At 58.2% G+C, this 55,886-nt stretch carries 53 protein-coding genes and 1 tRNA gene (1 of these 54 only partly in view); 34 read left to right on the forward strand and 20 right to left on the reverse strand.

Going from position 1 to position 55,886, the window contains the following annotated elements; translation table 11 throughout:
- The 3 genes in view from KQ296_RS11870 to KQ296_RS11880 are tightly spaced (at most 21 nt apart) and all read right to left on the reverse strand, a layout consistent with a single transcriptional unit that may run on beyond the window.
- Positions 1-523 carry the 5' end (the start) of an ATP phosphoribosyltransferase regulatory subunit gene (locus KQ296_RS11870; RefSeq protein WP_011933146.1) on the reverse strand. The gene continues 656 nt to the left of window position 1, outside the view, so the window shows 523 of its 1,179 coding nt (coding positions 1-523); its start codon is at positions 521-523; its stop codon lies off the left edge, out of view.
- 21 nt (positions 524-544) lie between these two features.
- A complete protein-coding gene (locus KQ296_RS11875) occupies positions 545-1,429 on the reverse strand; it encodes an inositol monophosphatase family protein (protein WP_011933147.1) in 885 nt (294 codons plus the stop codon).
- Positions 1,429-1,797: a 2Fe-2S iron-sulfur cluster-binding protein gene (locus KQ296_RS11880; protein WP_041428490.1), complete on the reverse strand. Its 369-nt coding sequence runs from the start codon at positions 1,795-1,797 to the stop codon at positions 1,429-1,431. Before KQ296_RS11880 ends, KQ296_RS11875 begins: the two co-directional genes overlap by 1 nt.
- A 53-nt stretch (positions 1,798-1,850) precedes the next feature.
- On the opposite strand from KQ296_RS11880, the gene KQ296_RS11885 reads away from it, so the two are divergent.
- Positions 1,851-1,937 (forward strand) — tRNA-Ser (locus KQ296_RS11885).
- Between the two features lie 87 nt (positions 1,938-2,024).
- Here KQ296_RS11885 and pstB read toward each other — a convergent pair.
- From pstB to pstC, 3 genes are read right to left on the reverse strand one after another with little or no spacing between them, the layout of a single operon-like run.
- The gene (gene pstB, locus KQ296_RS11890; protein ID WP_011933149.1) at positions 2,025-2,840 is read right to left on the reverse strand and encodes a phosphate ABC transporter ATP-binding protein PstB; all 816 of its coding nucleotides are present in this window, start codon (positions 2,838-2,840) and stop codon (positions 2,025-2,027) included.
- 38 nt (positions 2,841-2,878) lie between these two features.
- Entirely contained in the window at positions 2,879-3,790 is a 912-nt protein-coding gene (pstA, locus tag KQ296_RS11895; RefSeq protein ID WP_011933150.1) for a phosphate ABC transporter permease PstA, read from the reverse strand.
- Between the two features lie 2 nt (positions 3,791-3,792).
- Positions 3,793-4,740: a phosphate ABC transporter permease subunit PstC gene (gene pstC, locus KQ296_RS11900; RefSeq protein WP_011933151.1), complete on the reverse strand. Its 948-nt coding sequence runs from the start codon at positions 4,738-4,740 to the stop codon at positions 3,793-3,795.
- Between the two features lie 145 nt (positions 4,741-4,885).
- Here pstC and dnaK point away from each other — a divergent pair, with 145 nt between their 5' ends.
- From dnaK to murQ, 4 genes are read left to right on the forward strand one after another with little or no spacing between them, the layout of a single operon-like run.
- Positions 4,886-6,886 carry a molecular chaperone DnaK gene (gene dnaK / locus KQ296_RS11905; protein WP_011933152.1) on the forward strand — a complete coding sequence of 667 codons (2,001 nt, stop codon included), beginning with the start codon at positions 4,886-4,888 and terminating at the stop codon, positions 6,884-6,886.
- Entirely contained in the window at positions 6,870-7,790 is a 921-nt protein-coding gene (locus KQ296_RS11910; RefSeq protein ID WP_011933153.1) for a DnaJ C-terminal domain-containing protein, read from the forward strand. Before dnaK ends, KQ296_RS11910 begins: the two co-directional genes overlap by 17 nt.
- A 40-nt stretch (positions 7,791-7,830) precedes the next feature.
- Positions 7,831-8,232 (forward strand): DUF3110 domain-containing protein, encoded by a 402-nt coding sequence (locus KQ296_RS11915; RefSeq protein ID WP_011933154.1) that lies wholly within the window; start codon positions 7,831-7,833, stop codon positions 8,230-8,232.
- Complete coding sequence (murQ, locus tag KQ296_RS11920; protein ID WP_011933155.1) at positions 8,229-9,179, forward strand: N-acetylmuramic acid 6-phosphate etherase; 951 nt, start codon at positions 8,229-8,231, stop codon at positions 9,177-9,179. The genes KQ296_RS11915 and murQ overlap by 4 nt, the downstream gene beginning before the upstream one ends.
- On the opposite strand, the gene mtnP is transcribed toward murQ, so the two are convergent.
- Positions 9,152-10,069: an S-methyl-5'-thioadenosine phosphorylase gene (gene mtnP / locus KQ296_RS11925; protein ID WP_011933156.1), complete on the reverse strand. Its 918-nt coding sequence runs from the start codon at positions 10,067-10,069 to the stop codon at positions 9,152-9,154. The genes murQ and mtnP overlap by 28 nt on opposite strands.
- A 75-nt stretch (positions 10,070-10,144) precedes the next feature.
- On the opposite strand from mtnP, the gene KQ296_RS11930 reads away from it, so the two are divergent.
- On the forward strand, positions 10,145-10,573 hold the full coding sequence (locus KQ296_RS11930; protein WP_011933157.1) for a peptidylprolyl isomerase: 429 nt from the start codon (positions 10,145-10,147) through the stop codon (positions 10,571-10,573).
- On the opposite strand, the gene ribBA is transcribed toward KQ296_RS11930, so the two are convergent.
- A complete protein-coding gene (gene ribBA, locus KQ296_RS11935) occupies positions 10,561-12,243 on the reverse strand; it encodes a bifunctional 3,4-dihydroxy-2-butanone-4-phosphate synthase/GTP cyclohydrolase II (protein WP_011933158.1) in 1,683 nt (560 codons plus the stop codon). The genes KQ296_RS11930 and ribBA overlap by 13 nt on opposite strands.
- Positions 12,244-12,283: 40 nt before the next feature.
- Here ribBA and argC point away from each other — a divergent pair, with 40 nt between their 5' ends.
- Positions 12,284-13,348, forward strand: a complete 1,065-nt coding sequence (gene argC / locus KQ296_RS11940; RefSeq protein ID WP_011933159.1) for an N-acetyl-gamma-glutamyl-phosphate reductase — start codon at positions 12,284-12,286, stop codon at positions 13,346-13,348.
- On the opposite strand, the gene purN is transcribed toward argC, so the two are convergent.
- Positions 13,339-14,031 (reverse strand): phosphoribosylglycinamide formyltransferase, encoded by a 693-nt coding sequence (purN, locus tag KQ296_RS11945; protein WP_011933160.1) that lies wholly within the window; start codon positions 14,029-14,031, stop codon positions 13,339-13,341. The two genes, argC and purN, sit on opposite strands and share 10 nt — an antisense overlap.
- 9 nt (positions 14,032-14,040) lie before the next feature.
- On the opposite strand from purN, the gene KQ296_RS11950 reads away from it, so the two are divergent.
- From KQ296_RS11950 to KQ296_RS11960, 3 genes are read left to right on the forward strand one after another with little or no spacing between them, the layout of a single operon-like run.
- Positions 14,041-14,415, forward strand: a complete 375-nt coding sequence (locus KQ296_RS11950; protein ID WP_011933161.1) for a DUF1257 domain-containing protein — start codon at positions 14,041-14,043, stop codon at positions 14,413-14,415.
- The gene (locus KQ296_RS11955) at positions 14,415-16,121 is read left to right on the forward strand and encodes a M61 family metallopeptidase (protein ID WP_011933162.1); all 1,707 of its coding nucleotides are present in this window, start codon (positions 14,415-14,417) and stop codon (positions 16,119-16,121) included. Before KQ296_RS11950 ends, KQ296_RS11955 begins: the two co-directional genes overlap by 1 nt.
- Positions 16,103-17,011, forward strand: coding sequence for an N-acetylmuramoyl-L-alanine amidase (locus KQ296_RS11960; RefSeq protein ID WP_011933163.1), 909 nt, complete (start codon positions 16,103-16,105; stop codon positions 17,009-17,011). The genes KQ296_RS11955 and KQ296_RS11960 overlap by 19 nt, the downstream gene beginning before the upstream one ends.
- 24 nt (positions 17,012-17,035) lie before the next feature.
- Here KQ296_RS11960 and KQ296_RS11965 read toward each other — a convergent pair whose 3' ends face one another.
- Positions 17,036-17,824, reverse strand: coding sequence for a hypothetical protein (locus KQ296_RS11965; protein ID WP_011933164.1), 789 nt, complete (start codon positions 17,822-17,824; stop codon positions 17,036-17,038).
- Positions 17,825-17,942: 118 nt separating this feature from the next.
- Between KQ296_RS11965 and KQ296_RS11970 the strand changes: the two genes are divergently transcribed.
- A complete protein-coding gene (locus KQ296_RS11970) occupies positions 17,943-19,541 on the forward strand; it encodes a glucose-6-phosphate isomerase (protein ID WP_041428833.1) in 1,599 nt (532 codons plus the stop codon).
- A 6-nt stretch (positions 19,542-19,547) separates the two neighbouring features.
- On the opposite strand, the gene leuS is transcribed toward KQ296_RS11970, so the two are convergent.
- On the reverse strand, positions 19,548-22,184 hold the full coding sequence (gene leuS, locus KQ296_RS11975; RefSeq protein WP_011933166.1) for a leucine--tRNA ligase: 2,637 nt from the start codon (positions 22,182-22,184) through the stop codon (positions 19,548-19,550).
- Positions 22,185-22,238: 54 nt separating this feature from the next.
- A complete protein-coding gene (locus tag KQ296_RS11980; protein WP_011933167.1) occupies positions 22,239-22,460 on the reverse strand; it encodes an Hfq-related RNA-binding protein in 222 nt (73 codons plus the stop codon).
- 27 nt (positions 22,461-22,487) lie between these two features.
- On the opposite strand from KQ296_RS11980, the gene dapF reads away from it, so the two are divergent.
- Genes dapF through KQ296_RS12005 form a run of 5 tightly spaced genes read left to right on the forward strand, consistent with a single transcriptional unit; the run spans position 22,488 to position 27,370 of the window.
- Entirely contained in the window at positions 22,488-23,594 is a 1,107-nt protein-coding gene (gene dapF, locus KQ296_RS11985; RefSeq protein WP_011933168.1) for a diaminopimelate epimerase, read from the forward strand.
- On the forward strand, positions 23,581-24,762 hold the full coding sequence (locus KQ296_RS11990; protein ID WP_011933169.1) for a cysteine desulfurase family protein: 1,182 nt from the start codon (positions 23,581-23,583) through the stop codon (positions 24,760-24,762). The genes dapF and KQ296_RS11990 overlap by 14 nt, the downstream gene beginning before the upstream one ends.
- 44 nt (positions 24,763-24,806) lie before the next feature.
- Complete coding sequence (locus tag KQ296_RS11995) at positions 24,807-25,502, forward strand: DUF1995 family protein (protein WP_011933170.1); 696 nt, start codon at positions 24,807-24,809, stop codon at positions 25,500-25,502.
- Between the two features lie 45 nt (positions 25,503-25,547).
- Positions 25,548-26,063, forward strand: a complete 516-nt coding sequence (locus tag KQ296_RS12000) for a DUF4330 domain-containing protein (protein ID WP_011933171.1) — start codon at positions 25,548-25,550, stop codon at positions 26,061-26,063.
- Positions 26,060-27,370 (forward strand): D-alanyl-D-alanine carboxypeptidase/D-alanyl-D-alanine-endopeptidase, encoded by a 1,311-nt coding sequence (locus KQ296_RS12005; RefSeq protein ID WP_011933172.1) that lies wholly within the window; start codon positions 26,060-26,062, stop codon positions 27,368-27,370. Before KQ296_RS12000 ends, KQ296_RS12005 begins: the two co-directional genes overlap by 4 nt.
- On the opposite strand, the gene KQ296_RS12010 is transcribed toward KQ296_RS12005, so the two are convergent.
- Both KQ296_RS12010 and coaD read right to left on the reverse strand, forming a co-directional pair.
- Entirely contained in the window at positions 27,315-28,244 is a 930-nt protein-coding gene (locus KQ296_RS12010) for a hypothetical protein (protein WP_011933173.1), read from the reverse strand. The two genes, KQ296_RS12005 and KQ296_RS12010, sit on opposite strands and share 56 nt — an antisense overlap.
- Positions 28,241-28,738 (reverse strand): pantetheine-phosphate adenylyltransferase, encoded by a 498-nt coding sequence (gene coaD / locus KQ296_RS12015; protein WP_011933174.1) that lies wholly within the window; start codon positions 28,736-28,738, stop codon positions 28,241-28,243. The genes KQ296_RS12010 and coaD overlap by 4 nt, the downstream gene beginning before the upstream one ends.
- A gap of 58 nt (positions 28,739-28,796) precedes the next feature.
- Between coaD and uvrC the strand changes: the two genes are divergently transcribed.
- Genes uvrC through KQ296_RS12045 form a run of 6 tightly spaced genes read left to right on the forward strand, consistent with a single transcriptional unit; the run spans position 28,797 to position 34,414 of the window.
- Entirely contained in the window at positions 28,797-30,755 is a 1,959-nt protein-coding gene (gene uvrC, locus KQ296_RS12020; RefSeq protein WP_011933175.1) for an excinuclease ABC subunit UvrC, read from the forward strand.
- Positions 30,756-30,790: 35 nt separating this feature from the next.
- Positions 30,791-31,054, forward strand: coding sequence for a hypothetical protein (locus KQ296_RS12025; RefSeq protein WP_370593952.1), 264 nt, complete (start codon positions 30,791-30,793; stop codon positions 31,052-31,054).
- A 2-nt stretch (positions 31,055-31,056) separates the two neighbouring features.
- Positions 31,057-32,544 carry a cryptochrome/photolyase family protein gene (locus KQ296_RS12030; RefSeq protein WP_011933177.1) on the forward strand — a complete coding sequence of 496 codons (1,488 nt, stop codon included), beginning with the start codon at positions 31,057-31,059 and terminating at the stop codon, positions 32,542-32,544.
- 36 nt (positions 32,545-32,580) lie between these two features.
- The gene (gene hemJ, locus KQ296_RS12035) at positions 32,581-33,168 is read left to right on the forward strand and encodes a protoporphyrinogen oxidase HemJ (RefSeq protein ID WP_259726506.1); all 588 of its coding nucleotides are present in this window, start codon (positions 32,581-32,583) and stop codon (positions 33,166-33,168) included.
- Positions 33,158-33,814: a PHP domain-containing protein gene (locus tag KQ296_RS12040; RefSeq protein ID WP_011933179.1), complete on the forward strand. Its 657-nt coding sequence runs from the start codon at positions 33,158-33,160 to the stop codon at positions 33,812-33,814. The genes hemJ and KQ296_RS12040 overlap by 11 nt, the downstream gene beginning before the upstream one ends.
- Positions 33,815-33,841: 27 nt before the next feature.
- Positions 33,842-34,414 carry a hypothetical protein gene (locus KQ296_RS12045; protein WP_011933180.1) on the forward strand — a complete coding sequence of 191 codons (573 nt, stop codon included), beginning with the start codon at positions 33,842-33,844 and terminating at the stop codon, positions 34,412-34,414.
- Between the two features lie 8 nt (positions 34,415-34,422).
- Here the strand turns inward: KQ296_RS12045 and cobN are convergent, their stop codons facing one another.
- Entirely contained in the window at positions 34,423-38,199 is a 3,777-nt protein-coding gene (cobN, locus tag KQ296_RS12050; protein ID WP_011933181.1) for a cobaltochelatase subunit CobN, read from the reverse strand.
- A 72-nt stretch (positions 38,200-38,271) separates the two neighbouring features.
- On the opposite strand from cobN, the gene KQ296_RS12055 reads away from it, so the two are divergent.
- The 3 genes from KQ296_RS12055 (at position 38,272) to KQ296_RS12065 (ending at position 43,207) form a co-directional block, all read left to right on the forward strand.
- On the forward strand, positions 38,272-39,189 hold the full coding sequence (locus KQ296_RS12055) for a branched-chain amino acid transaminase (RefSeq protein WP_011933182.1): 918 nt from the start codon (positions 38,272-38,274) through the stop codon (positions 39,187-39,189).
- Positions 39,190-39,271: 82 nt separating this feature from the next.
- Complete coding sequence (gene metH, locus KQ296_RS12060) at positions 39,272-42,889, forward strand: methionine synthase (RefSeq protein ID WP_011933183.1); 3,618 nt, start codon at positions 39,272-39,274, stop codon at positions 42,887-42,889.
- A gap of 45 nt (positions 42,890-42,934) precedes the next feature.
- Complete coding sequence (locus KQ296_RS12065; RefSeq protein ID WP_011933184.1) at positions 42,935-43,207, forward strand: DUF4090 family protein; 273 nt, start codon at positions 42,935-42,937, stop codon at positions 43,205-43,207.
- A gap of 27 nt (positions 43,208-43,234) precedes the next feature.
- Here KQ296_RS12065 and KQ296_RS12070 read toward each other — a convergent pair whose 3' ends face one another.
- Entirely contained in the window at positions 43,235-43,465 is a 231-nt protein-coding gene (locus KQ296_RS12070) for a hypothetical protein (RefSeq protein WP_011933185.1), read from the reverse strand.
- Positions 43,466-43,576: 111 nt separating this feature from the next.
- On the opposite strand from KQ296_RS12070, the gene KQ296_RS12075 reads away from it, so the two are divergent.
- Positions 43,577-43,984: a DUF2237 family protein gene (locus KQ296_RS12075; protein ID WP_011933186.1), complete on the forward strand. Its 408-nt coding sequence runs from the start codon at positions 43,577-43,579 to the stop codon at positions 43,982-43,984.
- Here KQ296_RS12075 and KQ296_RS12080 read toward each other — a convergent pair.
- Positions 43,966-44,694, reverse strand: a complete 729-nt coding sequence (locus KQ296_RS12080; protein ID WP_011933187.1) for an SDR family NAD(P)-dependent oxidoreductase — start codon at positions 44,692-44,694, stop codon at positions 43,966-43,968. The two genes, KQ296_RS12075 and KQ296_RS12080, sit on opposite strands and share 19 nt — an antisense overlap.
- A gap of 24 nt (positions 44,695-44,718) precedes the next feature.
- Here KQ296_RS12080 and KQ296_RS12085 point away from each other — a divergent pair, with 24 nt between their 5' ends.
- From KQ296_RS12085 to KQ296_RS12095, 3 genes are read left to right on the forward strand one after another with little or no spacing between them, the layout of a single operon-like run.
- On the forward strand, positions 44,719-45,660 hold the full coding sequence (locus tag KQ296_RS12085; protein ID WP_011933188.1) for a SpoIID/LytB domain-containing protein: 942 nt from the start codon (positions 44,719-44,721) through the stop codon (positions 45,658-45,660).
- Positions 45,650-46,561: a DUF4922 domain-containing protein gene (locus KQ296_RS12090; protein ID WP_011933189.1), complete on the forward strand. Its 912-nt coding sequence runs from the start codon at positions 45,650-45,652 to the stop codon at positions 46,559-46,561. The genes KQ296_RS12085 and KQ296_RS12090 overlap by 11 nt, the downstream gene beginning before the upstream one ends.
- 40 nt (positions 46,562-46,601) lie before the next feature.
- Entirely contained in the window at positions 46,602-47,195 is a 594-nt protein-coding gene (locus KQ296_RS12095; RefSeq protein WP_041428497.1) for a sigma-70 family RNA polymerase sigma factor, read from the forward strand.
- Here the strand turns inward: KQ296_RS12095 and KQ296_RS12100 are convergent.
- Positions 47,177-47,359 carry a hypothetical protein gene (locus KQ296_RS12100; RefSeq protein ID WP_011933191.1) on the reverse strand — a complete coding sequence of 61 codons (183 nt, stop codon included), beginning with the start codon at positions 47,357-47,359 and terminating at the stop codon, positions 47,177-47,179. The two genes, KQ296_RS12095 and KQ296_RS12100, sit on opposite strands and share 19 nt — an antisense overlap.
- A 106-nt stretch (positions 47,360-47,465) precedes the next feature.
- Here KQ296_RS12100 and KQ296_RS12105 point away from each other — a divergent pair, with 106 nt between their 5' ends.
- Together KQ296_RS12105 and KQ296_RS12110 are read left to right on the forward strand one after the other, a co-directional pair.
- A complete protein-coding gene (locus KQ296_RS12105) occupies positions 47,466-49,121 on the forward strand; it encodes a DUF3370 domain-containing protein (protein ID WP_011933192.1) in 1,656 nt (551 codons plus the stop codon).
- A gap of 35 nt (positions 49,122-49,156) precedes the next feature.
- Complete coding sequence (locus KQ296_RS12110; RefSeq protein WP_011933193.1) at positions 49,157-50,182, forward strand: ribbon-helix-helix protein, CopG family; 1,026 nt, start codon at positions 49,157-49,159, stop codon at positions 50,180-50,182.
- Between the two features lie 499 nt (positions 50,183-50,681).
- Here the strand turns inward: KQ296_RS12110 and KQ296_RS12115 are convergent, their stop codons facing one another.
- Entirely contained in the window at positions 50,682-51,176 is a 495-nt protein-coding gene (locus KQ296_RS12115) for an allophycocyanin subunit alpha-B (RefSeq protein ID WP_011933194.1), read from the reverse strand.
- Between the two features lie 80 nt (positions 51,177-51,256).
- Here KQ296_RS12115 and rlmD point away from each other — a divergent pair, with 80 nt between their 5' ends.
- On the forward strand, positions 51,257-52,657 hold the full coding sequence (gene rlmD, locus KQ296_RS12120; protein ID WP_011933195.1) for a 23S rRNA (uracil(1939)-C(5))-methyltransferase RlmD: 1,401 nt from the start codon (positions 51,257-51,259) through the stop codon (positions 52,655-52,657).
- Here the strand turns inward: rlmD and pheT are convergent.
- The gene (gene pheT, locus KQ296_RS12125; protein WP_011933196.1) at positions 52,626-55,082 is read right to left on the reverse strand and encodes a phenylalanine--tRNA ligase subunit beta; all 2,457 of its coding nucleotides are present in this window, start codon (positions 55,080-55,082) and stop codon (positions 52,626-52,628) included. The two genes, rlmD and pheT, sit on opposite strands and share 32 nt — an antisense overlap.
- Before the next feature lie 127 nt (positions 55,083-55,209).
- Between pheT and rpmG the strand changes: the two genes are divergently transcribed.
- Both rpmG and rpsR read left to right on the forward strand, forming a co-directional pair.
- The gene (rpmG, locus tag KQ296_RS12130; RefSeq protein ID WP_011933197.1) at positions 55,210-55,404 is read left to right on the forward strand and encodes a 50S ribosomal protein L33; all 195 of its coding nucleotides are present in this window, start codon (positions 55,210-55,212) and stop codon (positions 55,402-55,404) included.
- 50 nt (positions 55,405-55,454) lie between these two features.
- The gene (gene rpsR, locus KQ296_RS12135) at positions 55,455-55,676 is read left to right on the forward strand and encodes a 30S ribosomal protein S18 (RefSeq protein ID WP_006041316.1); all 222 of its coding nucleotides are present in this window, start codon (positions 55,455-55,457) and stop codon (positions 55,674-55,676) included.
- Positions 55,677-55,886: the final 210 nt, after the last annotated feature.

The raw sequence follows: 55,886 nt of genomic DNA on the forward strand, positions 1-55,886 counted from the left end.
CAACGTTTTTCAGAAGCAATTGCATCAAGCCTGTGTGGCCGATCAGCAGTTGCGGCGGCTCGCTCAGCGGGAGTGCCAGGGCTTTGAACGATGCCATCAACAGTGACAGCAGTTCCAGCTCTGCTTCCACCCCACGGGCTCCGAACAGCTCCACCCCGCAATGCAGTTTTTCCTCAATGCAGAGTCCGCCCTCGTCAGCCTGACGCCCCTCAAATACGGTGCCATGGCTCCAGAGTCTCAAGGGCCGTCGACGATTCTGGAATCGCGTGCAGGCCGCCCGAGCAATGGATGCTGTCATCTCAGGGCGCAAGCCCAAGGGTTCGTCCGCAACGAGTCGAACAATGTCGCGACTGTCGATGGCCCCCCCTGCTTTGAGCGTGTCCATGCGCTCAATCCTTGGTGGTGCGACTTCTTCATAGCCCCAGAGCCTGTAGACCGCTGCCAGTGCTTCCCTTAATTCATGGTTGCGTTGAACCTGCTGAGGGTTCAGATCCCTCACACCGGAGGCAGGCTGAAGGGCCATCACGATGAATCGTCGATCAGATCAGGATCCCACGTCTTGGTGCACTCCATAGCCCTCACCTGGCATGGGTGACACCTTGGCGAGCTCCTGTTTCAGCGGATGGTGGAGCGCCGTGCCTGTGGCCAAGATTCGTCCGGAATGGAGCTGGAAGCTTTCTCCGCGGTAATCGTTCACCACGCCGCCAGCCAGTTGCACCAGTGCCGCACCAGCGGCCAAGTCCCAGGGCGCCAAACCCCTCTCCCAGTAGCCATCCAGGCGACCCGCGGCCACAAAGGCCAGGTCGACGGCAGCGGCACCACCGCGGCGCACTCCCCTTGTGCGGTGCGTCATCCATGCAAATTCGGCATAGTTGTTGTCCAGCACTTCACGGCGGTCATAGGCAAACCCCGTCACCAGAAGACTCTCTTCAAGGCTTGAGCAGTCGGAGACGCTGATTTTCTGGTCGTTCAGAAACGATCCCTCTCCGGGGCAACACCAGTACATCTCATTGAGAAACGGGACGGAGATGGCTCCCAGTACTGGCTGATCACGCCAGACCAGGCCGATTGACGTGGCAAAGAGTGGGTAGCTGTGGGCAAAGTTGGTGGTTCCATCGAGTGGGTCGACGCACCAGCAGAGATCCGCCACATGGTCGCTGGCGCCAGACTCCTCCGCGAGAACAGCAATCTCAGGGGTTAAACGGGACAGTAGTCCCAGCACTTCAGCCTCAGCTGCGTGATCCGCTGCTGTAACCAGGTCACCTGACCTGCCTTTTTCTTGAATTGAGTTCAGCTTGCCGAAGTGCCTCATCAACGTGTCGCCGCCTCGCTTGGCTGCCTGGAGCGCAACGGCAGACAGTGATTTGAGCCGTTCTGCAGACAATCCAGCTTCTGCGGCCACGGCGTAGCAATCAAGACCTCTTGGCATTACTCCTCATCCAATGGCAGACCACGGGTCACAACCCCCTTGCCGAAGTGTCGGCCGAACTGAAGCTCGTAGACCTCATCCTCATCCTGGGTTTCCGCCTCCAATGGACCGATGGCGCGTGCCACACAGAGAAGGCCATACCCTTTGGCCCGCAGCTCCCGGGACAAGCCCATCGCTTCACGTTGGTCGAGCTCGCCGTCTAACACCCTGACCGCACAGGACGTACAGCACCCATTTCGACAGGAAAACGGCAGGGGATCTCCCTGGCGTTCAAAGCTCTGCAGGATGTACTCGCCTTCCTGCACGTCATGACTGATCACCCGTCCCTCTTGACGCCAGTGGATGGTGATGCGGTGACTCGGCATCAATGCGACTCCTCAGGGACTGCCCTGCTACATTCTCACTTGCCCCATCAGCCGCTGGAGAGGTGGCCGAGTGGTCGAAGGCGCAGCACTGGAAATGCTGTATAGGGGCAACTCTATCGAGGGTTCGAATCCCTCCCTCTCCGCTTCCACACCGGCCCTAAGGCCGGTTTTTTTTTGCCAATGGTGGGAACTGCGGCAGTCCCCACGGGTTCATGCCGCAAGACGACGGCTCAACCGAAGCGGCCGGACACGTAGTCCTGAGTGGCCTGTTGGGTGGGTGCGTTGAAGATTTTTTCAGTCTCGTTGAATTCAACGAGATAACCGACCTTGCCGGAGCCTCCCTCGACCGCTTCAGCGTTGTAGAAGGCGGTCATGTCACTCACCCGCACAGCCTGTTGCATGTTGTGGGTGACGATCACGATGGTGAAGCTCTTCTTGAGCTCATGCATGGTTTCTTCGATCTTCAGTGTTGAGATCGGGTCCAGAGCTGAACAGGGCTCATCCATCAGGATGACTTCGGGCTGGATGGCAATGGTTCGTGCGATGCAGAGCCGCTGCTGCTGGCCTCCAGAGAGGGAATATCCACTCTCATTGAGCTTGTCCTTGCATTCGTCCCAAACGGCCGCCTGTCGCAAGGAGCGTTCAACCAGCTCATCCATATCCCCTGTAAAGCCATTGATACGGGCGCCGAAGGCGATGTTTTCGTAGATCGACTTCGGGAATGGGTTGGGTTGCTGGAACACCATGCCAATTCGTCGCCTGACCTCAACAGGATCGACTGATGGGTCGTAGAGATCGGCACCATCAAAGAGGACGCGTCCCCGCAATGAGCAACCTTCGATGAGGTCGTTCATGCGGTTGAGAGCTCGCAAAACTGTTGACTTACCACAACCTGATGGTCCGATGAAGGCTGTGACTTTTCCGCGAGGGATGTCGCAGTAAACGTTTTTGACGGCCTCATAGCTGCCGTAGCTGATGGTGGCGTTTTGGATCGAGATGCAGGTGTTTTCGGAAACAGGCTGAGGAGTCAATGTGGAATCAGGCATGGTTAGGGAGAAAAGACAGGTCGGCGGACTTGAGTGAATTATTTAGACGCGAACTGGCCCAGCCAGCGCGCGAAAAGGTTCAAGCCAAGGATGAACAGAACCAGTACAAAGGAGGCAGCCCATGCCAGCTCGTTCTGCGCCTCGTAAGGCATGATTGCGAAGTTGTAAATCAGAACAGACAAGGTCGCGATGGGATTGAAGACTCCATCGATCCCTTCCGACCAAAAGGGTGAAAAGAGTGCTGTAAAAATCAGTGGAGCGGTTTCACCAGCCGCTCTTGCAATCGACAACACCACGCCGGTGGCGATTGGAGTAAACGCTGTAGGGAGCGTGATCCTTACGACCGTGACGAATTTGGAGGCGCCAACGCCGAGAGCGCCGCGACGAAGATCGTCTGAAACAAGCTTTAGGCCTTCATCTGTGGTTTTAATCACAGTGGGAAGCATGAGGATTGACAATGCCATGCCTCCAGCAGCTGCGCTGTAGGCATTGCCAAACAAAATCCTGCTGGTGACGATCGTTCCATAGATGAACACACCGGCAATGATTGAAGGAACGCCAGACAAAACATTGGTTCCAAATCGGATAAATTGCGCGAATTTTCCACCTCGTGAGTATTCGGCAAGGAAAATTCCGCCGCCAACACCCACAGGAATGGCGATGACAGCTGCAATCAAGGTGACAACGATGCTGCCGATAATGGCATTGGCAATGCCACCGCCTTCCAAGCCTGGTGGTGGCGGCAATTCAGTTAACAACGTGAGGCTGATTTTTTGCCCGCCTTTGATCAGGACATAAACCAACACTGCAATCAAAGGAAGCACAGCAATGGCGGCAAATAAGCCGGCAATCACCGTGAGCAGTCGCGCAATCAGGTTCCGTCGTAATCCCTGCTTGTAGGCAAGGTCGGGAACGCCATTGGCGAGGCGATGGGAAGAGGAGAAGGTCATGATCAGTACTTAAGGCTCAAGCGCTTAACCAGCCATTGTGCGAAAACATTCACCGCAAGGCTAAGGATCATCAAGATGAATGCTGCATACATCAGTGATGAAACCTGGCTTCCATCGGCTTCCCCAAACTGATTGGCGAGCATGGCAGCAATCGTGTTTCCAGGGGCCAGAAGCGAGGGACTAAAATTATTTGAGTTTCCGATGATCATCGTGACCGCCATCGTTTCCCCCATGGCTCTTCCAAGGGCAAGCATCACACCACCAACAATTCCAGAAATAGCTGCTGGAAGTAACACATTAAGAACTGCTCCCCAACGGGTGGTGCCAACGCCATAAGCGGCTTGGCGAAGTTTGTCGGGAACCTGATTCAATGAGTCTCTAGAAATCGATGTGATGATGGGCAGGATCATCACCACGAGAATCAAAATTGCTGGCGCTGTGCCTGGACCAATGGGCGGTGATGAGAAAATTGGTAACCACTCAAACGTTGCATAGAGAAATTCGAGAAAGGGTCTGATGAAGGGCTCCATCACAAAAATGGCCCAAAGCCCAAGCACCACCGATGGAATCGCGGCTAACAGCTCAACCATCACGCCGATCACGTTGCGTATCCGCAAAGGAATGATGTTTTCGGTGATGAACACTGCGGTTCCCACGCCGAGAGGCACGGCGATCAACAACGACAGCATCGAGGTGACGATCGTTCCGTAAATGGCTGTGAAAGCGCCGTACTCGTCATCGACCGGATTCCAGTTGGACGTGACCAAAAATTTCAAGCCGTAACGGCCCATCGATTCCAGTGACCCCCAGAAGACGACGATGAGGATGGCGAACAACACCACGGCCACCATCGAGGCGAGGGTGACGGCTAGGTATTTGAAGCTCACATCCACCACCTTTTCCGATGGTGGACGGCGCCTCAGGAGATACAGCTCCTTGGACTCGGACATCCCGCTTTGGCAAAGACGACTGAAACGTAACGGTCGAACCCCATGGAATTCACTAAGGACGCTTTAACGCAAGCTGCTTCAGACCTTGTCACGGACTGGGAGGCAGCGGTTTGGACCGTTAGCTTGGAAGCCCCCACAGGCGTCTATGGGACGGATCGTCGGAATCGACCTGGGTACGACCAACTCCGTTGTTGCTGTTCTCGAGGCAGGTCGCCCTGTGGTGATAGCGAACGCCGAGGGGACCAGAACCACCCCCTCTGTTGTTGGCTACACCAAAGACAACGAGCTGCTGGTGGGTCAGCCTGCCCGCAGGCAGCTGGTGCTGAACCCACGCAACACCTTCTCGAACCTCAAACGTTTCGTTGGTCGGAGCTGGGATGAACTCGATGACAGCTCCCTCACCGTGCCTTACACCGTGAGGGCCAATCCTCAGGGCAATGTGCGCGTCGCTTGCCCGCAAACCGAACGGGAATATGCCGCTGAGGAGCTGGTTGCCAGCATCCTGCGCAAGCTTGTGGACGATGCTTCGACTTACCTCGGTGAAGAGGTGGAAGCCGCTGTGATTACGGTTCCCGCTTACTTCAACGATGCCCAACGCCAAGCCACACGGGATGCGGGTCGACTAGCCGGACTGACGGTTGAACGCATCCTGAACGAGCCGACCGCAGCCGCTCTGGCCTATGGATTTGACCGTAGTGCCGTGCGCCGTGCCCTGGTTTTCGACCTAGGCGGAGGCACCTTCGACGTGTCCTTGCTGAGGATCGCCAATGGTGTGTTTGATGTGAAAGCCACCAATGGCGATACCCAGCTGGGCGGGAACGATTTTGATCAACGCATTGTTGACTGGCTCGCCGAAGCGTTTCTCAAAGAGCACAACCTTGATCTCCGCCGTGACCGCCAAGCCCTGCAACGCCTGACCGAAGCTGCCGAAAAGGCCAAACAAGAGCTCTCAGGTGTGAGCACAACACCGGTGTCGCTCCCCTTCATTGCCACTGGGCCTGATGGGCCCTTGCATATCGAAACCACACTGGATCGTGAAACATTTGAGGGGTTGTGCCCCGATCTGCTCGATCGCCTGATGTTGCCTGTGCAGTCGGCTCTGAGGGATTCGGGCTGGAGTGCTGAGGACATTGACGATGTGGTGCTGGTTGGTGGAAGCACGCGGATGCCGATGGTGCAGCAACTGGTGAGAACGCTTGTTCCCAACGACCCTTGCCAATCCGTGAACCCCGATGAGGTGGTGGCCATCGGTGCCGCGGTTCAGGCCGGAATCATCACCGGGGATCTGAGAGATCTTCTTCTCAACGACGTCACGCCCCTGTCCCTCGGTCTGGAAACCATTGGCGGCTTGATGAAGGTTCTGATTCCAAGGAATACGGCGATTCCCGTGCGTCAGTCCGATGTGTTCAGCACCTCGGAACCCAACCAGTCTTCCGTCGAGATTCACGTTTGGCAGGGGGAGCGTCAGATGGCCACTGACAACAAATCCCTGGGGCGTTTCCGTCTCTCCGGTATCCCTCCAGCCCCGAGGGGTGTACCTCAAATTCAGGTTGCTTTCGATATTGATGCCAACGGCATTCTTCAGGTGAATGCCACCGATCGAACCACTGGCCGCAAACAGTCGGTGACGATCCAGGGTGGATCCACTCTCAGCGAAGACGAGATTCAGACCCTTCTCGCCGAAGCCGAGGCCAAGGCCGATGAAGACCGCCGCCGTCGCGCCACCATTGAGCGGCGCAATTCGGCCCTGACCCTTGTGGCGCAGGCGGAACGACGTTTGAGAGATGCGGCACTGGAGTTCGGACCGTATGGAGCAGAGCGCCAGCAACGTGCCGTTGAAATGGCCATGCGCGATGTGCAGGACCTACTCGAGCAAGAGGATCTCCAGGAACTGGAGCTGGCCGTAAGCGGACTGCAGGAAGCCCTGTTTGGACTGAATCGCCGCCTCACGGCCGAGCGCCGCACGGAATCGGGTCCACTCCAGGGCTTGAAAAGCACGCTCGGAACCTTGAAAGATGAGCTGTTTGCAGAGGATGACTGGGATGATGACCCCTGGTCATCTCCTCAGGACCGCTACGGCTACGACACCCGTCCGCGCAATGGACGCCGAGGTCTAGACCCCTGGGACGATGACAACTTCCGCTGAAACCGACTACTGGTCTCTCCTCGGTCTGACTCCTGATGCGGATCAGGAGACTCTGAAGCGCGCGTTTCGACGGGAAGCCCGCCGTTGGCATCCCGACCTCAATGGCAATGACCTGCAGGCAGAGGAGCGTTTCAAGCTCGTCAACGAGGCCTATGCCGTCCTCAGTAACCCCGATCGCAAAACGGAATGGATCCGTTCGCGGCAGGGACAGGCGGAAGGAAGCGATCCTTTCAGCACTGGTTTTCCCGATTTCGAGGATTACCTGGATGTGGTGTTTGGCTCTGGGCGGCGGCGGCGATCAGTCCCTGACATTGACACTCCCGAGGAGCCAGCGCGTGGCGCCGAACAGGACCCACCTCACTGGCCCGAACCGGCTCCCCAACCATCGCCACCGATTCGATCACAGGATGATCTGGAAACGGTGGTTGAGCTCTCACCAGACCAGGCACTGCTTGGCACGTTGGTGGAACTCGAACTGGGGGACGGAACGGTCGTGGAGGTGAGCACGCCCCCCCAGGCTGGTGACGGATGGCGCTTGCGGCTGGAAGGGGTGGCGCCGGGCGGAAAGGATCACTTCCTGCACTTGCGCGTGGTCACCGAGGAGGGATTGCGGATCGATGGACTCCGGGTGCACTACCGACTGGAACTGCTTCCCCCAGATGCCGCCTTGGGATGTGCCGTCGACGTCCCCACCCTGACGGGCACCGTGACGCTTCAGGTCCCTCCTGCATCGTCCAGTGGACGGTTGTTGAGATTGCGAGGGAGAGGTCTTGAGCTCGGAACCCAGAGGGGAGATCAACTCGTTGAGATCGTGATCGTGATCCCCTCGTCGTTAGAGGACGATGAGCGTGCGCTTTACCAGCGATTGCAGGAGATCAGTCTCGAACGGTCTGGCCTGGCCTGAGCGGGAAACGATGAGAGACTCGCATGGGCGATTCATTGGCATGTTGGTTCACGTTCTGCTGTTCGACGCAGGTCAGGACAGCGAAGGCATTCACTCCCTTGAGCTTTCAGGTCACACCGTGGTGCTCATGTTCGAAGACAGCGACGACGCTGAGCGTTACGCCGGACTTCTTGAAGCGCAGGATTTCCCCACACCCACTGTTGAAGCACTGGAGCTCGAGGAGGTTGAGCTGTTCTGCCGTGAGGCTGGCTACGAGGCGCGTCTGGTTGCAGCAGGGTTCGTACCCCAAACAGAAGAAGATCGTCTGATGCTTGCGCCCCCTGCCGCGAATCGGGATGTGAGCAACTGGCAGGAGAGCGAGCTGGAGAGCAGCCCGGATTCAGCGAATGGTGACAGCGCTGATCTCGATGCAGTGCGTCGACGTCTCGAGGGATTGTTGTGATCGAACCGTCCGCCGATCGAGGCCATCTGCTGACCGAGCAGACCAATCCATCCAGTGAAAACCTGGATCAGCTCTCCACCGATGCACTCATCAGCCTCTTCGTGGAAGAGGACCGACGCCCCCAGATGGCTGTGCAAGGTGCCATCAGCGCTCTGTCTGAAGCAGTGGACGCCATCGCGAAACGCCTGAAAGCTGGCGGGCGCTTGTTTTATCTGGGTGCTGGGACATCTGGACGACTCGGTGTTCTGGATGCGGCCGAATGTCCGCCGACGTTCTGCAGCCCGCCGGAGCTGGTTCAAGGTGTGCTGGCTGGGGGGCCTGCAGCCCTTCTGCGCAGCTCCGAAGGACTGGAAGATCTTGAATCGGCAGGAGCGTCCGATCTCAAGGATCGGGACTTCTCGGGAAACGACTGCCTCGTGGGCATCGCTGCAGGGGGGACGACGCCCTACGTGAAAGGTGGATTGCGTTACGCCCGTGAGCTCGGTGCACTCGCGATTGCCATGGCCTGTGTTCCCTCCGATCAGGCTCCCTTGCCGTGCGATATCGATATCCGGCTCTTAACAGGTCCTGAACTGCTAACCGGTTCCACCCGACTCAAGGCGGGCACAGCCACCAAGATGGCCCTGAACATCCTGTCCACCGGGGTCATGGTCAGGTTGGGAAAGGTGTACGGCAATCGGATGGTGGACGTTGCTGCGAGCAACAGCAAGCTCGTAGACCGATCCATGCGGATTCTGCGTGACCTCCTGGGGCTGGATCGTGCCGCCTCCCAGGCCCTTCTCGGTTTGGCGGGAGGTTCCGTGAAGCGCGCCCTTGTGATGGGCAGCTGCCAACTGGATGCTGCAGAAGCCGATGCCCTGCTGAAGGCCCATGGTTCGGACCTTCGTCAGGCACTGCTCAGCCGCGGGGTGAGTCTTCCTCAGGAGGCTGTCACGCTTCCCCAGTAGGGAGAGGTGAAGAGATCAAGGCGTTGGCGTGTGGCTTCAGGCACAACCTCTGCAGGCGTCATCAAGGCATCGGCCAGGGCGCGATGGGCCTTGGACGCCGGAGGCTCTTGGCGCATGCTCTCCATCAGACGGCTGAGGATGGGGCCGGTGGCCAGGGCGTTGGCTTTCAGGTTGCCAACCACCATTTCCACCGTGACCGCATCGTGATCGTTGTGCCAGCAATCGAAGTCGGTCACCATGCTCAGGGAGGCGTAGGCGATTTCGGCTTCCCTCGCCAAACGAGCTTCCGTGTGATTGGTCATGCCAATCACGTCGCAACCCCAACGGCGATACAGCTCACTTTCCGCGCGGGTGGAAAACGCCGGTCCTTCCATGCAGAGGTAGGTTCCGCCCCGGTGCAGATGGTGTCCGGTGGGCATCTCCATGGATGCCGCGGTCGCCAGGAGGTCACTGAGTCGTGAACAGAAGGGATCGGCAAGGCTGACGTGAGCCACGCAGCCATCGCCAAAAAACGATTGCGGGCGCTGCATCGTGCGATCGATGAATTGATCAGGAACCACCATGTCGCGGGGGCGGAGATGCTCTCGTAATGACCCGACGGCTGAAACCGAGACCAGCCAGCGCACGCCAAGGCTTCGCAAAGCCCAGACGTTGGCCCGGTAGGGAACTTCACTGGGAAGCAGATGGTGATGCCGTCCGTGGCGCGCCAGAAAGACGATGTCCACACCATTGAGTCGCCCAACCCTGAAGGCGTCGGATGGTGGGCCGAACGGGGTCTCCAGCTCAACCTCACGGACATCCTCGAGGGCATCGATGGCATAAAGGCCGCTTCCACCGATCACGCCCACCTTGGCCGAGTCGAGCGAGGGCGAGGCGGAAATGTTGCTCATGGCTTGCGTGAGTCACTCGATTTATCCACTTGCCTAGCATGGTGTTTTGGTGTTGAAGCTTTGACCACGGTTCTCATGACCACGGACGCCGGCCAGATCAAGCTGGAGATGTTCGACAACGATGCCCCGAACACCGTGGCCAACTTCGTCAAGCTGGCAAAAGATGGGTTTTATGACGGACTCGCTTTCCATCGCGTGATCGACGGTTTCATGGCCCAGGGTGGTTGCCCCAACAGCCGCGAAGGATCCCGAGGCATGCCTGGAACGGGTGGCCCCGGCTACACGATCGACTGCGAAATCAACAGCAAAAAGCACGTCCCGGGTGCGTTATCGATGGCGCATGCCGGCAAGAACACCGGTGGAAGCCAATTCTTCATCGTGCATGAAGCCCAACCCCATCTCGATGGTGTGCACACCGTTTTCGGTCAGACCGGTGACATGGATGTGGTGCTGGCCCTCAAAAACGGCTCCAAGATTCAATCGGTCACGGTTCAGGACCAGTGAATCAAGGCGGGCTGGTCTCCAGCGGGGAACCAGCCCCAGCCCTGTTGGGAGCTGCCCAGCGATGCAAGGCTGAGCTCTTTGCGTTCCAGGGTTTGCGGTGGATGGGAGATCTGTTCTGGATTGACCGCATGGAGCAGACCCATCCGAGACGTTGCCGCCCAGCTGGCCATCGTCGTCAGCAGGGTTTTGAGTGTGGCAGCCTCTGGTTCCGTCCCCTGCAGTGACCAGACAAATCTGGGCCGCTCCCACAGCGCCAGCAGACGCGGCGCCTGTTCTGCCTGCAGTTGAAGGCCGTGCTCCTGGCTCAGTGTTTCGACACGGTGCAAGAGCTCCGATAACTCCCCCTCATCGGTGGAAGAACTGTCGAGACAGATCACCCAATGAGACCGTTGCTGGTGATCATCCATTAAATGCCCCAGCTTCTCCCTTTTGGTGGCGAGGTACTCAGCATTGAAGTCGCCGAGGGCTGGTTTCATCGGCACCCGCTTCACCACCTCAAGGCCATAGCCGCCTAAACCGGCAATTTTTCTTGGATTATTGGTCAACAGATTCAAGCGATGAATGCCGAGATCGCTGAGAATCTGCGCTCCAACGCCATAGTTGCGCAAATCCGGCGCGAATCCGAGCTTTTCATTGGCCTCGACGGTGTCAAGACCTCCCTCCTGCAGGCTGTAGGCCTTGAACTTGTTGATGAGGCCGATTCCACGGCCTTCCTGGCGCAGGTACACGACCACACCTTCCCCCTCGGCTTCGATGCGCTTTAGGGCGCTGTGCAACTGGTCACGGCAGTCACAACGCAGCGAGCCAAACGCATCTCCGGTGAGGCATTCGGAGTGCATCCGCACTAAAACCGGTTCTTGCAGATGGCTCGGGTCCCCTTTGACCAGAGCCACGTGCTCACTGCCATCGAGCTCGTTGCGGTAGCCGATCGCCAGAAATGAACCGAATTCAGTGGGAAGCGAGCATTGGGCAGAACGCACAACAAAGCGTTCGTTCTCCAGCCGGTAGCGGATCAGATCTTCAATGCTGATCAGTTTCAGCCCTTTCTCTCTGGCGTAAACCTGAAGTTCCGGAAGCCGGGCCATGGAGCCGTCTGGATTCTGGATTTCGCAAATCACACCCGAGGGGTACAGACCCGACATTTGGGCAAGATCAACAGCGGCTTCGGTATGTCCGGCGCGTTTGAGGACGCCCCCGGGACGAGCACGCAGCGGAAAAATATGACCTGGTCGGCGCAGATCCGCAGGTTTGGCGTCCGGTTGGATGGCGATTTGGATCGTGCGTGATCGGTCATCAGCCGAAATTCCCGTCGAAACACCGTGCTCAGGTCCGGCGTCGATGCTGACCGTGAAGGCCGTCTGGTTGGCGTCGGTGTTGCGATCCACCATCAAAGGAAGATCCAGGGCATCGAGGCGATCCCCCTGCATCGCCAAACAGATCAATCCCCTGGCTTCTGTGGCCATGAAATTGATCTGTTCCGGGGTGGCGAACTGGGCTGCGCAGATCAGGTCGCCTTCGTTCTCCCGTCGCTCATCGTCGACGACAACAACACATTCACCGTTGCGAATGGCCTTGAGCGCATCAGGAATGGTGTCAAACAGAGTTTGAGATTGCGTTGATTGATCGACAGAATCGGGCAGAGCTCTCGATGTCCTGAGTTCAGACACCATTATCGACGCCGGTACGATCGGTTGATGTGATGGCGCAGGGATGGTGAATCAACGGGTTGCCGTGGTGGGTGCCTCGGGATACGGAGGGCTCCAAACCTTGCGCCTCCTCAAAGAGCACCCCTCCTTCCAGGTGAGCTTTCTGGCGGGCGAGCGATCAGCAGGACGTTCCTGGAGTGAGATCTGCCCCTTTCTCCCTCTCGAGGGTGATCGCGTTGTTGAAGCTGCCGATCCGGAGCGCATCGCTGCAACGTCGGACTTCGCCGTTCTGAGCTTGCCGAACGGTTTGGCCAGCAAGTTGGTGCCTCCTCTGCTCGAGCGGGGCGTGAGGGTCGTCGATCTCTCGGCGGACTATCGCTACAAATCGCTGGATCAATGGTCTTCTGTCTACGTGCAGGAGGCCAGGAGCTCTGCGAGAACAGATCATGATCTCTGTCGGGAAGCCATTTACGGCCTGCCCGAATGGCATCAGCAGGACATTGCCGACGCGCGATTGGTTGCAGCACCTGGCTGTTTCCCAACAGCAAGTCTCCTGCCCTTGCTCCCCTTCCTCAAGCAGGGATTGATCGAGAGTGATGGCTTGATCATTGATGCCAAAACGGGCACGTCCGGTGGAGGGCGCGCAGCGAAGGAGCACCTGCTGCTTGCTGAGGCCTCCGAATCGATTGCCCCTTACGGCGTGATCGGGCACCGTCACACCTCTGAAATCGAACAGTTGGCCAGCAACGTCGCCGGCTGCCCCATCCAACTTCAGTTCACGCCCCACCTTGTGCCGATGGTGCGTGGACTTCTCTCGACTGTGTACGCCAGGCTGAGGGATCCCGGGCTGACTGCAGAAGACTGCACCACAGTGCTGCAGACCGTTTATCAGGCCCATCCCTGCGTCGAGGTTCTGCCAGTGGGCACCTATCCAGCGACGAAATGGGCCAAGCACACAAACCGCGCCATGCTTTCGGTGCAAGTTGATACACGCACCGGTCGACTCGTGCTGATGAGCGCCGTGGACAACCTGCTCAAAGGCCAGGCTGGACAGGGTGTTCAGTGCCTCAACCTAATGGCGGGACTCAAGCCCACTGAGGGATTGCCCCTGACGCCGTTCTACCCCTGAACAAAGGCCTGTCCCTTGCGTCTCCACTCCACGCCTGCAAGGGCTGTGGCCCAGGGAAGGAGCCGATGCTCCTGACGTTGAATCCTCCTGGCGAGTGTTGCTGCGTCATCGCTTGCGAGCACGGGAACTGCCGCCTGGGCGATGACCGCGCCTGAATCCACATCGGCTTGAACGTGATGGACGCTGCAGCCGGCGATCCTGACTCCTGTAGCGAGCGCTTGACCAACGGCATCCAACCCTTTGAACGCAGGAAGGAGGGAGGGATGGAGGTTGATCAGCCTGCCGGCGTAAGCGTCGATCAGAACCGGTGTGACGATTCGCATCCAACCCGCCATGACGACTGCTTCGACATCAGCCGCCCGGAATGCAGACACCAACGCGTGATCCAGGGATTCACGGGTGCTGTGTTGTCTGTGATCAATGAGCTGGCAGGGAATCTGAAGGCGTTCAGCCCGCTCCCGGGCTCCACATCTTGGGTTGTTCACAATCAGCAACTGCAAAGAGGCCTCGAGGCATCCCTCTGATGTGGCCTTGTACAGAGCTTCGAGATTGCTGCCAGAGCCAGACGCCATGACGCCGATCCGCAGCGGCGGCGAGAACTGCGGCCAGGCTCCGATTGCCGGAACAATCAATTCAGGAGGATCTTGTTCAAGGATCTGGCTAGTGTCTGAACACGCGGGCATCTGGATTTCATGTCCCATCTCTCCATCCTGCCCACTCTGGTCAACGATCTCGACCTGCTGGCTTCTGCATTGCGTGCCGAAGGTTTTGCAGTGGCCATTGGCGGGCAACTCTGTTCCTTCGGAACGCAACACAACGTGGCTCTTGCGGCCACCCATGCCAAGGGGATTGCCCTCGGCTGGTCTTGGAACCGCCACCATGACTCCCTCAATGTGGTGGTGGATCTCGGCAGGCCGTCGCAGGCCGTTTCAGTGGAGCAGGCCCTCAGCCGGGTTCTGCGTCGCTATGCCTTGCAGAAAGCCCTGAGCGACGCCAGCCAACAGAACCTTGCTGTGGCCGGTGTTGACAACCAGCTCACCATTCCGTCGCCAGCATCCGTACGGTGATGTTGGGAGGCGTCAGCACCCATCTGGATCTCAGCAATCCAGCTGCCCAGACCATCGGTGTTGTTCTGCAGTGGACTCCAAGGCAGTCGGTTCAGACCATTTCGCTGCCCGTCTGGACCCCTGGCTCCTACACGGTTCGTGATCCGTCTCAGCATCTGCACAGCCTTTCAGCCGTTCAGGGTGAACGCACGCTGTTGTTGGAACGTCGTTCCCCGGAGTGCTGGCAGTTCTCGTGTGAGCCTGGCGAACCGTTGTGCATTCGCTACCGGCTTGAGGCCAGGCAGCTCACTGTGCGTACCAATCACCTAGATCCTGAGTTCGCCTCTCTCAGCCTTCCCGCTGTGGTGATGTTGGTGGAAGGTGAACGTTGGAATGAACATCGCCTTCAGATTTCCGTACCAGAGCATTGGTCTGTGGCGGTGCCCCTTGGACAGGACGGGAGCGGCTCGGTGTTTGTGGCCGAGGATTTTGATCATCTCGTGGATGCTCCGGTCCATGCCGGCAGCTTTGATCCGGAGCCTTTGTGTGTGCGCGGGCAGACGCATTCGTTAATTCTGCTCGGCTCTCCACCCTGCGGTTGGCCGTCTGGTTTCAAGCACGATCTCGAAGCAGTTTGCACAGCTGTTTGTGATCTGGTGCAGTCCGATCCATCCGCCGATCAGGAGTATCAGCTCGTGATCCAGACCCTGGAGCAGGGGTATGGAGGCTTGGAGCATGACAACGCCTCCGTGATGCAGTTTCCCTGGCCAACGCTTCAAGAGCCAGGCGGGTATCGCAAGCTTCTTCAACTGGTGGGCCATGAATATCTGCACCAGTGGAACGTGCGCAGACTCCGTCCCAGCGAGTTCATTCCTTACCGCTACGACAGGCCTGTCATCAGTGACGGCCTCTGGTTTGCAGAAGGAGTCACGAGTTACTTCGATCTTGCCCTTCCTTTGCTTGCGGGACTTTCCTCTCGCCTGGATCTGCTCAAAGACTTAGGAGCAGACCTGTCCCATGTGCTGTTGAACCCGGGGGTCGCCATTCAATCGCTGGCCGACAGTTCGAGGGAAGCGTGGGTGAGGCTCTACAAACAGACACCAGCCAATGCTCACAGTCAGATCAGCTATTACCGGTTAGGCACAGCGTTGGCGTTTTGCCTTGATGTTCACCTGCGTCAATCGCAACACTCTCTGGCAGAGGTGTTGCGTTGTCTGTGGAACCGCTTCGGAGTGCATGGACGGGGTTATCGACGTTCTGATTTGCTTGCCTGTTTCAGCGAGTATTCCAAGGATCTTGAAACACTCTTGCCGGATTGGTTAGACGGTCGATCGGCACTGCCGATTGAGGCCAGCCTTCAACGGATCGGGTTGTCACTGAATCCAGTGCGTGACAAAACACCCTCGGCAGGCTGGCTCATCCGAGAGCGACAGGGCCGGGTCTGGATTGATCGCACCGATGTTGATGGTCCTGCGCAACGGGGAGGGTTGGTGGCTGGAGATGAAGTGGTGGCTCTGCGCGACTGGCGCTGCCACTCTGTTCAACGCTGTTCAGAGCTCCTGCAAGGCGATTCCAACCTCAAGGTGACGTACAGCCGGAGGGGAGTGCTCAAAACCACGGACCTCCTTCTCCAAGATCCAGGGGTGGACCGACATGAACTGGCCTGGGATCCTGGGGCAACCCAGGCTGAACGTGCCCTACGCGATCAATGGTTCGGCTTCCTCTGAAACAGAACCTGTCAGCACTGCTGAAGCGGATGCAGCGCCCAGGGGTGGGCATCGTCCTGGTCAGCACGGCCTCACTGCTGGTGGTTGTTTCCCTCGTGGGTGTCACCGCAGAAAAAGACAGCGGGGCGAGGCGCCCCTCGCTGCTTGATCTTCTCAATGATGTGGGCAAGGACAAGGATTCCGGCCGAACGATCGAGGGTGAGCCACCCGTTCCTCCCAAGGCGTTGTCCTGGTCATCCCCCTTGGCACGCCAGTGTTCCGGAATCGATCCGAGCGTTCGCAAGCGCTTGTTGCAACGCAAGCGCACCCTGTCCGAGCAACGCAAAACCATCCCTGCCGATCCAACCAACTTCGGAACCCGTTATCGACGCAATCCGTGGGGCCAACCCCTCAACCCTGATCCGAGGGTGGTGGTGCTGCATGAAACCGTGTATTCCCTTGGTTCAGCCCTGAACACCTTTCAGACGCCCCATCCCCGTGATGAGGATCAAGTGAGTTACCACACCCTGATTGGTTTGGATGGGGCGATCGTGGATCTTGTCGATCCCCTGCAGCGCGCCTTCGGCGCTGGTTATTCGGCTTTCCTGGGCGAATGGGCTGTGACCAACGCCAAATTCAAGGGTTCAGTGAATAACTTCGCGCTTCATTTGAGTTTGGAAACTCCCAAGGACGGACATGACAACGACAAGCGTCACAGCGGGTACACGCCAGCGCAATATGACGCGATGGCCCTTGTTCTCGACAATTGGATCGAGCGATTTGGCTTTCAGCCTGCAGCCATCACAACCCATCAACATGTAGACCTTGGTGGCGTGCGAGCTGATCCACGCAGCTTCTCATGGGCTGATTTGCAAATTCGTCTAGCGGCCCTTGGAAAGCTTTGCCTTTAACAGGCAATCTCCACAGGGAGTGACTTAGATGAGATAAGCCTTCGCCGGTTGTCGCGCGCTGTAGATCAGTCCATGAAGGGCGGGATCCTGCATGTAGCGCAAAATCCTCGCCGGATAATCGAGCTTGCCGTTGTGCAGATAGGCCAGGGTGGCAATGGCCTTCGCATCCACATAAGAACGGCTGGCGATCAGAATTGCTCCCTGATCGAGACCGAGTTCACTCTTCAGCCTTGATAACTTCGCTGCAAGCAGCTCGATGTTGGCATCGGGGTTCATCAGCAAGTCACGGGCTGCGCTGATCTGTTCGCTGGTGGGCTCTGCTGGAAGGCGGCCCTGGTGGATCAGTTCACTGATCCCGAGTTGCGCCGGGCCGTGGGTCTCAACCAAGCCGGAATGCACCACAAATGGAAGGTCCTCTCCAGGCTTGGAGTGCTGGATTTCATCGAAAAGAATTGCCGTGATCAGCATCGGGTTGATGCGATGGCGGAAGGCCTCGCGCTGGATTACCGGTTTCAGATCGCGCAACCGGGAGAGCGTGTTGGCGCGAAGCGGCTGCAATTGATCCACCCCTCGGGTGAAGAGCTGGGCGAGAGGGGTCTGGGGACCATGCACCCCGAACCGACGCTGCAGAAGTTCCAACTCCTCGGCACTGAAATCAGTCGGATCCGGATTGGATTCATTGGTGCTCGAGTCCGCCTGATCCTCTGTTGAAGAACGCGTTGCGATGTCGTTGATGGACAGCGGCTGCAAAGACGCGTGGAAAGCCAGGGAAGTGGCTGCCAGTGCAGCGGCAGCGCAGAGCATTCCGCGCATGGAGACAACTCGGACTGGAAACCTGTTTAGGGCCATGGGCGGAGATTAGCCGCGGTGTTCCAGTTGATGGGCAGAGAGCCGGATTGTCGATACCTTCAGTGCGTGCATGCACCTCGTGATGAGTTTCCCGGATTTCAGCGCCACTGACACCCAGATTCAATGGCAACGCTTCTGCGATCTCCTCTGGTATCACGACGATCTCGGTGTCTGGCTCGATGTCAGCCGCATGCATCTCAACGCCGCAGCATTGGCCGAGCTCACGCCTCCTCTCGAGCAGGCGTTCGAAGCGATGGGCAAGCTCGAGGCCGGTGCCATCGCCAATGCCGATGAAAACCGACAGGTGGGGCATTACTGGCTTCGTGATCCGCAGTTGGCGCCCGATCAGAGCGTGGGCCAACACATTGCCGCCGAAATCAACGATATCGAGCAATTCGGACAGGCTGTCGTTAACGGTGAAATCAAGTCCCCCACGGGCGAGCCGTTCACAGACGTGCTCTGGATCGGCATCGGAGGTAGCGGTCTTGGTCCTCTTTTAATGGTTCGCGCCCTGCAGGACACAGGCAAAGGTCTGCCTTTCCATTTCTTCGACAATGTCGATCCGAATGGCATGAGCCGTGTTCTCGGTGAACTTGGCGACGCCTTGCGCACGACGCTCGTGGTCACCGTCAGCAAGTCAGGAGGGACGCCTGAGCCCCACCTGGGCATGGAGCAAGCCCGTCACCGAGTGGAGTCTCTGGGGGGCAATTGGCCGGGTCAGGCGGTCGCCATCACCATGGCCAACAGTCATCTGGATCAGCAGGCCAAGGAAGAGACCTGGCTGAAACGGTTCGACATGTTCGATTGGGTGGGTGGGCGCACCAGCATCACCAGTGCCGTGGGCCTGTTGCCCGGAGCCCTGATCGGCAGCGATATCCGCGATTTCCTGGCTGGTGCTGCTCAGATGGATCAGGCCACCCGCGTCGCCGATGTGCGGCGCAATCCTGCTGCTCTGATGGCAGCTGCCTGGTACACCGCAGGAGAAGGGAAGGGGAAGCGCGACATGGTGGTGCTGCCTTACCGCGATCGGCTGGAAGTCTTCAGCCGTTATCTGCAGCAGCTGGTGATGGAGTCCCTCGGCAAGCGGCTTGATCGCAGCGGAGCCGTTGCCCATCAGGGCATCGCTGTCTACGGCAACAAGGGTTCAACCGATCAGCATGCCTATGTTCAGCAGCTCCGTGATGGCGTCGATAACTTCTTCGTCACCTTTATCGAAGTTCTGCAGGATGTGGACGATATTCCCGAGATCAACGGCGAGCGTCCTGGAGACTTCCTCGATGGATTCGTGCAGGGCACCCGATCGGCGCTCACCGAAGGAGGGCGGCAAAGCCTGAGCATCAGCATGCGCACGTTCGATTCCCGCAGACTCGGGGCATTGATCGCCCTGTTTGAACGTGCTGTGGGCTTCTACGGCGAGCTTGTGAACATCAATGCCTACCACCAGCCGGGTGTTGAAGCTGGGAAGAAGGCTGCTGCAGCGATCCTGAAACTTCAAAAGCAGGTGGAAGAGGTGCTCAGTGATGGCACCTCTCGGTCAGTTCTGGAGATTCAGCAGGCCATCGGTGAGGGTTCCGATGAAGCCATCTTCTGGATCCTGCGTCATCTCACCGGAAACAACCGCGGTTACCAGGCCCAGGGATCCTGGGACAGCCCTGCGTCCTTGCGCTTCGCCAAGGGTTGAGCAGGGTCAGGATGGCACCAGATTGACAAGCTTTCCCGGAACCACGATCACGCGCCGGGGAGGCTTGCCCTCAAGCCATCTCTCTGCGACGTCACTGGCCAAAGCCAATTCCTCCAACGTCTCCTTGCTGCAATCCGCTGGAACAGTGATCGTTCCGCGCACCTTGCCCTTCACCTGAATCACCAAATCAACGGTGTCACGCACCAATGCAGCGGGGTCATGCAAAGGCCATGGTTGCTTGTGAACGCTGTCTTGGCCGCCGAGGCTGAACCAGAATTCCTCGGCCAGATGGGGCGCAAACGGAGCGAGCAGGCGGATCAGCGCTGAAACTGCTTCGGCTTGTACAGCCCGTGACGCTTCAGGGAGAGCACCCGAGAGGGTATTGGAGAGCTTCATCAACTCTGAAATCGCCGTGTTGAATTGGAAATCGCCCTTCAGATCGTCACTGACCGCTTCGATGGCGGTGTGCACAGCACGGCGGATTTCCCCCTCTTTGTCAGACAGGCCAGAGCCCTCAGGAGGATCAACGGGGTCGCCGAGCAGCTGATCCTGGTCATCCGAGCGCACGCTCTCGATCAGGCGCCAGAGTCGTTGCAGGAATCGGAACTGACCTTCAACATCGGCGTCGTCCCATTCGAGATCTTTTTCAGGCGGTGCCTTGAACAGGATGAACATCCGTGCCGTGTCAGCTCCGTAGCGGTCGATCACGGCCGCTGGATCCACACCGTTGTACTTCGACTTCGACATTTTCTCGAACAGCACCTCAAGCTCGCCGCCGTCCACCGGATCTTTAGGTGCGTTCTCGTCACTGACCTCAGAAGGCGCCACGTAACGACCCGTGCGGGGATTGCGGTAGGTCACGCCCTGAACCATCCCCTGGGTGAGTAGACGCTCGAACGGCTCTCGGATGTTCAGTAATCCACGATCACGCAGCGCTTTGGTGAAGAAACGGGAATACAGAAGATGAAGGATGGCGTGTTCGATGCCGCCCACGTATTGCTGCACGGGCAGCCAGCGTTCCACTGCATCCGCATCAAACGCCCGTTCCGTGTTGTGCGGATCGGCAAAACGCAGGAAGTACCACGATGAGCACATGAAGGTGTCCATGGTGTCCGTTTCCCGGCGTGCGTCTCGTCCGCAGCTGGGGCATTTCACGTTCACCCAGGACTGCAAAGAAGCCAGAGGAGATCCGCCTTTGCCTTGAAGATCCACATCCTTGGGCAAGGTCACCGGAAGCTGATCCGCCGGCACGGGCACAGCGCCGCAGTGATCACAGTGAATGACCGGAATCGGGCAACCCCAGTAGCGCTGACGGGAAATCAGCCAGTCCCTCAGCCTGTACTGGCGTTTGGGCCGAGCCCAGCCCAACTCCTGACCATGAGCTGTGATCTCCTGCCTGGCTTCCTCGCTCGATTGACCATCGAAGCGGCCGCTGTTCAACAGAATCCCCGGGCCTGTCCAGGCCTCGCCATCACTGAGATGGTCACTGGTGCCGGCAGCCTGGATCACCCGTTTCACCGGAAGCTCGTAGGTGCGGGCAAACAGGAAGTCGCGCTCATCGTGGGCTGGAACTCCCATCACAGCCCCGGTGCCGTAGCCGGCGAGAACGTAGTCAGCGATCCAGATCGGGATTGATTCGCCGTTGGCCGGGTTCACTGCAGTGGCCCCGATGGGCACACCACGCTTGGGTCGATCATCCGCTGTGCGTTCATCCGCACTGAGCTCTCCCACGAGATCCCTGAAGGCGGCAACGGATTCGCGCTGGTGCTCCGCGGTGAGCGTTGCGACCAGGGGATGCTCAGGAGCCAGCACCACGTAGCTCACACCATGCAGGGTGTCTGCCCGAGTGGTGAAAACCGTGATCACCGCATCGTCGTGATCGCTGACGCGGAAATCAATCTCCGCTCCGATGGAACGACCGATCCAGTTGGCCTGCATCGTGCGCACCCGCTCGGGCCATCCCTTCAGCAGGTCAAGGTCGTCGAGCAGTGCGTCGGCGTAGTTGGTGATGCGCAGGAACCACTGCCTGAGATTTTTCTGTTCAACAAGGGCCCCGGATCGCCAGGAGCGCCCTTCACTATCAACCTGCTCATTGGCCAGCACGGTTTGGTCGACAGGATCCCAGTTGACCGTGGCGTCTTTCTGGTACGCCAGTCCCTGGTCCATGAGCTCCAGAAAGAGCCACTGGGTCCAGCGGTAGTAGTCCGCGTGACAGGTGGCTTGCTCCCTTGACCAATCGATGGACAGCCCCAGACGTGCCAGCTGGGCTTTCATCTGTTCGATGTTGCGATCGGTCCAGACCCCTGGATCCACCTGACGTTCAATCGCTGCATTCTCAGCGGGGAGTCCGAACGCATCCCAGCCCATGGGGTGCAGAACCGAATCTCCGCGCATGCGTTGAGCTCTGGCAATCACATCGGTGATCACGTAATTGCGCACATGGCCCATGTGCAGGCTCCCCGATGGATAGGGAAACATCGAGAGGGCATAAAACGCGTTCTGACCGGGCTCCGGTGAACGGGTTGCATAGAGATCGTCTTGTTGCCACTGGCTTTGCCAGCGCTGCTCGAGCGCAATGGGGTCGTACCGATCCGGGCGGTCAGAGGCCGATGCGGTGGCGGAGGAAGACTTGGAGGCCGTCACGGCACGAAAACACCTGGGGGGATCGTGACATAACCAGGGAACGGATTCGCTGGGTCAGATCAAGGTGCGAATGGTCAGCACTAACTGACGATTGACCAAAATCGGGTCGGACGCGTCATCACGCTGAACGGCCAGGTAAAGCGGGTCTTGCCACGTGAGGCGGCCGTCGATGCGTTTCCCATCACTCAGCTCGACACTGAGCGTGCGCTGATCGCGGATCCAGGATTGCAGAAGTCGGATTCCGGGAAGACTCGGATCAAAGCTTGTCGGCTCCATAGGATCACTCAGGGGAAACGAATCGCCATGCTGCAATTCAGTAAATATCAAGGTCTCGGCAACGACTTCATCTTGGTGGAGGGTCGTGATGGCCGGCTTTCGGAGAGCATCGTCTCTCCCGATTCTGACTGGGTCCGAAAAATTTGCGATCGCCGTTTCGGCCTTGGCGGCGATGGCTTGATTCTGGCGCTGCCTCCTCAGGGCCAGGGCGAACTGCGCATGCGCATTTTTAACGCCGATGGTTCGGAAGCTGAGATGTGCGGAAACGGAATCCGCTGCCTCGCCCGTTTCCTCGCCGACAGTGATGGCGATAGCCCCGGACGCAGCTGGAGCATTGAAACGCCAGCCGGGATGATCATTCCCGAACTTCAACAGGACGGACAAATCCGCGTCGATATGGGCGCTCCGTTCTTGAAGCCTGAGATGGTTCCGACGCTCTTGAGCCCGGACGCCAAGGGCTTGCCCCGCGGTGAAGTGTCCCGAGAAGGACTCACACTTTCATTGGCAGCAGTGGGGATGGGGAACCCCCATGTGGTGGTTCCCGTGGACGATCTGGAGGCGATTCCGTTTGAAGCACTGGGTGCTCAGCTCGAATGCGACCCGCTCTTCCCTGCGAAAACCAACGTTCACTTTCTCAAGGTGCATGGCCGTCAGCATCTGGAGATTCGCGTCTGGGAACGGGGAGCAGGTCCAACCCTGGCTTGTGGGACCGGGGCCTGCGCCACTTTGGTGGCGGCCGTTCTGATGGGACTTAGCGACAGCGAGGCAACCGTGGTCCTTCCCGGCGGTCCCCTCAGCATCCGTTGGTCTGATCAGCAGGGGTCGGTCTTCATGACCGGTCCAGCTGTGGCTGTCTTCGACGGCGTCATGAATCCAGACCTGATGCCTGAGGGGCGTCCTGATGGGTTGGCAGCCGAACCCAAGCCCTTGGAGTCTTCAACGCCTCCAGGGTTTGACTGCGCCAACGACTGCAAAGAGGGCTGCAGGCAACCTGATCGTTGTCTGCGCGAGGAGGCCCAGGCCAAGGTTCAAGCGTTTCTGGCATCCACGTCCCTGGATTCCATGATCAATCTCGCCGGAGATTCCCTCGAGCAGCGCACGCTGTCCCGCATCCAGCGTGATGGACAAGGCTGACGCGAGGCCGATTTACCTCGATGCCTGTGCCACCACACCCCTGCGACCGGGAGTGCAGCAGAGGATGGTTGCGGTTCAGAATCAAGCCTGGGGCAATCCTTCCAGCCTCCACTGTTTCGGGATCGCCGCAGCGGAAGCCCTGGAACGCACAAGGGTTGAAATCGCTTCACTGCTCGGCGCTGAAGCCAACGAGGTTCTGATTACTTCAGGAGCCACTGAATCCATTCATCTCGGACTTCGAGGCTTGGCGTCGTCCCTCCCGCCTGGTCGGATCGTGATCTCCGCTGTTGAGCATCCTGCTGTCACGGCGGCGGCGCAGGCCCTGACCCCATTGGGGTGGCAGGTGTGCATGGCCCCTGTGGATGCCCAGGGCACCATCCAGCTGGATCGTTTCGCCGAGCTGCTGCAGCCCCCCACGCGCCTGGTGTCTGTGATCTGGGGACAGAGCGAGGTGGGCACGCTTCAACCGATCCAGACGATCGGCGCACTCTGCCGCCAGCACGGCATTCCTCTCCACACCGATGCCACCCAGGTGATCAGCCAGGCCCTTCCAGACTGGAGCACCTTGCCGGTGGATTTACTCACCGCGTCAGCTCACAAATGTGGTGGACCCAGGGGCGTGGGCCTGCTGTTGGTACGCGGAGCCTGGAAACAGCAACTCACCGCGCTGTTGACCGGTGGTGGGCAGGAGAGCAACTTGCGCAGTGGAACCGAATCCGCCGTTTTGCTCGCTGGCATGGCTGAGGCGCTCTCGCAGATCCAACGCTGTGGCGTGGATGCCCTGTCCAACAGTGGCAACGGCATCCGGCGGCTCAGGGATGCACTGGAGCTGCAGCTCGGTCAACGATTCGGTGTCGCAACGATCGGCCAGCCTGACCAGCGTCTTCCGCATCACTTGGCTTTGCTGCTTCGCGACCGTTCAGGCCAACCGTTGTCTGGTCGGCGCATGGTGCGTGTTCTCGATCGGGAAGGATTGGCCGTGAGCAGCGGAAGTGCCTGCTCGTCGGGGCGGGACACCGACAGCAGCGTGCTGACAGCGATGGGTCTCCCAAGGGAGATGAGACGCTCGAGCTTGCGGCTCAGCCTCGGCTTCTGGAACAGCGACGATCAGATCGAGAGCATCGTTGAGCGTTTTGAACGCGCGTTGCTCACCTGCAGTGAGGCTTGAAGGCTCGATCGCAGTACGCTCCCGCCCAGTTGCATGGATGCACCGTGAGTGCTGTTCTCCCCGCTGATCTTCTCGAGGCTGAGCAGCGCACCGTGTCGGCGTTGGACGCCGTCTTCGGCGGGAGCCGCCGTGGACGCTGGATGGTGACCTGGCGTTTTGAAGGCCTGCGGGTCATGGGTCCTGCATTGCGTTTGGCCAGAACGCTGCTGGACAGCAGCCGCCCTCTGCTGGTGGCTTTTCCTGATGCAGGTGCAGCAGCGCTCGCCAAACGTGATGCGCCGGATCTCGCTGACAGTTGCGTTGATTTCATGCAGCTGCAGCGGGACCCGGCCTGGGCTGATCGAGGCCAACTGCTCCTGCTCGTTGGTGCTCAGCCCAGTGATTACGAGACTGTTGAAGCGATCTGCAACCTCTGGAAAGAGCCAGTGGTGCTCGTGAACGGCCGGCTTGAGGATGCGGGAGTCGGCATCGGCAGTGTGGCCCGTTCAAGGCGACGCGGTTTTCTGTCCACCTGGTCGACGGCATTCCATCTGGAGCCGCTTGCCCAGGGAGCTTTGATGCTGGAACGCCAGAAGGAATGGGAGCTGTTCCGCTGTGATCCCGATGGATACCGCTGGATCCAGCGGTTCGAGCAACGCCCTGATCCTGAGCAGATCGATGCGGCTCTTAGCCCATCAGCAGATGGTTTGCGCCAGACATTGGGTGCTGTGGATCGGTTGATTGACGATCTCAGAGGTTGATCACAGGCCGTAACACTTTTAGTGTGCGGTTTCCTTCTGAGTCACATGGGCATCAAGGAACGTTTTCGCTCCCTGTCGGTCATTGATGCCGCTGCCGTCGTTGTGGCCGTTGCCGCCGTCGCTGGAGTGCTCTGGAGCCCAAAACTCAGCAACGCGGTTGCCAAGGCAACAGGCTCTGTGAAGCCTGTTCTGGTGAGTGTGGATGTGCGCAATTCCAGCGCGGCAGACCCAGATCGTCTGATCAAGCAGGCCCTTGATCGCGGTCGCACCAACCTTGTGATCCGCAATCAGCCTGCTGGCAGTGCGGAACTCATCCGTGTGGATGACATCAGCAGGAAACTCGTCGCGGTGCAACCCGACGGCCGGGTCGTCTCTGCCGTTGATCCCAACCGCCAAGTGCAAGGAATTCTCGACGCCCGCTTTGTTCTGCGAAGCGATGCCAGCGTGACCGCCTCAGGGGTGGTGATGGCAGGCACCAAGCTCAAGGTGGGAACGCCTGTTGAACTGGACGGGCCTTTGTATCGACTCAACGGAATTGTTAGCGGGATCGACGTGCAATGAAGACGCTCATCCTTCCATTCGCTCTCCTTGCCGGAACGCTGCAGGCCGGAGCCATGGCCGAAGAGGTCATTCCCTTGATCTCCCCGCCAGCTCCTGAGACCCAGCAACCACTCCCTGAGCTTCAAAAGGCTCGCTCCTGCCCATCGCTGCAATCAGCTGTTCAGGCCAATCTCGGCGCCGAGACGCGGGTTTGGTCCGTCACGGTGCTGAACAGTGATGGCGATGTACTCAGCGACATCAATGGATCCATCGCTCGGATTCCCGCTTCTAACCAGAAACTGATCAGCACGGCGTACGCGCTGGATCGTCTGGGACCAGATTTCCGCTTGAAGACGCGCTTGATTCAGCGTTCGGATGGCTCGATGGAACTCAATGGAGAGGGGGATCCAGACCTTGGCATCGCTGGACTCCAGCGCTTTGCACTCGCTGCTCTGCGCCAGGGTGGATCCCTGGGTGCAACGTCCGCACCGGTCAATCTGATGGTGCGCGAGGAGCCGCGGCGGAACTGGTGGCCGAGTGACTGGCACCCGGCTGATCGTGGTTACGCCTACGGGGCTCCCATCACGCGCTTGGCCCTTACCAGCAACGCTGTTGGTGGAGCTGTCAGCGATCCCTACAACCGATTGCAGCGACTCTTTCAAAAAGAGGTGCAACGCAGGGGTGGAGCCGTGAGCATTCAGCAGGCGAAACCTCGGACCATGGCTGAAATCTCAGAGATGGGAGACCGCGACGACATGGTGGTCCTGCATGAAGAGACATCAGCTCCCATGCACTCCCTGCTCAGTCTTGCCAACACCGAAAGCCACAACTTCACAGCGGAAGTGTTGATGCGTCAGGCCGCCGATCTCTGGGATGTGAAGGCTGCCTCAAGAGCGACGGAGCGTTGGATGTGGGAACAGGGTCTCCCCATTCAAGGGCTGCGGGTTGCTGACGGAAGTGGTCTATCAAGGAACAACTGGGTGACCAGCCAGACCATTGCCGCCTTGCTGATGCGCATGGATCAGCATCCCTACGCCCCCTACTACCAAGCCTCCATGGCCATCGCCGGTCGACGGGGCACCCTCAGAAATCTCTACAGGGGCACGCCGATCGATGGACGTTTCCGCGGCAAGACGGGAACCATCCGAGGGGTTCGCAGCATCTCGGGGATTCTGCAAACCAGCGACGGCCCGCGTTACGTGAGCATGATTTCCAATGGTTCAGTCCGACCGAACACGGTGATCGGTCAGATCCTGCGTTCCGTGCTGAAATTCAGCCCGTGCCCTTCATTTGACGCACCCGTGAGGCCACGCGGCGTGCTCGGCTGATCGGGACAGCCTTCGTCTCGCTTGATTCGTTGACAGAAGCGTCAACACGGCCGGTCTGAATTTTCACCAGTTCCTGCCGACCGGCCAGCACCACCTGAGCCATTTCCTTCAGGCGCTGCTCCAATTCACCGAGGGTCTGCTCGGCATAACGGTTGGCACCGTCTTGCACACTTGACGCCTCCTGGCGACTGCGCTGAATCAAGGACTCACACTGTTGCTGGGTCTGCTGCCGGAATTGCAGTGCATCCTGATGCAAACGTTCGGCTTCGCTCTGAGCCTCTTTCTGAAGTCTCAGCCCCTCCTGACGAATCTGATCCAGCTCCTGCATGGATTGGAGGCGATTGCGCTCATGTTGTTCGCTGAGTTGACGCTTCAACTCATTGGCTTCCTGATCAAGCTGTTGACGGCGTTGCAGGGCCTCCTGTTCCAGCTGCTGTCGACGGGTGGCGTACTGCTGCTCCAGCTGGGCTTGCTTGGTTTGCATCTCCTGTTCCATCTGCGCGGACTGATGGCGCGCCGTTTGCAGAAGCTGCTCACACTGCTGGCGAACTTGTTCCCGCATCTCATTCACCTGCCGCTCAGCTTCCTGACGAATCGAGGCCTGCGCCACCAGCTGTTCGCGTTGCTGCTGCGCAGTCGCGACGATTTCGTCTGCTTGGGAACGAGCCGTGGCGATGAACTCGTCACGCTTCTCCAGCAACTGATCAGCTTGCGCCACCTGGGAAGGCATGGCCTCGCGAACCGCGTCCAGCAGCTCAACGGCATCCTGCTCGTTCACAAGCCTGCCACCGCTGAAGGGAATTCGGCTTCCCTCGAGCATGATCTCCTCAAGCTGATCGAGCTGGTCGAGTACGGAGAACCGGATCTCGCTCATCGCGACGGGGGGGCGAAAGCCGAATTAAAGAACCTTGCAAGGTCTTCCGCCACCACCCGGGGCACCATGTGATCAACTGCACCACCAAATCGGGCCACCTCTTTCACCACTGAGCTGCTCAGAAAGCTGTAGTGGGCGGATGTCGTAAGGAAAACGGTTTCGAATTCCGGGGCGAGCGATCGATTGGTGTGAGCGATCTGCAGTTCATATTCGAAATCGCTCATGGCCCGAAGTCCTCGCAGAATCAGACGCGTGCCTTGTTCTTTGGCACAGGCCACTGTCAGCCCGTCGAAACTGATCACAGACACATTGCCGAGGTGTTCCGTCGAAGCGGTGATCTGTCGCAAGCGTTGTTCGAGGGAGAAGGCCGGCGACTTCCCAGGGTTCTGCAGAACAGCGACCACCAATTCATCCACAAGGGAAGCCCCCCTCTCAATCAGGTCGAGATGCCCGAGGGTGAGAGGGTCGAAGCTGCCTGGGTACAGCGCTTTCATCCGTTCGATGGTGCGGTCGGGCGGATCCTATGCACACCGGTCTCTTTAGATTGGATCCATGCCCACCCTGATTGAGCAACCGGACCGGCTCGAACAGCGCCTGAAGGAGATCCCCACCGAGCCCGGTTGTTATCTGATGCGGGACGGAGACGATCGGCTTCTCTACGTCGGTAAATCAAAAAGCCTGCGCAGTCGTGTGCGCAGCTATTTCCGCAGCAGACACGACCTCAGCCCGCGCATCCGTTTGATGGTGCGTCAGATTTGTGACATTGAGTTCATCGTTACTGACAGCGAGGCCGAAGCACTCGCGCTGGAGTCGAATCTGATCAAGAACCAGCAGCCACACTTCAATGTGCTGCTTAAAGATGACAAGAAATATCCCTATCTCTGCATCACCTGGAGCGAAGCTTATCCACGCATTTTTATTACCCGTCGGCGCCGCTTCCGCAGCCCCCTCGATCGTTTCTACGGCCCTTACGTGGATGTGGGACTGCTCAGGAGAACCCTCTTCCTTGTGAAGAGGGTCTTTCCGCTGCGCCAGCGTCCCCGCCCTTTGCATCCCGACAGAACCTGCCTGAATTACAGCATCGGACGTTGTCCCGGTGTTTGTCAGGAAAAAATCACCTCTGATGATTACCACCGCACCCTGCGCAAGGTGGCGATGGTGTTTCAGGGGCGTAGTGATGAACTGCAGACGTTGTTGCATGCGCAGATGGATCGCTACGCAGAACGGCTGGATTTTGAGGCTGCCGCCAAGATCAGAGATCAACTCCAGGGGCTCGATCAACTCACGGCCGATCAGAAGATGAGCTTGCCTGATTCCTCGGTCAGTCGTGATGTGATCGCCATGGCCGGAGATGATCGTTTGGCTGCGGTGCAGCTGTTCCAGATGCGTGCTGGAAAGCTTGTGGGCCGCTTGGGGTATCTCGCTGACGCATCCAATCAACCATCAGGACTCACACTGCAAAAGGTGATCGAAGAGCACTACAGCCAGGTGGATTCCGTTGAAATTCCTCCGGAACTCCTGGTGCAACATTCCCTGCCTCAGCAGACACTGATTGAGGAATGGCTCTCAGAACAACGCGAACGCAAGGTTCAAATCCACTGTCCAAAGCAGCGTCAGAAGGCTGATCTCATCGAACTGGTTCAGCGCAATGCCGACTACGAATTGCAGCGCGCCAAACAAGGTCAGGAACAGCAGGCTCTGGCCACAGAGGATCTGGCCCAACTCCTCGAGCTTCCCGTCCCGCCACGACGGATCGAGGGGTATGACATCAGTCATATCCAGGGCAGCGATGCCGTTGCTTCCCAGGTTGTGTTCATCGACGGACTTCCGGCCAAGCAGCATTACCGCAAATACAAGATCCGCAGCAGCAGTATTCGCGCTGGTCACAGCGATGACTTCATGGCCATGGCCGAGATCATGCGCAGGCGTTTCCGGCGTTGGGCTCGGGCGAAAAGAGACGGTGTGGATGTGGGAGCCCTGCGCCAGAAAGGAGGGAGTGCGCTGCAAACCGATGGCCTCAACGACTGGCCCGATGTGGTGATGATCGATGGAGGGAAAGGTCAGTTATCGGCGGTGATGGAGGCCCTAAGAGAGCTCGATCTCCACGAGGATCTCAACATCTGCTCTCTGGCCAAACAACGGGAGGAAATTTTTCTTCCGGGGGAAAGCCAACCGCTCGACACGGATCAAGACCAGCTGGGAGTGGCCCTGCTGCGCCGACTTCGTGATGAAGCCCACCGCTTTGCCGTCAGCTTCCATCGCCAGCAGCGTGGAGAACGCATGAAACGGTCGCGCCTTTCCGACATTCCGGGGGTGGGTCCGAAGCGGGTGAAGGATCTGCTCGCCCATTTCCATTCGATCGATGCCATTCAGCTGGCCTCGGTGGAGACCCTCGCCAAGGCCCCCGGCGTGGGTCTTGCCCTGGCACGCGATATTCGCCGTTTTTTCCACCCTGAGGAGGACACCCAGCAGGATGGTGCCGTTCTTGAGTCGGAGCCGGTCAGCCGATGATCCGCATTCTTCCGCTGATTCTTTGTCTGATCGGCATGGTGTCAGCTCTCTGGTTGCCGACCATGGCGCACGCTTCACCGGGGCTCTGTACTGGTCCGGTTTGCGCTGACGACATCACCCGCAGTGCGAAAAACCACTGGCAACTCGTGCTGAAACTGAACGATCAACAAGGACATCGGGAAAAGGTGGTGATGAACTGCCTGGCAGGGCAACTGAGCCCGAGCGCCGGTCCCGTGGATCGGGCCTATGCCACTGCCCTGGGTCGCCGGGCCTGCCGCCTCGCTGGTGAGGGTCGCTGACGATGGACATCACCCTGGTCTTTCCTCATCAGCTGTTTGCGGACCATCCGGCCCTCCACAAGGGGCGAGCTGTCGCTCTGATCGAGGACCCACTTCTCTTTGGCACCGATCCCCAGTGGCCGATCCAGGTTCACAGGCAGCGACTCCTCCTGCACAGAGCCTCGATGACGGCCTACGCCGAGACGTTGCGAGCGCAGGGATACACAGTTTTTTATCGACGCCATCACCAAGCAAGCAACACCGAGGAGCATCTCCAAGCTCTGCGGGCTTCAGGGTTCGTCAGTTTTTACCTTGCTGATCCAGTCGACGACCTGCTCGAAAAGCGCTTGCGTCAGTTTGTCGCTCGCAGCGGTGGAGATCTGCGAATCCTCGACTCACCCATGCTTCTCACCCCTGCGTCGATGGTCGAGGAGCATTTCGCCGGCGGGCGCAAACCCTTCATGGCCAAGTTCTATGAGCACCAGCGCCGGCGGATGGGTTTGCTCCTCGATGACAACGGAGGTCCGCTTGGAGGCCAATGGAGCTTCGATGCTGATAATCGCAAAAAGCTTCCGAAAGGGATCAGCGTTCCAAGCGAGCCCTGTCATCACGGCGACGCTGAAATTGATCAAGCCCGCAGAGAGCTTGAGACGGAGACGCTTCCCTTCATTGGCAACTGGGACTTCTTCAGTTATCCCATTCGCCATGAAGACGCGGACCGATGGCTCCAGATCTTTCTCGACCAGCGATTCCGTGACTTTGGTGCCTATGAGGATGCGATCAGCACCCAGCATCGCGTGATGTGGCACAGCGTTCTCACACCAATGCTCAATGTGGGTCTCTTAACGCCACAGCAGGTTATTGATCGCACCCTCGAACGTGCTGCGGACGGTGACATTCCTCTCAATTCCCTGGAGGGATTCATTCGTCAGATTGTGGGCTGGCGGGAATTCATGGCCGTGATGTACAGACGGCATGGTGTGGCCATGCGCAAGAGCAATTTCTGGGAGTTTGAAGACCGACCAATCCCAGATGCCTTCTACACCGGCACAACGGGTCTGCCCCCGGTTGATGACGCCATTCACCACGCCTTAGCTCACGGCTACTGCCATCACATCGAACGGCTGATGCTGCTCGGCAACATCATGCTTCTCTGTGGATTTCATCCCCAACGGGTGTACCAGTGGTTCATGGAGCTGTTTGTCGATGCTTACGACTGGGTGATGGTTCCCAACGTTTTCGGAATGAGTCAGTTTGCTGATGGTGGACTCTTCACGACCAAGCCCTACCTGTCAGGGTCGAATTACGTCCGCAAGATGTCCGACTACAAGAAAGGTCCTTGGTGTGATGTCTGGGATGGCCTGTTCTGGAGCTTCATCAAACGGCACGAAGACTTTTTCCGAAAGCAGTACCGACTGGCAATGATGGCCAGAAATCTCGATCGCATGGATCCAGGCACTCTCCTGGGTCATCAACGCTGCGCTTCCGGGTTTCTTGACGGGCTTGCCTGAACCCTGTTTATCGTCTCTCCCACTGGCTCCCTGGCGATGACGCTTCCTCCTGAGGCCTATCTCTGGTTCAAGACCCTGCACATCGTGGGTGTGGTGGTCTGGTTTGCAGGCCTCTTTTATCTGGTTCGTCTCTTCATCTATCACGTGGAAGCCGAGGAGCTGGAACCCGAGGTGAGCTTGGCTTTCAAGAACCAGTACGGCCTGATGGAAAAGCGTCTGGCGAACATCATCACCACCCCTGGAATGGTTGTGGCCGTGTCGATGGCCATCGGATTGCTGGTTGCCCAACCCTCATGGCTGCAGCAGGGATGGATGCACGCCAAGCTCGCCTTCGTCGCAGCATTGCTTGCTTATCACTGGTTTTGCTACAGGCTGATGGGACAGCTGCAAGCGGGTCGCTGTGCTTGGAGCGGAAAGCAGTTACGCGCCCTCAATGAGTTGCCAACGCTGCTCCTGGTGATCGTGGTGATGCTGGTGGTGTTCAAGTCGCAGTTTCCGACCAATGCGGCAACCTGGTTCATCGTGGGTCTTGTGGTCTTCATGGCTGCATCCATTCAGTTCTATGCCCGATGGCGTCGGCTGAAAGCTGAATCCGATGCTTTGGAGTCTGGTCATGCCAGCTGAACACCATCCCCTGCGGGCGGTCCTGGAGACAGTCGGTCCTCAGAGCTGCCCTGGCGAGCTCAACTTCCACTGCCACACCATCTGCAGTGATGGAAGCCTTGAACCGAAGGATCTGATCCAACAGGCCAGCAGCAATGGGCTGCGTCACCTCGCGGTGACCGACCATCATTCCAGCGCTGCCTACCTACCGATGCAGGCCTGGCTTCGGGCCGAGCAGGAGCAAGGCCAGCCAGTGCCGACGCTTTGGACCGGCATGGAAATCAGTTGCATCCTGCGCGGCTGCTTGGTGCACATGTTGGCCCTGGGCTTTGAAGCGGGACATCCAGCTTTGGCCGCTTACAACCGTGGCGATGCAGTGGTGGGAGAAGCACTCCGTGCCGACAGCGTGGTGAAGGCCATTCACGACGCTGGTGGACTCGCCGTTCTGGCGCATCCGGCCCGCTACAGGCTTGGATTTCGTGAATTGATCGATGCCGCGACCGAGCTGGGGATCGACGGTGGCGAAGCTTGGTACGACTACGACATGCAACCGCACTGGCAATGGACCCCGATGGTCTGTGAACAGATCGATGCGCAGTTGAAGAACCTTGGCCTTTTGCGTACGTGTGGAACCGACAGCCACGGAGTTGACCTAAAGGGCCGCTAAGTTCAACCAACGTCCCTCATTGCGGGTATGGGTTTCTTCGACCGTCTGCTCAATTCCGGTTCCTCCGATTCCGACAGCTCCCGTGAAGGTTCCGGGCCCAAGCAGGCAAAACCCAAGCCCGAGGCCTACTACCTCGATAGCGACAGTTCCTCGTCGCTCGGGAACAGGGATTACATGCGCGAAGCCAAAACCATCCGCAGAACCTTCCCCGGCACCCTTGATAACCCTGGCGGCAAGGAACTCATCACCGAAGTGGATGCGCTTGATCTCAAGGTGGACAAGCGCAGCGAAGGGCTTGGAGATCCCAAGGCTGAAAAGCCCATGGAAAGTCTGATCAAAGACGGAATCCCCAAACCGGTGAAGAAAACGTTCGCCGAAACCATGACCCAGTCGGAACTGGATCAGAAACTGAAAGGCAACGCCCTGAAAGCATCCGGTGTGAACACGCCAACAGCACCGGACGCTGCACCCGTCGCTCGCAAGGAAGAGCTCAAGCCCCAGGAGGAGACTGTTGTGCCGTCGCGCGGAGGCAGTGCTCCCAGCGACAAACCCGGTTCAATCGATCCGTTCCGGGCCATGGTCCGTGACATGAAGAACTGAGCTGTCGCTCAGCGATTCAGGTCACCACCGCACTCCACTGTTCGCTCCGCTTCGAGCAGCAGGGCTCTGATCCTGTCGAGGAGTGACGCATCGGCATCACTCCACAGTTGGCGATGGGCGGCCTCCAACAAGCGTTCCGCCATGTCCCTCAGAACCCAGGGATTCGCTGTCTGCAAGAACGTCCGGATGCTGTCGTCCAGAAGCCAGCGCTCGGCAATTCGGGCATAGCACCAGTTGGGGACCGTTCCCGTTGTGGCGTCGTAAGCGAAGAGATAGTCAAGGCTGGCACCCATTTCGAAGGCCCCTTTGTACCCATGCTGTTGCATCCCCTCGATCCATCGAGGGTTGAGCAGGCGACTGCGCACAACCTTGTCGATCTCCCGCTCAAGACCATGAATCCGTAGGCGTTCGCGGCGTGAATGGTCTGCAAACAGCAGTGTGGGTGCCTGACCTCCCGCCTCTTGAACGGCGGCGGCCATGCCCCCCTGAAACTGGTAGTAATCATCAGAGTCCAGGAGGTCGTGTTCGCGGTTGTCCTGGTTGTGAAGCACCACCTGCACGGAGCGAAGGGCCTGTTCCAAACCCTGTCGGTCCTCATGGGCGACGGCTTCGCCGTCGTAACGCCATGAGCTCCAGGCGAGATAAGCCTCGCCCAGGTCAGATCGCTGCTCCCACTGACCGGAATCGATGAGAGCTTGAAGACCGGCTCCATAAGCTCCGGGTGCAGAACCGAACAGCCTCGACTGTGGCCCCTCGCTTCGGGTGCGAGCCGCCAGGGGATTGTCGCCGTCTGGTTCGTCGCGTGCGGCAACCAGGGTGAGGGCGCGATGGACCCAACCCAGGAGCTGGGGAAACGCATCCCGAAACAACCCAGACATGCGCAGCGTCACATCAACCCGTGGCCGTCCCAGCAAGCTCAGGGGGATCAGCTCGAGGTCCACCATGCGACGGGTTGGCCCGTCCCAGACCGGTCGGACGCCCAGCAAGGCCAACATCTGGGCAATGTCTTCCCCTCCGTTGCGCATCGTGGCCGTCCCCCAGACCGATAACGCCAAATGGCGCAACGGTTCACCGTGCTCCAGTTCATAGAGCTCTACCAGCTGTTCAGCACTGCGCCGCCCAAGATCCCAGGCAGCTTCCGTCGGCAATCCCCGTAGATCCACGGAGTAGAAATTGCGTCCTGTGGGCAGCACGTCATCCCGTCCCCGCGTGGGTGCTCCCGATGGACCGCTCGCAATGCGTCGCCCGGAAATCCCTGCGAGCAAAGCGTTCCGTTCCCGTGTTTCACATTGCTGCAGTCGAGGCCAAAGATCCGCCTTGATGAACGCCAGCACGGCGGGGAGCGGTGATTCCTCAAGACTGTGAATCAACGGATCTGCCAGTGGGCTGGAGACGTCCTCGATCCCTTCGGCTTCAAGGCCGAGAAGGCGTTGCAACAGCTGTTGCGCCTGGCCTTCCATCCATTCCGCTGCATCACTGACCCGACGGCAGCCTGGAACACCCAGTTCGCTCAAAACGTTTTGGTCTTGGTTGGCGAGAAGCAGCCCATCTTCATCGCCCCATGGATCGACGCAGAGACCACACTGGAGAGCGATCCATTGGGTGAGACCCGGTCGGTCCGCAACAGGAGCTCTAGCGATTGCGATCAACAGTTCGAGCAGAGAAGCCGATGAAGGCAATTCCCCGAGTCGATGCAGGCCTGTGCGGATCTGGGCTTCCTTCAGTTCGCAGAGGTAGGTCTCGACCTGCTCCAGGGTGGCGCTCCAGTGCGCCGACTCAGTGCCGCTCTCGAGGGTGTCAGGTCGACCCGGCCAGTCCAATTCAACAAGCAGTGCCCTGAGTTGTTGTTCCAGCGCGCGGCAACGGGATGCGCCCAGCTCACGGGCCTCGATGTATTCATCGAGCAGCGATTCAAGAGACAGCAGGTTGCCGTGCAACCCAGCCCTGCCAAGCGGAGGAGTCAGGTGATCAAGGATCACGGCATGTCCGCGACGTTTGGCCTGGGATCCTTCCCCCGGGTCGTTGACGATGAAGGGATAGAGGTGCGGGATCGCGCCGAGCGCCAGGGCCGGGCCACAGCACGTGCTGAGTCCGACGGACTTACCTGGCAACCATTCGGCACTTCCATGCTTGCCCACATGGATCATCAGTTGACAGCGCTCTTCATGGCGCAACCAGAGGTACTGGGCCAGGTAGCGATGGGGAGGCGGAAGATCTGGTGAGTGGAGATCGCTGAGCTGCTCAGGGTCGTAACCACGACTTGGTTGCACCAGCACGCTGACCTTTCCGAAACGGATTCCATGGATCGCAAATCCTTCAGCCTCCAGGTCTTCAGCCTTTTGGGGCTGACCCCAACGGTTTTCAATCAACTCCCTGGCCGAAGGCGAAAGCGTTGACCACCACGTCAGGTAGGTCTCGAGCGGGAGATGGGTCAGGGGCGGCCTGAGCTCACTCTCAGGGTCGTTGGTCCTCCCAGCAAGAATCATCGCCATCAGGGCGTCGGAATCCTGGGGCAAGGGCTGCGTTCCAAGGTCGTAACCGTCGTCTTGCAGCCAACGAAGAATGTTCAGACAACTCGCTGGGGTATCGAGCCCGACACCGTTCGCGAGACGTCCATTGCGAACGGGATAGTTCGCCAACAGCAGCGTCAGTCGCCGTTCACTGGCTGCGGTCGTCTGAAGATCAGTCCAGGCGAGGGCATGGTTAGCGATCCAGTCGATTCCAGCACTGTCGGGTTCGAGACGCTTCACCGCCGTGCAGAGCTGTTCGTCCGCTTTCAGAACCTCACGGAACGCGCCGATTCTTGTGGTGATTCGTCCATCCAGTTCGGGGAGGACAACCTGCAGCGAGAGGTCGATGGGATCCAGGCCCTGAAACGACGATGTCCAGGCGCTGCGTGGACGCGATGAGCTCAGAAGCTGGAGGACCGGACAGTCGAGACCATCCCAAAGCGGAGTTCCCAGACCGGCTTCTGAAAATTGAACCGATGCGAAGGAGGTGGTCGTGATCACCAGGGCGACCTCTTGTTGGCGGAACAGCCGTTGAACGGCCTCCTGCACAGCCGCGTCACGGAGACTGCTGACCCAGAGAGCCCTCGGAGCGAGTCCGTGCTGGCGAAGAACGCTCAGCAGGGCATCACACCAAAGCCAATCACCGGACTGGCGGTGCGCTCTGTAAAGGATCACGCCGACCCGTGAACCCGACTCCTCCTGCCAGTCGTAAGGATCTGGATCTGGAGACGGAATCGCCTGGAGCAGAGGCTCTGCCAGAGACTCCGATCGTTCCTGATCGCTGGCGAGTATCCAGCTCAGGCCTGACAACCAGGTTTGAAGATTGTCGGTTCCACCCTCACGCAGCAGCAGGGCCATGGCATCACCGATGCCCTCAGGCAGTGAGCCAAGGCTGTGCAGCTCGCGATCCTGATCAGAGGTTCCGGCAAGGACGAGGAGAGTGCGGCCAGGTTCGGCGGATTCCCAGAGCGAGCACTGTTCCAACCCGTACGACCAATGCCCGCGTCCTCCGAGCAGACGCACCACGATCAAGCGCGTGCGTGAGGTGCAATTGGAGAGATAGTGATCAATCTGTGCGGGATGACTGAGCGCATCGAGGGGGAGTGCGCGGATTCGGCCATCCCAGTTCTTCGAAGCAGACGTCTCCAAAACCCGTGCCAGAGCGGATAAATCCGTACTGGCGCTGCTGAGAAACAGCACTTCAGCGCTCGGTTGCTCCACAAAAGCAACTGGATCGTCGGTATCGCCTCCGGGGAGACTGGTTAAACGATGCATCACCCCATTGTCTCCAGTGACAGGCGCGGCGGTGGGTACAAGTGAGAAGATCTGATCATCGGATCGTCATCGATGCATCAGTTCCTTCCCTATGCCTGGTTCCAGGGACGCTGCGTTCCGTTTGAGGACGCCAAAGTTTCGGTGGCGACCCATGCCTTGCATTACGGGACGGGTGCCTTTGGCGGGATGCGCGCGATCCCAGATCCTTCGAAACCCGGAGGCATGCTTCTGTTCCGTGCCGAACGGCATGCACGACGCCTGTCTCAAAGCGCTCGCCTGCTGCTTGCGGAGCTGAGTGAGGCCACGGTGATGGACGCTCTCGTCACGATGTTGCGAGCGAATCGACCGACAACACCGATTTATCTCCGCCCTTTTGTGTACACAAGTGATCTTGGGATCGCACCCAGGCTTCACAACATCGAGACCGATTTCCTGATCTACGGATTGGAACTCGGCGACTACCTCTCCCCTGAGGGTGTGAGCTGCAGGATCAGCAGCTGGACCCGGCAGGAAGATCGCTCCCTGCCCCTGAGGGGCAAGATCAGCGGCGCCTACATCACCAGCTCGCTGGCCAAGACGGAAGCCGTGAGCAGTGGTTTCGACGAGGCACTGCTCATGAACACCCGTGGCAAGGTGAGTGAAGCCAGCGGCATGAATCTGTTCATCGTCCGCGATGGTGATCTCATTACCCCTGGAGTGGATCAAGACATCCTCGAGGGGATCACCCGCGCCAGCGTGATTGAACTGGCGAAATCGATGGGCCTGAACGTGATCGAACGACCGGTCGACAAGACGGAACTGTTCATCGCAGATGAGGTGTTCCTGACTGGAACGGCTGCCAAGATCACGCCGATTCGCCAGCTTGAATCCACGGTTCTCTCCAATCAACGTCCAGTGATGGACGCCCTGCGACAGCGACTGATCGCCATCACCGAAGGTCGGGATGAGCAGTTTCGTCACTGGGTGACCCGCGTCGAGCTGGATCGCTGACCCTTGACCTGGCCGACGGCGATGCCGGCTGTCCGAGGTGGCTCGGTGCAGTTCTTAGGATGGGCGCAGCGGTTTTGGTGAGATGCAGGCAGTTCAGAGCAAATCCGGTCCTGCAACCTCCCGTTTTCTGGCGCGTCTCCACGATCCTTGCAAGCCTGTTCTGGTGTTTGACGGCGCGACTGGTACGTCGCTGCAGCAGATGGATCTCACCGCTGAGGATTTCGGCGGAGAAGCGTTGGAGGGTTGCAATGAAAATCTCGTTGTCACCCGTCCAGATGCGGTTCAGGCCGTTCACCGCCTGTTCCTGGACGCAGGCTGTGACGTCATCGAGACCGACACCTTTGGAGCCGCCTCCGTGGTGCTCGCCGAATACGGCCTGGAAGATCAGGCCTTCGAGCTGAATCGACGGGCCGCGGAGCTGGCCCGGGAGATGGCCGATCACTACAGCAACGACACCAAGCCCCGGTTTGTCGCTGGTTCGATGGGACCGACGACAAAACTGCCGACGTTGGGGCACATCGACTTCGACACGCTGCGCGATTCGTTCCAGGAACAGGCCGCAGGTTTGCTGGCAGGTGATGTCGATCTGTTCATCATCGAGACCTGTCAGGACGTTTTGCAGATCAAAGCGGCCCTGCAGGGGGTGGAAGCAGCGTTTGAGGCCAGTGGCCAGCGCCGCCCCCTGATGGTGTCTGTGACCATGGAGACCACCGGCACCATGCTGGTGGGCTCCGATATTGCGGCTGTGGTATCGATTCTCGAACCCTTCCCGATCGATGTTCTGGGGCTGAACTGCGCCACTGGCCCGGAACAGATGAAAGAACACATCAAATATCTTTCCGAGTACTCCCCATTCGTGGTCAGCTGCATTCCCAATGCAGGACTACCAGAAAATATCGGTGGTGTTGCCCATTACAGGCTCACACCTCTTGAGCTGAAAATGCAGTTGATGCATTTTGTCGAAGACCTCGGGGTTCAGGTGATCGGTGGTTGCTGTGGCACAACACCGGCTCACATCAAGGCACTCTCTGAGATTTCAGAAGAACTCACGCCCGCGACGCGTGATGTGCGCACCCTCCATCTGGAGCGTCAGCAACTGAGTTATGAACCGTCGGCGTCCTCGATTTACGGGTCAACGCCATACTTCCAGGACAACTCGTTCCTGATCATCGGTGAGCGCCTGAATGCAAGTGGATCGAAGAAGGTCCGTGAGCTTCTCAACGAGGAAGATTGGGATGGTCTTGTTGCAGTCGCTCGTGGCCAGGTGAAAGAGAACGCCCACGTTCTTGATGTGAACGTGGACTACGTGGGACGGGACGGAGAAAAAGACATGCATGAGCTGGTGACGCGAGTCGTCACCAACGTGAATCTTCCATTGATGCTCGACTCAACAGAGTGGCAAAAGATGGAGGCCGGCCTGAAGGTGGCTGGTGGAAAGTGCATTCTTAACTCAACGAATTACGAAGATGGCGATGAACGCTTCTTCAAGGTTCTTGAGTTGGCTCGGCGCTTTGGAGCCGGTGTGGTGATTGGCACGATTGATGAAGATGGAATGGCTCGAACCGCTGAAAAGAAGCTGGCAATCGCAAAGCGTGCTTATCGCGATGCCGTTGAATTCGGTATTCCAGCAAGAGAGATTTTTTACGACCCGCTAGCACTCCCAATCTCGACCGGAATTGAGGAGGATCGGCGCAATGGTGCGGAGACCATCGAGGCCATCCGGCGCATTCGCAGTGAACTCCCCGGTGTTCATGTTGTTTTAGGGGTCTCCAATGTGAGTTTCGGGTTGTCACCAGCAGCGCGAATCACGTTGAACTCGGTGTTTCTTCACGACTGCTGCGAAGCGGGGATGGATGCAGCCATTGTTTCTCCGGCAAAAATTCTTCCTCTCATCAAAATTGATGACGACCATCAGCAGGTTTGCCGTGACTTGATCAGCGATGCGCGCCGATTCGAAGGTGATGTGTGCGTTTACGACCCTCTTACCGAGCTCACGACATTGTTCGAGGGTGTCAGCACAAAAGATGCCAGAGCGTCGGGACCCTCCCTCGCCGATCTTCCGGTTGAAGAAAGGTTGAAGCAACACATCATCGATGGAGAACGGATTGGCCTTGAGGACGCACTCAATGAAGGGCTTCAAAGCTATCCGCCTCTCGACATTGTGAATACGTTCCTGCTCGACGGGATGAAAGTGGTTGGGGAGCTCTTTGGCTCAGGGCAAATGCAGCTTCCTTTTGTGCTTCAGTCGGCTGAAACGATGAAGGCTGCTGTTGCTTTCCTCGAGCCTCACATGGAGAAAAGCGATGGCAAACGCAGTGCCAAAGCGAAATTTCTCATCGCGACAGTGAAAGGTGATGTTCATGATATCGGCAAAAATCTTGTAGACATCATTCTTACGAATAACGGCTATGAGGTCATCAACTTAGGGATCAAGCAAGACGTTGGGGCAATCATCGCAGCTCAACAAGAGCATGAGGCTGACTGCATTGCAATGAGTGGTCTTCTTGTGAAGTCAACTGCTTTTATGAAGGATAATCTGCAGGCCTTCAATGAAGCCGGAATCAACGTTCCTGTGGTCCTCGGTGGCGCTGCACTGACACCTCGATTCGTCAATAAAGATTGCAGCGACGTCTACAACGGGAAAGTGATTTATGGCCGAGACGCGTTCACCGATCTCCGTTTCATGGACGCGTTCGTGGAGGCGCGCAAGGACGGAAGTTGGGACAACCTCAAGGGCTTCATCAACGGCAATCCCGAGGGGGTCAGCGTCGGCGGAGACTTTGAATCAGCGTCTGATGAGACGACAGACGTTGGGGCATCAACACCGGAGAGTGAACAACAAGCCAACCTTCAAGTCACTGATGAACGCTCGGACGCTGTTCCGGAAGAAGCCGCATTACGCCCCGATTTTCTCGGTTCCAAAGTTCTGCAAGGCGTTGAACAAATCCCTCTGAACGAGGTCATTGCCTATCTGGATCGTCAGGCCCTGTTTGCAGGCCAGTGGCAAATGCGCAAAGCCAAGGACCAGACCCGGGAGGACTACGAAGCTGATCTCAAAACCAAGGCGGAGCCGATCCTGCAGACCTGGCTGGAGCGTTCGCTGAACGAGGATCTGCTGCAACCGGCTGTTGCCTATGGCTACTTCCCTTGTGGCCGAGACGGCAATGCCGTCGCTGTCTTTGACCCCGACTCAAACCAAGAACTTGGGCGCTTTGCGCTTCCGCGTCAGCGCAGCGGTAACCGCTATTGCATCGCAGATTTCTATCGCGATCTCTCCAGTGGGCAACCCACGGATGTGTTGCCCATGCAGGCCGTCACGATGGGTGAGAAGGCTTCTGTCTTCGCTCAGAAGCTTTTTGAGGCCGATTCCTACAGCGATTATCTATTCTTCCACGGTTTGGCCGTGCAAATGGCTGAGGCTCTCGCCGAGTGGACCCATGCCCGGATCCGCCGCGAATGTGGCTTCGCGGATCCTGATGGCATGCCATTGAGGGATGTGTTGGCGCAGCGCTACCGCGGCAGCCGCTATTCCTTCGGCTATCCCGCCTGCCCGAATGTGGCTGATTCTCGGCAACAACTGCTCTGGCTTGGAGCGGAACGCATCGGCTTGAGCATGGATGAAAGCGATCAACTCCATCCCGAGCAGAGCACCACGGCTTTGGTGGCTCTGCACAGCGCTGCGCGGTACTTCAGCGCTTGACGCTGCGGCGTCCTGCAGACTGCAGCGGCCTCGTATCACCAGACCATGGATCTCAGCGGGCCTGACGCCATCGACAAGGCCATCGATGCAGGGATTGATCTTGATGGGTCACCTTTGCCCGAATCAATGCTTGTGCTCTATCGCGAGGTGATGACCCTCGAAGGGCAGCGCAAGCGCAGCGGTGTCTTGAAGTCGATGCGCAATCGCGTTGTGCGAACTGGAGCGAAACACTTCGACCAAGAAACCCTCAATGAGCGCTTGTTGCAAGCGGGATGGGAGGGTCTGAAGGCCAAGGAGATCGCCTTCTTCTTCGGTTGACCCGAACCGAAAACGAAGCTCTGCCGCTCAGTCCTGGCAGAGCTTTTCCATCGTGTCGATCACTTCCTGCTGAAACTCGTCGAGAGCACTCGACTCACTCAGATCAATCCCTTCGCCTGCCGCATTCTGTGCAAGGTCTTGAAAGTGGAACGCACCCTCACCATTGGCCAAGAACTCAATGGCCGAGGACTCGCCGCTTTCGCGAAAGGCATCGCAGAGGGCGAGGAACGCCGCGTCTTCAGTGAACTCCCAATCCATCGAGGAGGCATAACTGAATGACCTTTAACGCCTCGCCCCCGGGATCCGTCAACCACCTGTTCGCGCAATGTGGCACTCCTTCGTCAGAATTCAAAGGATTGATTGGCCTGAATGACCAGCCTGAGCAATGCTCAAATCCAAGACCAGAGCAAGGATCTCAATGTTTTTGGCTCTGCGCTCGAGCTTTGTAGCTGTAACCCTTTAACGGGTTGGTTTCGTGATGGTCATTGCAAAAGCGATCCCTCCGATCACGGCCAGCACACCGTGTGTTGCGTGATGACGGAGAGCTTTCTCCGCTACAGCAAGGCACAGGGAAATGATCTGAGCACCCCGATGCCCGCCTATGGCTTTCCAGGGCTCAAGCCTGGCGATCACTGGTGCGTCTGCGCTCCGCGATGGAGACAGGCCTTGGAGGACGGGATGGCACCCCCTGTCCGTTTGGAAGCAACGGAGCAGGGGGCCCTGGCGATCATTCCTCTGGAAACCCTGCGTGAACACGCCTACCAGGGAATGGACTGACCATCCCACGCCAGAAAAGCACCGGATTGTTCAGGCGTCTGCTGCAGCAAGACATCGAGCAAATAATCAGCGGTTCGCTTTGGACTGAACAACTTCTCAGGCGGGACAAAGCTTTGAAACGGTTCTGATAAGGGGGTATCCGTCGTTCCTGGGTGAAGCACCGTCACGGTGGCTTCGGGGTAACGTCGCGCCCACTCAACACTGAGTGTGCGAAGCATCATGTTCTGTGCTGCTTTGGCTGAGCGATAGGCGTACCAACCGCCACTGCGGTTGTCCCCGATGCTGCCGACCCTTGCGCTGAGACTGGCGAAATGAAACGGTTGATCGCGGCGGATTGCCGGTTCGACGGCCTTGGCCAAGAGCAGAGGTCCGGCCGCATTGATTCTGAACGATTCGATCAGAGCGTCTTGCTGAACATGCTGAAGGCGTTTCTCCGGCTGCAGAGAGGGACCGTGCAGGCGGCCAGTGGCGTTGAAGACCAGCCGTAGGGGTAATGGGTCATCAGCAACCATTTCGGTGAGCCTGGAGAGGCTCTCGGATTTCTCCAAATCGAGAGGCCAGTCGGATGGGTCCTTCGGGGTGCGTCGGCAGAGCGTGACAGTGAGTTGCGGGCAGCGATCCGCAAGCCTGGTGGCCAGTTCTGAACCGATACCACCACCACCCACAATCAGTGCGCGACCCAACCAGCAGTCCTGGCTTGATTCAGGCATGATTCAGCCGCCGCTTTCGCGGATATGAAGGTTCCGGTTCCACTGTTGCTGACCATCCTCACCAGTGTGCTTGCAGTGGCTCTCTGGGATGGACTCACGTCCCGCTCTCCGATGCAGGACCCAACCGCGTCTGAAACCCTGCTGCAAACTCTCCTGGATGGGACGGATGGGGAGAAACCATTGTCCGAATCCATCCCCGCCGAGCCTTCTCGCACGGAGGTCTCAAGCCAGAACGCTGTCACGGTTCCCAAAATTCCAGCAGCCGGTCCCTCCCCTGATCCCGATCTCAGGGTGGCGCTTCTGAGTCAATCGCCTCCTCGCAGCATTTCGCTTCAACAAGGCGCTCGTTGCCGTCGCTCCAATGGTGAAGTGATCTCCAGGACGACACTGATGGATCTTCTGGCCCATCAGAAGCAGGGATTGATCAGTTGCGGTGGAGCACGCGGTCGGGTGTTGGTGAATGACAGGGCCTATGAAGGAACCATTCATCTCCTCAACAGAGGGCAAGGGTGGACGGCCATCAATCAGATCAGCCTCGAACGCTATGTGGCCTCCGTGGTTGGCGCTGAAATGCCCTCGCACTGGAACAGCGAAGCGCTGAAAGCGCAAGCTGTGGCGGCACGCTCCTACGCCCTTGTGCATGTGATCCGTCCGGCTACGGATGACTGGAACCTGGGTGACACGACACGGTGGCAGGCGTACGCCGGCTTGATGAGTAACACTGCCTCCACACGCAACGCAGCCTCCGCAACCAAGGGAATCGTTCTGAGTTTCCAGGGTGGTCTCGTGGAAACCCTCTATGCGGCAACCCGGGAGATCTCTGCGGAAGCCCATGGTCATCTGGGCGCCAGCATGAGCCAGCATGGAGCGCAGAAACTGGCCGAGAAAGGCTTGCCCTTCAACGAAATCCTCGGCAGTTACTACGTCGGAGCATCACTGGCACGGATCAGAACCGATGGGGAATGAACACTTCTGGTCAGCAGCGCTGAGCCGGTCCAGTGAGGCCCTTGAGCATGGTGCTCTGATTCCACTGACAACCTCTCGATTGCAGTGTCCTGGCCCTGGTGGTGAACACTTCGAGCTCCGTCAACTCAATGCCCAGCTGCCGCGACATCACCGGCCGGAAGGGCCCAAGCCCAACCCGTTCAGGCCTTGGGATTCAGAACTCGAGATCGAGGCGATCGGACTCGAGCATGTGCTGATCCTCAACAAATATCCCGTTCAATTAGGGCACATGCTCTTGATCACCAGGCAGTGGGCGCCCCAGGTGCACTGGCTGACCTTCGCCGACTGGAACGCCCTGGTGCAGGTTGACCGTGACACGAGCGGATTGTGGTTCTTCAATAGCGGGCCGAAGGCTGGCGCAAGCCAACCGCACCGCCATTTGCAGTTGCTGCGTCGCCCGAACGGTGAAACAAGCTGCCCGCGGGAAGGCTGGTTTTGCAGCCTGCTCGCGAAACGCTCCGCACAACAGTCAGGTGGAACTGACGACGTATTGATGAACAGCTGCGTCGTGGCGCAGCGTCCGAATCACGCTGACCCAGTCCAGGAAGCTCGCGTGCTGCATGGCCTCTATCGATCCCTGGCCATGGGCCTTGCTCTTGGGGATGCCGAGACAGAGCGAGCTCCTCTCGCTCCCTACAACCTCCTCCTCACTCCCGATTGGATGGCCTTAATCCGACGGAGACAGGAGCGCTCTTCAGGATTCAGCCTGAACGCCCTCGGTTTTGCTGGCTATCTGTTGGCCACCGAGAACTCCGACCTTGACTGGTTAGAGCGCAACGGTGGTGAACGTCTGCTCCAGAAGGTTGTGAGCCAGATCAGTGATGCCACGGATGACAGCGAATCTTCGATGACGTCTGGATGAAGTGAGTCCCTGCCAAGACAGGGGATCAAGAGACCAGACCATGAAAAGGCAAATCAGGCGGCGCAACCAGAGGGTCAATGACCACTTGCAACTGGTCAGTCCGATCGCGAGGCACTACGCCAATCGTTGCGGGGTCGAATGTGATGACCTGAACCAGGTGGGGTTGATGGGTCTGCTCCGTGCAGCGGAGAACTTCAATGCTGACCGCTGCATTCCCTTCCATGCATTCGCCAGGCCTCATATCAGAGGCGCCATCCTTCATTACCTAAGGGACAACGCATCGATGGTACGCATGCCGAGACGATGGCAGGAGAGCAAGGAGAATGAAGAGGGGGCCCAGAACAGTGGAGCTCCGCTTCGGCGGGTGTACTGCTGCGCCGAGGCGGTTGCAGATCCGAATCACGAACTCACCGTTGCGATCGAGCAGATCGAACGATCGAAGCTCGTTCAAACGACATTGAGCGGGTTAGGCGGACCTGAACGCACAGCCATTGAAGAGGTTGTCTTACACGGCCTAAGCCTCCGCGCCGCAGGAAAGGCGTCAGGCGTCAGTGCCATGACCATGCAACGACGCGTGAAGCGCGGTCTTGAACAGCTCCGCTCGGCCCTTGAACCTCAGCTCTGTGCTGACTGATCGCGCTCGATCTGTTGTTCAAGAGTGGAGATCGCGGCAGACACGGCTGCAAGCTGACGCTCGAGACCATCGCGCCAGAAGCGCAGCATGCGCAATTTGCGGGATTTTTGCTTCTGCTGCCAATCAGCATCGGCGCAGGACATGCAATCGAGGGGAGGGAACATGGTGAAACGTCTGATGACACCATCCTGCCCAGAGAAAATCTTCGCTGCGGGCTTCTCGGCGACTTGGCGGTTTTTGATCTGACGATTAAGTTTGGAACTTGCGCTCATGCGCTCCCCAAGGAACCAGTCTCGCGTGTCTCGCCGAATCCCAAAACTGGTCCTGTTGAGCGTCTCAGTTGGGATCATTGCATCCGCTGAAATTCGTCCTGCGTCTGCGTATGTGCCTCTGATGGCCGGACAACGCGCCAAGCCCTTGAATGGCGCGTTCAACAACGTTCCAGTGCTGCATTCCAACCAGCCTGAAATTGTTAAAGGTCCAGGAATATTGGTGAATACCGCACCGGGACAAGCCGTCGCTGCAGAAACGAATCAACCCCTCAAAAACGCCACTTACACGTTTGACGGTGAATTTGGTGTTCACATGCACCATAAATACTATCCGAACGATTCCAGCAAATTGGGAGGACGCAGGGCGAGAGGACTTTTAACTGTTGCCGCCATTGCTATCAATCCAGGCGCAACACCTGTCACCCTTCAATTTAAGCGGGGTTCTGTCAAAAATAGCTTCGAAGCTCCTTATCAAGCCAATCGTTTGATGGGCGTCAAGCCCTTGGGCCGAAGACCCTGGAACACGGGGCCGGGTGATGCTACGGCCGTACAAATTCTCCGTGGAGAACTCGACCGCCGTCTGCCCGACACCGTGGTCATTCCGCCTAAAAGCAAAAAGGTGATCGTGAGTAGCGTTGTTCCTGCTCGTGGAATTATGAATGGCCTGTTGCGTGGGCAGAGCGATGGGCCTTTTCATATGGCCGTGATTGCTGCTGAAGAGACGAAAAATGAAAACGATTTGATTGCTGTTCTGAACAGTGGTCGCCTTGCTCCAGGGCGGATTTACCTCAATCGTGTGAGGGAAATTCAAGCAGGGACAATCTTTTCTCGAGTCGCTGGTGTTGCCCTCGGTGATGAATACAAAGCATCCATCAGGCACGATCTGAACCAGGCACCTTTGCATGTGCCGCTCACAAGCACGCGCAAGCATCACTTCGGAACGCGCGACATTCAAGTCAATCAGTTAGCCACCAAGATGGTGGATTCTGCCGTTAATAATGTGGGCACCTACGGTGTTCGTTTTGATGTTGAATTGAATCTCTCCGGTGAGGGACCACACGATCTCGTGTTAAGTCATCCCGTGGCATCGGGGCGCCCATCATTCACAGCGTTTCGAGGTTCGATTGGTATCAAGACTGACGAGGGATATCAGGAAGTTCATGTTGGAATGCGCTCTGGACAGAGTCTTTCGCTCGCCCAGTTGAATCTCAAGGGACAGGCCCCCAATCAGGTCACCGTGAGTGTTGTTTACCCAGCGGATGCCACCCCGGGACATTTGCTGAGCGTGGTTCCCAACACTCAGCTCGCCATGCTCAAGCAACGGCAAGAGAGGCTCCAAGCAGCACGTAAGGCCGAGGCCGCAGCCAAGGCGCGCAAAGTCCGACCGGCCACACCCCCTCCAGCCGTCACAACAAAACCTCAACCGACCAAGGAGACTCCGGCTCCGAAGCCAGCAACGACGCAAACACCTCTCAAACCGAAAGTGATCACAGCACCACCACCGCCACCTGTCTTGGTGGCGCCGCGCGGTGGACTGAACCCGATGCCACCGGCCATGATCATGCCCCAACGAGTGAACAGCACTCTGGAGCAACGCTATCGCGAGGCCATCAAAGCCCAGCAAGAGTGGCTGCGGCGTCTTCAGGGTCGATAGCCTTCGAGGGCGAAGGGCCAGAACGTTTCGTCGATATGTCAGGTAAACGCATCAGCGTCGAACTACCCGAACATCTTGTTGATCGGCTTGATCAGCTGCGCAAGGAATGGCATGCCCGCTCCAGGGGGGCCTGCCTGGAACGGTTGTTAGAGGAGATTTTCGAATCCGACGCTGAGACCATCTCCCCTGAACCAGCCGTCGATGGTGCCGCAACCCCAATTCAAGTCACCGGGTCAGATGGCAACGATCCCGTTTACGACGAGGACAGGGCCATCGTGTTGGTGGGATCGCACCATCACAGAAGCGGATCCCCGCTTGAAGAGCCTGTTCGCACGCCGTCACCTCCACCACGCCGATCGTCAGGATCCAATGGCGGTGGCATTGATCTTCCCGGATTTGTCAGAAATCGCACCGCAGCGATTCGATCCAGCCTGGAGGCGACGGAAGCCTCTGTTGATGCTCCAGTGGTTCCATCAATCAGTGCAAGCCAGCTTCAGGCATGGTCTGATTCGGCGCTGCAGCACTGGATGAGCCTTTACGGTTCATCCCCAGGTGACACTGTGATGGACGCTGTGATGCTTTGGATGGCCAGGGACATCTGGCCGCAGATCGATGGCAGCGAGGGCCGTGCGTTCACTTGGTCTCAGGTCAAGAATGCAATGGATCAGATATGCGGCAACTGGCCTGTGCAGAGCCCTCGCTTTGAACACGTCATTGTTGCTGCAGCGGTGTTGGAAGATCCCTTCGCCACAGCAACCGTGATCGACCGGATCCCAACGTTGATTCGTCGCTTTGTGAACCGTTTCAAACGCAGCCGCAAGGTCACCTCGTTTGAAACTCTCGAATCCACCATGACTTTGCATGGTGCATTGCGACAACTTGAATTACCAACCCAGGCAGGCCATTCGTTGACGCTTCGCACCATTCGCGATGCCTACAAGCGCAAGGCTGTGGAAGTGCATCCCGACTCTGGTGGATCCACGGAAGCGATGCGTCGATTGAATGAGGCTTATCAGATGCTCAAAGAGCTGTATCGGCAAAAGGATCAGAGCCAGGAGTAGACGGGCGCCAGACAGGCCAACAAGTCTTTATCGAGAGAGCCAGGTAAGACCCTTTTTGAGACTCAAAATGCAACCCAGGTGAGACGGTCAAGCTATTTCTATCAACATTGATTTTTCTGCATTTTTAAATGCTCGTGATTGGTATTTGCATCGCAATGCCCTTGGTGACTTGATGTGCTGTTGAGTGGCGCGTCAGCGCGTCCATGCCAGAACTGCCAGAGTCCAGCGAATATAAAACCCCTCAAATCCATTGCAAACACAAGGCTGTCTCGCTTGCGTACCTGCTGTAGACACAGTGACGCAGCTTTTAAACGCTGCACTGACCCCCGACGACCTGGGTTTCCTCTATTCTCACTGCTCTCGCATGTGAATCGCACTGAGTCTATAAATAAGTCTCACATGGGATCTTTAATGCGTTGATTGGCCTGCTCCCGAGGCAGCAATCCAACAAAAAAGGCCCTCGTTTGAGGGCCTCAGGGGAGCTCGGGAGCTGCAGGAGTCAGGTGCTGGTTTGCATCCCTTGGATCAGAAAATCGAAATAAGGGCCAGCAAGCCGTTGTTGGTCGTCGGAGAGAAGAACCAAAGAGGCTTCCCGCATGGCACGCATCGCATCCACCATTCCGGGCATGGGGACGCCAAGGCTGTTGTACATCTCCCGGGCACCGATCAAGCCGATCTGCTCAATCATTTCGGTGCTGCCGGCCAGAACGCCATAGGTGACAAGCCGCAAATACCAGCTGTAATCCCTCAAGCATTGAGCACGCTGCTTCTGCCCGTATGCATTGCCACCGGGTGCGACGTACTCAGGACGAAGACTGAACAACTGGCGCGCCGATTCATCAACGATCTTCTTTTCGTTGTCGGAGAGGATCCGCACCACAGAGAGACGAAGGGAGCCTTGACCAAGAAACTCGACGATCGAGTTGAGCTCACCGCTGCTGGGGTAGCGCAAATCGTCATCGGCTTTGAGGATCAGATCCCTTACAACGCTCATGACGGCTGGCATGCTTGGGAAAGTTTAAAGCTCCTGAACCCCAGCCATGGATGTGAGGTGGGGGGTGTTACGCCTTTGCAATGACATCAAGCTCTGATTCACCCAGGCCAGGCCTGACCATCGCCGTTCACGGAGAGGATCTAGACCAGCAGGGGCGAGGCATTGCGCGCTGGAACGGCTGGGTGATCACGGTGCCGGAACTGCTTCCTGGTGAGCTCGCCAGCGTCCAGCTGCTGCAGCGACAGCGTCGCCAATGGCATGGAAAAAAAATCCAGAGCATCGAGCCCTCAGCCGATGCCAGGCGACCACCTTGCATCCTTGCCCATGCCTGTGGTGGATGCACGCTCCAGCACCTCAGCGTGGAGGCACAGAACCGCTGGAAGCAGGATCATCTCCATGCAACCCTCCATCGAATCGGAGGATTGACGGATCTGGCTGCGCCTCTGGTCAGCCCTGAAGCTCAATCCCTTGGGTACCGCAATCGTGCCCTGATCCCGCTTCAACGGCTTGAGGGAGAACTTCGGCTTGGCTATTACCGCCGCGGCAGTCATCGCATCGTGAATCTGAATCACTGTCCGGTGCTTGACCCACGGCTGGATGCCTTGATCGAGCCCATCAAACGGGATCTGAGCGACACCAACTGGCCGATGGACTCCGATTTGCGAGGCAAACCGGGGCTGAGACACCTCGGGCTACGGATCGGCGTGAGAACAGGAGAGTTGCTGATTTCACTGGTATCAGCGACGGAGCATCTCCCCGGGCTGGAGCAACTGGCTGGGCAATGGATGCAGCGTTGGCCTGCGTTGAAGGGGGTCACTCTGAATGTGCAACCCAAGCGGAGCAACACCGTGCTCGGTGCGCAGACGCTCTGCCTACAGGGACAGGACGTGATCGAGGAGTACTTCTGCGGCTTGACGCTTCAGCTTGGAACCACGACGTTCTTTCAAGTGAACACCGAACGGGCGGAGCAGGTGGTGACGTTGATCCGTGACTGGATTGTGGGTGTCGCACCGTCGGCGAATGTGATTGATGCGTACTGCGGCATCGGGACCATCGCCCTGCCGTTGGCAGCTGCTGGATTGAACGTGATCGGATTGGAAATCAATCGCGCGTCAGTGATTCAGGCACAGGAGAATGCGCGACGCAATGCACTCAGAACGGCAACCTTCATCGATGGGGATGTTGTGGATCACTTACGCCAACTTCTGCCGATCCATCAAGTTTTGGTTGTCGACCCTCCACGAAAAGGTCTTGCTCCTGACGTGTTGCAGATGATTCTGGCGATTCCGCCAGCATTCTTGATCTATCAGAGCTGTGATCCCGCAACTCTGGCCAGAGATCTGCAGCAGCTAGCAGGTCCTGATGGCCCGTATCGGATTGAAACGATCAGGCCCGTTGATTTCTTTCCCCAAACCTCCCATCTGGAATGCCTGGTGATGATGGTTCGGATCAGCTCCGAAGTTCGACCTCGAACTGCTTGATCAGTGCCTGACGCACCTTCTCATGCACGGGCTGGATTTGGTCATCGGTGAGGGTGCTGTCTTTGCCGCGGTAGCGCAGACGGAACGCTTGACTGCAGCGGTCGGCTCCCAATTGGTCGGATTCAAAGTGGTCAATGAGTTCAACTGATTCCAGCAAGGGTTTACCGGCCTTGCGAATGGCCTGGAGCAAATCACCGGATGGGAGAGACTTTGAAACCACCATGGCTAAATCCCGCTCCGCTGCTGGCAGGGTTGAATAGGTCTTGAACTGCGGAATCCAGCGATTGTTTCTTGTGGCAGCATTGAGAAGCAGTGCTGTGTCGAAATCGAAGAGATAGGTCTCAGGAGGCAACTCAAAGTCATCGCAAAGTGATGGATGCAGCTGTCCGAAACATCCAAGGGGTTTCCCTTCCACGACAACTGTGGCGGCACGCCCTGGATGTAGACGCACGTCATCGCTGAGACGCCGATCCATGCTGTCGATACCCAAAGATGACAAGAGAGCCGTGAGGATTCCCCGTGCTTCGAAGTAACTCAGTGGCGCCGTCTTGCCGCTGGTACGCCAGCGGGAGAGGCGGCGCTCGCCACAGATCACGCCACCGAGGCGAGATTGCTGATGCACTCCGCTGGAATCGGGTGAAAAGACGTTGCCAATTTCAAACAACCAGCAACCAGGTTGAGAGGCTTGCAGATTGCGCTGGCAGATTTCGAGATGCTCTTGCCAAAGTGCCGTGCGCAAATGGCTTGTTTCGGCAAGCAGAGGATTGCTGATGGCAATCCGATTCGCATCCGAGTCGTCCGCACGGGTGAGGGACAGCGTTGTGACTTCCTGAAGACCGAATGCACACAGGCGCTGACGCAATCGACGTTCTGCTTGCTGCGCCGTGGACAACTGACCAGGCCGTAGTGGGTCAGGCAGATGGGACTCAAAGTGATCGAATCCAACAAGACGGGCCACTTCCTCGATGAGGTCAACTTCCCGCAGCAAATCGAGGCGACGGGACGGGGGCACGATGACTTCCCATCCGTCGTCCGTTGCCGTGAGCGAACAGCCGAGCGACTTCAGACATGCTTCGACGCGACCATCGTCGAGGTCTTGAGCCTCTGCATCAGGGGCTGTGGGAGCCAGTGGTCCCAACAATTGGTGCAGAGCGTTGCGACGAAGCTCCACAACCGGTGCTGGACCAGGTTCGGCAGCGCATTGCCATGTCTGTCCGATTTCGGCCCCCAGCATCGTTTTCAGGAGTGAGAGCGCCCGTCCTGCAGCCAGCAGAGTGATTTCCCTGGGCAAACCCTTCTCGTAACGGCTGCTGGAATCCGTGCGCTGGCCAGTGGCACGGCTACTGCTGCGTACGGACGTGGGCGTGAAGAGCGCTGATTCCAGCCAAATCCGCTGGGTTGTGTCGTTGACTGCAGTGTTTGCACTGCCCATCACGCCAGCAATGGCAACCGCTCGATCGCAGCACGTCACTACCTGAACTCTGGAATCAAGCACCAGGTCACGGCCATCCAAGCCACGGAAGGGTTCCTGGTCGTGCGCCTGACGCAGGCCGAAATCCGCTGCCTTGATGGGCTGCCCGCAGAGCGATTCGAGGGCGTCGGCGTCGAACGCATGCAGGGGTTGTCCCTGTTCCAACATCACCAGATTGCCGATATCCACGACGGCATTCACAGGATTCACTCCAGCGCGTTGAAGACGCTGCTGCATCCATTGAGGTGAGCGCTTGGCGCCGTCGAGCTGCATGACCTCGGTGACGGCGTAGATCCCACCTCTCTGCATGGCCTCGGCGGATCCGGCGCTGGGAGTTAAGGCCTCGCAAGAGGTTGGTGCTGGTGTATCTGGGAGAGAGAGATCAGATCCGGTCAGGGCTGCCACTTCACGGGCGATGCCTGTCATCGACAGTCCATCAGGGCGATTGGCCGTAATCGCGAGTTCGAGAACGGTGTCGTCGAGTCCCAACACCGGTGCGATTGACACACCAGGTGCCGGTACTTCAAACACCAGATCCTCAAGAATGGCAATGCCGTCGACAGCACTGGTTTGCCCCAGCTCTGCGAGGGAACAGATCATGCCCTGACTGCTCACTCCTCGCAGTTCCCCGGCTTTGATGGTGAGTTTCACCGCAGGAAGCACAGCACCCACCATGGCCACAGGTACATGGATGCCTGCTCGCACATTGGGTGCACCGCAAACGATCTGAAGCGGAGCCTCAGCCCCCACATCCACCGAGCACACACTCAACTTGTCGGCATTGGGATGCTTGGTCTTCTCAAGAACATGGCCCACCACAACCCCCTGGGCCAGAAGGCTGAGATCCTCGAGTTCCTCAACCTCAAAGCCCGCCATCGACAGCCGATCCCCCAGCTGATCGGCAGGTTCATTCACTTGAACCAGATCCTTCAGCCAGGAGAGGGAAACCCGCATGGGGAAACATGACGTCGGTGGGGGATCCTACGGACTCTTTCGTGCTGGGAGAGTGATTAAGAAGAGGAAGGCTGCCCTGTAGAGTTGTTGTTTCTCATTCGCTTCGCAAGCGCGGCGTAACGTCCTTATGGCCAAGAACAAGGGCGTCCGGATCGTTGTCACTCTTGAGTGCACCGAATGCCGGTCCAGCACCGAAAAACGTTCCCAGGGTGTGTCTCGATACACCACTGAAAAAAACCGTCGGAACACCACCGAGCGGTTGGAGCTGAAGAAGTTCTGTCCCCACGACAACAAAATGACGATTCACAAAGAGATCAAGTGATCTGCTGAATCCGAACTTTCTGTCCAAACGTCTTCTTCAACACCACCGCAATGTCCAGCTCCTTTTTCAAGAAGCGCCTTTCACCGATTAAGCCCGGCGATCCCATCGATTACAAAGATGTGGATCTGCTCAAGAAGTTCATCACTGAACGCGGCAAGATTCTGCCCCGTCGTCTCACAGGTCTGACGGCGAAGCAACAGCGTGACCTCACCAACGCCGTCAAGCGTGCTCGCATCGTGGCCCTCCTGCCCTTCGTGAATCCCGAGGGCTGATTTCTGGCGATCGCTGATTTCCAACCTGGTGACCTTGTCGGGGTCAGCGACCTCAAAGCTCCTCAACTTGCCGTCGTCCTTTCAGTTCAGGGCAGCAAACGGCGTTTGAGCGTGGGTTTCAAGGCCAAGGAGCAAGTCCTCCCGGCCCGGCAGCTCACCCTGATAGCCCCCAGCTCACCGTCCACCGCTGTGGCCGGCAAACTGGGGGTT

It is taken from the genome of Synechococcus sp. CS-197, from assembly GCF_025128215.1.
Lineage (GTDB): Bacteria > Cyanobacteriota > Cyanobacteriia > PCC-6307 > Cyanobiaceae > Synechococcus_C.

What these genes read in the sequence shown, in the direction of transcription:
- KQ296_RS12055 (WP_011933182.1), top strand. Translation starts at nt 38,272, where the DNA reads ATGCATCAGTTCCTTCCCTATGCCTGGTTCCAGGGACGCTGCGTTCCG.
- KQ296_RS12080 (WP_011933187.1), bottom strand. Translation starts at nt 44,694, where the DNA reads ATGCCTGAATCAAGCCAGGACTGCTGGTTGGGTCGCGCACTGATTGTG.
- KQ296_RS12085 (WP_011933188.1), top strand. Translation starts at nt 44,719, where the DNA reads ATGAAGGTTCCGGTTCCACTGTTGCTGACCATCCTCACCAGTGTGCTT.
- KQ296_RS12100 (WP_011933191.1), bottom strand. Translation starts at nt 47,359, where the DNA reads ATGTTCCCTCCCCTCGATTGCATGTCCTGCGCCGATGCTGATTGGCAG.
- KQ296_RS12075 (WP_011933186.1), top strand. Translation starts at nt 43,577, where the DNA reads ATGACCAGCCTGAGCAATGCTCAAATCCAAGACCAGAGCAAGGATCTC.
- KQ296_RS12045 (WP_011933180.1), top strand. Translation starts at nt 33,842, where the DNA reads ATGGGTTTCTTCGACCGTCTGCTCAATTCCGGTTCCTCCGATTCCGAC.
- cobN (WP_011933181.1), bottom strand. Translation starts at nt 38,199, where the DNA reads ATGCATCGTTTAACCAGTCTCCCCGGAGGCGATACCGACGATCCAGTT.
- KQ296_RS12025 (WP_370593952.1), top strand. Translation starts at nt 30,791, where the DNA reads ATGGTGTCAGCTCTCTGGTTGCCGACCATGGCGCACGCTTCACCGGGG.
- KQ296_RS11980 (WP_011933167.1), bottom strand. Translation starts at nt 22,460, where the DNA reads ATGGAGCCGACAAGCTTTGATCCGAGTCTTCCCGGAATCCGACTTCTG.
- KQ296_RS11930 (WP_011933157.1), top strand. Translation starts at nt 10,145, where the DNA reads ATGACCACGGACGCCGGCCAGATCAAGCTGGAGATGTTCGACAACGAT.
- KQ296_RS12090 (WP_011933189.1), top strand. Translation starts at nt 45,650, where the DNA reads ATGGGGAATGAACACTTCTGGTCAGCAGCGCTGAGCCGGTCCAGTGAG.
- dnaK (WP_011933152.1), top strand. Translation starts at nt 4,886, where the DNA reads ATGGGACGGATCGTCGGAATCGACCTGGGTACGACCAACTCCGTTGTT.
- uvrC (WP_011933175.1), top strand. Translation starts at nt 28,797, where the DNA reads ATGCCCACCCTGATTGAGCAACCGGACCGGCTCGAACAGCGCCTGAAG.
- pstB (WP_011933149.1), bottom strand. Translation starts at nt 2,840, where the DNA reads ATGCCTGATTCCACATTGACTCCTCAGCCTGTTTCCGAAAACACCTGC.
- rlmD (WP_011933195.1), top strand. Translation starts at nt 51,257, where the DNA reads ATGACATCAAGCTCTGATTCACCCAGGCCAGGCCTGACCATCGCCGTT.
- KQ296_RS12010 (WP_011933173.1), bottom strand. Translation starts at nt 28,244, where the DNA reads ATGAGCGAGATCCGGTTCTCCGTACTCGACCAGCTCGATCAGCTTGAG.
- purN (WP_011933160.1), bottom strand. Translation starts at nt 14,031, where the DNA reads ATGCCCGCGTGTTCAGACACTAGCCAGATCCTTGAACAAGATCCTCCT.
- KQ296_RS11910 (WP_011933153.1), top strand. Translation starts at nt 6,870, where the DNA reads ATGACAACTTCCGCTGAAACCGACTACTGGTCTCTCCTCGGTCTGACT.
- argC (WP_011933159.1), top strand. Translation starts at nt 12,284, where the DNA reads ATGGTGAATCAACGGGTTGCCGTGGTGGGTGCCTCGGGATACGGAGGG.
- KQ296_RS12070 (WP_011933185.1), bottom strand. Translation starts at nt 43,465, where the DNA reads ATGGATTGGGAGTTCACTGAAGACGCGGCGTTCCTCGCCCTCTGCGAT.
- metH (WP_011933183.1), top strand. Translation starts at nt 39,272, where the DNA reads ATGCAGGCAGTTCAGAGCAAATCCGGTCCTGCAACCTCCCGTTTTCTG.
- KQ296_RS12110 (WP_011933193.1), top strand. Translation starts at nt 49,157, where the DNA reads ATGTCAGGTAAACGCATCAGCGTCGAACTACCCGAACATCTTGTTGAT.
- KQ296_RS11970 (WP_041428833.1), top strand. Translation starts at nt 17,943, where the DNA reads ATGAGTTTCCCGGATTTCAGCGCCACTGACACCCAGATTCAATGGCAA.
- KQ296_RS11875 (WP_011933147.1), bottom strand. Translation starts at nt 1,429, where the DNA reads ATGCCAAGAGGTCTTGATTGCTACGCCGTGGCCGCAGAAGCTGGATTG.
- KQ296_RS11955 (WP_011933162.1), top strand. Translation starts at nt 14,415, where the DNA reads ATGTTGGGAGGCGTCAGCACCCATCTGGATCTCAGCAATCCAGCTGCC.
- KQ296_RS12040 (WP_011933179.1), top strand. Translation starts at nt 33,158, where the DNA reads ATGCCAGCTGAACACCATCCCCTGCGGGCGGTCCTGGAGACAGTCGGT.
- pstA (WP_011933150.1), bottom strand. Translation starts at nt 3,790, where the DNA reads ATGACCTTCTCCTCTTCCCATCGCCTCGCCAATGGCGTTCCCGACCTT.
- dapF (WP_011933168.1), top strand. Translation starts at nt 22,488, where the DNA reads ATGCTGCAATTCAGTAAATATCAAGGTCTCGGCAACGACTTCATCTTG.
- rpsR (WP_006041316.1), top strand. Translation starts at nt 55,455, where the DNA reads ATGTCCAGCTCCTTTTTCAAGAAGCGCCTTTCACCGATTAAGCCCGGC.
- KQ296_RS12105 (WP_011933192.1), top strand. Translation starts at nt 47,466, where the DNA reads ATGCGCTCCCCAAGGAACCAGTCTCGCGTGTCTCGCCGAATCCCAAAA.
- pstC (WP_011933151.1), bottom strand. Translation starts at nt 4,740, where the DNA reads ATGTCCGAGTCCAAGGAGCTGTATCTCCTGAGGCGCCGTCCACCATCG.
- KQ296_RS11950 (WP_011933161.1), top strand. Translation starts at nt 14,041, where the DNA reads ATGTCCCATCTCTCCATCCTGCCCACTCTGGTCAACGATCTCGACCTG.
- KQ296_RS11915 (WP_011933154.1), top strand. Translation starts at nt 7,831, where the DNA reads ATGTTGGTTCACGTTCTGCTGTTCGACGCAGGTCAGGACAGCGAAGGC.
- mtnP (WP_011933156.1), bottom strand. Translation starts at nt 10,069, where the DNA reads ATGAGCAACATTTCCGCCTCGCCCTCGCTCGACTCGGCCAAGGTGGGC.
- KQ296_RS12005 (WP_011933172.1), top strand. Translation starts at nt 26,060, where the DNA reads ATGAAGACGCTCATCCTTCCATTCGCTCTCCTTGCCGGAACGCTGCAG.
- KQ296_RS12030 (WP_011933177.1), top strand. Translation starts at nt 31,057, where the DNA reads ATGGACATCACCCTGGTCTTTCCTCATCAGCTGTTTGCGGACCATCCG.
- pheT (WP_011933196.1), bottom strand. Translation starts at nt 55,082, where the DNA reads ATGCGGGTTTCCCTCTCCTGGCTGAAGGATCTGGTTCAAGTGAATGAA.
- KQ296_RS12095 (WP_041428497.1), top strand. Translation starts at nt 46,602, where the DNA reads ATGAAAAGGCAAATCAGGCGGCGCAACCAGAGGGTCAATGACCACTTG.
- ribBA (WP_011933158.1), bottom strand. Translation starts at nt 12,243, where the DNA reads ATGGTGTCTGAACTCAGGACATCGAGAGCTCTGCCCGATTCTGTCGAT.
- KQ296_RS11965 (WP_011933164.1), bottom strand. Translation starts at nt 17,824, where the DNA reads ATGCGCGGAATGCTCTGCGCTGCCGCTGCACTGGCAGCCACTTCCCTG.
- coaD (WP_011933174.1), bottom strand. Translation starts at nt 28,738, where the DNA reads ATGAAAGCGCTGTACCCAGGCAGCTTCGACCCTCTCACCCTCGGGCAT.
- KQ296_RS11960 (WP_011933163.1), top strand. Translation starts at nt 16,103, where the DNA reads ATGGTTCGGCTTCCTCTGAAACAGAACCTGTCAGCACTGCTGAAGCGG.
- rpmG (WP_011933197.1), top strand. Translation starts at nt 55,210, where the DNA reads ATGGCCAAGAACAAGGGCGTCCGGATCGTTGTCACTCTTGAGTGCACC.
- hemJ (WP_259726506.1), top strand. Translation starts at nt 32,581, where the DNA reads ATGACGCTTCCTCCTGAGGCCTATCTCTGGTTCAAGACCCTGCACATC.
- KQ296_RS12065 (WP_011933184.1), top strand. Translation starts at nt 42,935, where the DNA reads ATGGATCTCAGCGGGCCTGACGCCATCGACAAGGCCATCGATGCAGGG.
- KQ296_RS12000 (WP_011933171.1), top strand. Translation starts at nt 25,548, where the DNA reads ATGGGCATCAAGGAACGTTTTCGCTCCCTGTCGGTCATTGATGCCGCT.
- KQ296_RS11990 (WP_011933169.1), top strand. Translation starts at nt 23,581, where the DNA reads ATGGACAAGGCTGACGCGAGGCCGATTTACCTCGATGCCTGTGCCACC.
- KQ296_RS12115 (WP_011933194.1), bottom strand. Translation starts at nt 51,176, where the DNA reads ATGAGCGTTGTAAGGGATCTGATCCTCAAAGCCGATGACGATTTGCGC.